At 49.2% G+C, this 57671-nt stretch carries 55 protein-coding genes, 1 tRNA gene and 1 pseudogene (2 of these 57 cut by a window edge); 15 read left to right on the top strand and 42 right to left on the bottom strand.

The window, feature by feature from the left end; translation table 11 throughout:
- The 4 genes from arsH to arsA (NMD08_RS20735) all read left to right on the top strand — a co-directional run.
- Positions 1 to 188 carry the final stretch of an arsenical resistance protein ArsH gene (gene arsH / locus NMD08_RS20750; protein WP_370618947.1) on the top strand. 526 nt of this gene lie to the left of the window's left edge, so only the last 188 of its 714 coding nucleotides appear in the window; its start codon lies off the left edge, out of view; its stop codon occupies positions 186 to 188.
- An 8-nt stretch (positions 189 to 196) separates the two neighbouring features.
- Positions 197 to 742: a sigma-70 family RNA polymerase sigma factor gene (locus NMD08_RS20745; protein WP_198905274.1), complete on the top strand. Its 546-nt coding sequence runs from the start codon at positions 197 to 199 to the stop codon at positions 740 to 742.
- A gap of 75 nt (positions 743 to 817) precedes the next feature.
- The gene (locus tag NMD08_RS20740) at positions 818 to 1180 is read left to right on the top strand and encodes an arsenic metallochaperone ArsD family protein (protein WP_025760244.1); all 363 of its coding nucleotides are present in this window, start codon (positions 818 to 820) and stop codon (positions 1178 to 1180) included.
- A 20-nt stretch (positions 1181 to 1200) separates the two neighbouring features.
- Complete coding sequence (arsA, locus tag NMD08_RS20735; protein WP_370618944.1) at positions 1201 to 2958, top strand: arsenical pump-driving ATPase; 1758 nt, start codon at positions 1201 to 1203, stop codon at positions 2956 to 2958.
- Between the two features lie 73 nt (positions 2959 to 3031).
- Here the strand turns inward: arsA (NMD08_RS20735) and NMD08_RS20730 are convergent, their stop codons facing one another.
- The 13 genes and pseudogenes from NMD08_RS20730 to NMD08_RS20670 form a co-directional block, all read right to left on the bottom strand.
- On the bottom strand, positions 3032 to 3400 hold the full coding sequence (locus NMD08_RS20730; RefSeq protein ID WP_020839048.1) for a winged helix-turn-helix domain-containing protein: 369 nt from the start codon (positions 3398 to 3400) through the stop codon (positions 3032 to 3034).
- Positions 3401 to 3463: 63 nt separating this feature from the next.
- Positions 3464 to 4276: a sulfite exporter TauE/SafE family protein gene (locus tag NMD08_RS20725; RefSeq protein ID WP_020839047.1), complete on the bottom strand. Its 813-nt coding sequence runs from the start codon at positions 4274 to 4276 to the stop codon at positions 3464 to 3466.
- Between the two features lie 149 nt (positions 4277 to 4425).
- Positions 4426 to 4857, bottom strand: coding sequence for a glutaredoxin-dependent arsenate reductase (gene arsC / locus NMD08_RS20720; RefSeq protein ID WP_020839046.1), 432 nt, complete (start codon positions 4855 to 4857; stop codon positions 4426 to 4428).
- A 12-nt stretch (positions 4858 to 4869) separates the two neighbouring features.
- A complete protein-coding gene (gene arsB, locus NMD08_RS20715) occupies positions 4870 to 6159 on the bottom strand; it encodes an arsenite efflux transporter membrane subunit ArsB (RefSeq protein WP_020839045.1) in 1290 nt (429 codons plus the stop codon).
- A 47-nt stretch (positions 6160 to 6206) separates the two neighbouring features.
- The gene (gene arsA / locus NMD08_RS20710; RefSeq protein ID WP_370618941.1) at positions 6207 to 7958 is read right to left on the bottom strand and encodes an arsenite efflux transporter ATPase subunit ArsA; all 1752 of its coding nucleotides are present in this window, start codon (positions 7956 to 7958) and stop codon (positions 6207 to 6209) included.
- A 17-nt stretch (positions 7959 to 7975) separates the two neighbouring features.
- A complete protein-coding gene (gene arsD, locus NMD08_RS20705) occupies positions 7976 to 8338 on the bottom strand; it encodes an arsenite efflux transporter metallochaperone ArsD (protein ID WP_370618939.1) in 363 nt (120 codons plus the stop codon).
- 48 nt (positions 8339 to 8386) lie between these two features.
- Positions 8387 to 8737 carry an As(III)-sensing metalloregulatory transcriptional repressor ArsR gene (gene arsR, locus NMD08_RS20700; RefSeq protein WP_061076526.1) on the bottom strand — a complete coding sequence of 117 codons (351 nt, stop codon included), beginning with the start codon at positions 8735 to 8737 and terminating at the stop codon, positions 8387 to 8389.
- 347 nt (positions 8738 to 9084) lie between these two features.
- Positions 9085 to 11094 (bottom strand): DUF3732 domain-containing protein, encoded by a 2010-nt coding sequence (locus tag NMD08_RS20695; RefSeq protein ID WP_370618936.1) that lies wholly within the window; start codon positions 11092 to 11094, stop codon positions 9085 to 9087.
- Entirely contained in the window at positions 11091 to 11561 is a 471-nt protein-coding gene (locus NMD08_RS20690) for a three component ABC system middle component (RefSeq protein ID WP_071887631.1), read from the bottom strand. Before NMD08_RS20690 ends, NMD08_RS20695 begins: the two co-directional genes overlap by 4 nt.
- A complete protein-coding gene (locus tag NMD08_RS20685) occupies positions 11558 to 12769 on the bottom strand; it encodes an ABC-three component system protein (RefSeq protein ID WP_370618934.1) in 1212 nt (403 codons plus the stop codon). Before NMD08_RS20685 ends, NMD08_RS20690 begins: the two co-directional genes overlap by 4 nt.
- A gap of 337 nt (positions 12770 to 13106) precedes the next feature.
- Positions 13107 to 14321 (bottom strand): tyrosine-type recombinase/integrase, encoded by a 1215-nt coding sequence (locus NMD08_RS20680; protein WP_370618932.1) that lies wholly within the window; start codon positions 14319 to 14321, stop codon positions 13107 to 13109.
- Between the two features lie 163 nt (positions 14322 to 14484).
- Positions 14485 to 14560 (bottom strand) — tRNA-Thr (locus NMD08_RS20675).
- Positions 14561 to 14804: 244 nt separating this feature from the next.
- Positions 14805 to 15944, bottom strand: a pseudogene (locus tag NMD08_RS20670) (glycosyltransferase family 2 protein); the annotation flags it as partial.
- Positions 15945 to 16364: 420 nt separating this feature from the next.
- Here NMD08_RS20670 and NMD08_RS20665 point away from each other — a divergent pair.
- On the top strand, positions 16365 to 17288 hold the full coding sequence (locus NMD08_RS20665) for a cation diffusion facilitator family transporter (RefSeq protein WP_187259305.1): 924 nt from the start codon (positions 16365 to 16367) through the stop codon (positions 17286 to 17288).
- Between the two features lie 506 nt (positions 17289 to 17794).
- Here the strand turns inward: NMD08_RS20665 and NMD08_RS20660 are convergent.
- The 9 genes from NMD08_RS20660 to NMD08_RS20620 all read right to left on the bottom strand — a co-directional run bounded on the left by NMD08_RS20660 (position 17795) and on the right by NMD08_RS20620 (position 26547).
- Positions 17795 to 18832, bottom strand: a complete 1038-nt coding sequence (locus NMD08_RS20660) for a hypothetical protein (RefSeq protein WP_370618930.1) — start codon at positions 18830 to 18832, stop codon at positions 17795 to 17797.
- A 14-nt stretch (positions 18833 to 18846) separates the two neighbouring features.
- Complete coding sequence (locus NMD08_RS20655) at positions 18847 to 19404, bottom strand: hypothetical protein (protein WP_279574309.1); 558 nt, start codon at positions 19402 to 19404, stop codon at positions 18847 to 18849.
- Between the two features lie 91 nt (positions 19405 to 19495).
- Entirely contained in the window at positions 19496 to 20128 is a 633-nt protein-coding gene (locus NMD08_RS20650) for a hypothetical protein (RefSeq protein ID WP_210904672.1), read from the bottom strand.
- A gap of 464 nt (positions 20129 to 20592) precedes the next feature.
- Positions 20593 to 21126, bottom strand: coding sequence for a fimbrial protein (locus tag NMD08_RS20645; RefSeq protein ID WP_370618928.1), 534 nt, complete (start codon positions 21124 to 21126; stop codon positions 20593 to 20595).
- Positions 21113 to 21814: a fimbrial chaperone gene (locus NMD08_RS20640; protein WP_370618926.1), complete on the bottom strand. Its 702-nt coding sequence runs from the start codon at positions 21812 to 21814 to the stop codon at positions 21113 to 21115. Before NMD08_RS20640 ends, NMD08_RS20645 begins: the two co-directional genes overlap by 14 nt.
- Positions 21807 to 24293, bottom strand: coding sequence for a PefC/AfrB family outer membrane usher protein (gene pefC / locus NMD08_RS20635; protein ID WP_370607727.1), 2487 nt, complete (start codon positions 24291 to 24293; stop codon positions 21807 to 21809). The genes NMD08_RS20640 and pefC overlap by 8 nt, the downstream gene beginning before the upstream one ends.
- Positions 24294 to 24417: 124 nt before the next feature.
- Positions 24418 to 24969 carry a fimbrial protein PefA gene (locus tag NMD08_RS20630; protein ID WP_151218501.1) on the bottom strand — a complete coding sequence of 184 codons (552 nt, stop codon included), beginning with the start codon at positions 24967 to 24969 and terminating at the stop codon, positions 24418 to 24420.
- Positions 24970 to 25453: 484 nt separating this feature from the next.
- Positions 25454 to 25774 carry a PapB/FocB family fimbrial expression transcriptional regulator gene (locus NMD08_RS20625; protein ID WP_151218502.1) on the bottom strand — a complete coding sequence of 107 codons (321 nt, stop codon included), beginning with the start codon at positions 25772 to 25774 and terminating at the stop codon, positions 25454 to 25456.
- 23 nt (positions 25775 to 25797) lie between these two features.
- Positions 25798 to 26547: a hypothetical protein gene (locus NMD08_RS20620; RefSeq protein WP_187259311.1), complete on the bottom strand. Its 750-nt coding sequence runs from the start codon at positions 26545 to 26547 to the stop codon at positions 25798 to 25800.
- Positions 26548 to 27104: 557 nt separating this feature from the next.
- On the opposite strand from NMD08_RS20620, the gene NMD08_RS20615 reads away from it, so the two are divergent.
- The 5 genes from NMD08_RS20615 to NMD08_RS20595 all read left to right on the top strand — a co-directional run bounded on the left by NMD08_RS20615 (position 27105) and on the right by NMD08_RS20595 (position 32514).
- A complete protein-coding gene (locus tag NMD08_RS20615) occupies positions 27105 to 27257 on the top strand; it encodes a DNA adenine methylase (RefSeq protein ID WP_151218768.1) in 153 nt (50 codons plus the stop codon).
- A 1092-nt stretch (positions 27258 to 28349) separates the two neighbouring features.
- Complete coding sequence (mtnK, locus tag NMD08_RS20610; protein WP_370607725.1) at positions 28350 to 29609, top strand: S-methyl-5-thioribose kinase; 1260 nt, start codon at positions 28350 to 28352, stop codon at positions 29607 to 29609.
- Between the two features lie 9 nt (positions 29610 to 29618).
- Positions 29619 to 30728 (top strand): S-methyl-5-thioribose-1-phosphate isomerase, encoded by a 1110-nt coding sequence (mtnA, locus tag NMD08_RS20605; protein WP_187259313.1) that lies wholly within the window; start codon positions 29619 to 29621, stop codon positions 30726 to 30728.
- Between the two features lie 36 nt (positions 30729 to 30764).
- Entirely contained in the window at positions 30765 to 31406 is a 642-nt protein-coding gene (locus tag NMD08_RS20600; protein ID WP_187259314.1) for an L-fuculose-phosphate aldolase, read from the top strand.
- Positions 31407 to 31509: 103 nt separating this feature from the next.
- Positions 31510 to 32514, top strand: a complete 1005-nt coding sequence (locus NMD08_RS20595) for a GRP family sugar transporter (protein WP_151218506.1) — start codon at positions 31510 to 31512, stop codon at positions 32512 to 32514.
- Positions 32515 to 32550: 36 nt separating this feature from the next.
- Here the strand turns inward: NMD08_RS20595 and NMD08_RS20590 are convergent, their stop codons facing one another.
- From NMD08_RS20590 to lsrA, 19 genes are all read right to left on the bottom strand, one after another.
- Positions 32551 to 33537, bottom strand: coding sequence for a sugar-binding transcriptional regulator (locus tag NMD08_RS20590; RefSeq protein WP_151218507.1), 987 nt, complete (start codon positions 33535 to 33537; stop codon positions 32551 to 32553).
- A gap of 347 nt (positions 33538 to 33884) precedes the next feature.
- Complete coding sequence (locus tag NMD08_RS20585) at positions 33885 to 35234, bottom strand: GntP family permease (protein WP_137485250.1); 1350 nt, start codon at positions 35232 to 35234, stop codon at positions 33885 to 33887.
- Between the two features lie 106 nt (positions 35235 to 35340).
- Positions 35341 to 37308: a xylonate dehydratase YjhG gene (gene yjhG, locus NMD08_RS20580; protein WP_151218508.1), complete on the bottom strand. Its 1968-nt coding sequence runs from the start codon at positions 37306 to 37308 to the stop codon at positions 35341 to 35343.
- Between the two features lie 10 nt (positions 37309 to 37318).
- Entirely contained in the window at positions 37319 to 38224 is a 906-nt protein-coding gene (locus NMD08_RS20575) for a dihydrodipicolinate synthase family protein (protein WP_370618923.1), read from the bottom strand.
- A gap of 4 nt (positions 38225 to 38228) precedes the next feature.
- The gene (locus tag NMD08_RS20570) at positions 38229 to 39017 is read right to left on the bottom strand and encodes an IclR family transcriptional regulator (RefSeq protein WP_151218510.1); all 789 of its coding nucleotides are present in this window, start codon (positions 39015 to 39017) and stop codon (positions 38229 to 38231) included.
- Positions 39018 to 39319: 302 nt separating this feature from the next.
- Positions 39320 to 40102 carry a DeoR/GlpR family DNA-binding transcription regulator gene (locus tag NMD08_RS20565; protein WP_151218511.1) on the bottom strand — a complete coding sequence of 261 codons (783 nt, stop codon included), beginning with the start codon at positions 40100 to 40102 and terminating at the stop codon, positions 39320 to 39322.
- A gap of 16 nt (positions 40103 to 40118) precedes the next feature.
- Positions 40119 to 40751, bottom strand: coding sequence for a ribulose-phosphate 3 epimerase family protein (locus NMD08_RS20560; protein WP_370618921.1), 633 nt, complete (start codon positions 40749 to 40751; stop codon positions 40119 to 40121).
- 11 nt (positions 40752 to 40762) lie between these two features.
- Entirely contained in the window at positions 40763 to 41194 is a 432-nt protein-coding gene (gene sgcA, locus NMD08_RS20555; RefSeq protein ID WP_151224194.1) for an SgcA family PTS sugar transporter subunit IIA, read from the bottom strand.
- Between the two features lie 130 nt (positions 41195 to 41324).
- Positions 41325 to 42131: a BtpA family protein SgcQ gene (sgcQ, locus tag NMD08_RS20550; RefSeq protein ID WP_370618919.1), complete on the bottom strand. Its 807-nt coding sequence runs from the start codon at positions 42129 to 42131 to the stop codon at positions 41325 to 41327.
- A 12-nt stretch (positions 42132 to 42143) separates the two neighbouring features.
- The gene (gene sgcC, locus NMD08_RS20545) at positions 42144 to 43457 is read right to left on the bottom strand and encodes a PTS sugar transporter subunit IIC SgcC (protein WP_151218515.1); all 1314 of its coding nucleotides are present in this window, start codon (positions 43455 to 43457) and stop codon (positions 42144 to 42146) included.
- Between the two features lie 11 nt (positions 43458 to 43468).
- Positions 43469 to 43747, bottom strand: a complete 279-nt coding sequence (gene sgcB, locus NMD08_RS20540) for a PTS sugar transporter subunit IIB SgcB (protein ID WP_103768556.1) — start codon at positions 43745 to 43747, stop codon at positions 43469 to 43471.
- On the bottom strand, positions 43744 to 44865 hold the full coding sequence (locus NMD08_RS20535; RefSeq protein WP_187259320.1) for a M42 family metallopeptidase: 1122 nt from the start codon (positions 44863 to 44865) through the stop codon (positions 43744 to 43746). Before NMD08_RS20535 ends, sgcB begins: the two co-directional genes overlap by 4 nt.
- A gap of 358 nt (positions 44866 to 45223) precedes the next feature.
- Positions 45224 to 45967: an epimerase gene (locus NMD08_RS20530; RefSeq protein WP_370618917.1), complete on the bottom strand. Its 744-nt coding sequence runs from the start codon at positions 45965 to 45967 to the stop codon at positions 45224 to 45226.
- Between the two features lie 10 nt (positions 45968 to 45977).
- Positions 45978 to 46268, bottom strand: a complete 291-nt coding sequence (gene lsrG / locus NMD08_RS20525) for a (4S)-4-hydroxy-5-phosphonooxypentane-2,3-dione isomerase (protein ID WP_103768553.1) — start codon at positions 46266 to 46268, stop codon at positions 45978 to 45980.
- 50 nt (positions 46269 to 46318) lie between these two features.
- On the bottom strand, positions 46319 to 47194 hold the full coding sequence (lsrF, locus tag NMD08_RS20520) for a 3-hydroxy-5-phosphonooxypentane-2,4-dione thiolase (protein ID WP_151218519.1): 876 nt from the start codon (positions 47192 to 47194) through the stop codon (positions 46319 to 46321).
- A gap of 28 nt (positions 47195 to 47222) precedes the next feature.
- The gene (gene lsrB, locus NMD08_RS20515; RefSeq protein ID WP_187252977.1) at positions 47223 to 48245 is read right to left on the bottom strand and encodes an autoinducer 2 ABC transporter substrate-binding protein LsrB; all 1023 of its coding nucleotides are present in this window, start codon (positions 48243 to 48245) and stop codon (positions 47223 to 47225) included.
- 26 nt (positions 48246 to 48271) lie between these two features.
- Entirely contained in the window at positions 48272 to 49270 is a 999-nt protein-coding gene (gene lsrD, locus NMD08_RS20510; protein WP_151224198.1) for an autoinducer 2 ABC transporter permease LsrD, read from the bottom strand.
- Positions 49270 to 50319: an autoinducer 2 ABC transporter permease LsrC gene (lsrC, locus tag NMD08_RS20505; protein ID WP_151224199.1), complete on the bottom strand. Its 1050-nt coding sequence runs from the start codon at positions 50317 to 50319 to the stop codon at positions 49270 to 49272. Before lsrC ends, lsrD begins: the two co-directional genes overlap by 1 nt.
- Entirely contained in the window at positions 50313 to 51860 is a 1548-nt protein-coding gene (lsrA, locus tag NMD08_RS20500) for an autoinducer 2 ABC transporter ATP-binding protein LsrA (RefSeq protein WP_151224200.1), read from the bottom strand. The genes lsrC and lsrA overlap by 7 nt, the downstream gene beginning before the upstream one ends.
- A gap of 255 nt (positions 51861 to 52115) precedes the next feature.
- On the opposite strand from lsrA, the gene lsrR reads away from it, so the two are divergent.
- The 3 genes from lsrR to NMD08_RS20485 all read left to right on the top strand — a co-directional run bounded on the left by lsrR (position 52116) and on the right by NMD08_RS20485 (position 55136).
- The gene (lsrR, locus tag NMD08_RS20495; RefSeq protein WP_151218769.1) at positions 52116 to 53072 is read left to right on the top strand and encodes a transcriptional regulator LsrR; all 957 of its coding nucleotides are present in this window, start codon (positions 52116 to 52118) and stop codon (positions 53070 to 53072) included.
- Between the two features lie 108 nt (positions 53073 to 53180).
- Positions 53181 to 54773, top strand: a complete 1593-nt coding sequence (gene lsrK / locus NMD08_RS20490; protein WP_151218524.1) for an autoinducer-2 kinase — start codon at positions 53181 to 53183, stop codon at positions 54771 to 54773.
- Positions 54774 to 54785: 12 nt separating this feature from the next.
- A complete protein-coding gene (locus NMD08_RS20485) occupies positions 54786 to 55136 on the top strand; it encodes a dimethylsulfonioproprionate lyase family protein (RefSeq protein ID WP_151218525.1) in 351 nt (116 codons plus the stop codon).
- A 342-nt stretch (positions 55137 to 55478) separates the two neighbouring features.
- Here NMD08_RS20485 and NMD08_RS20480 read toward each other — a convergent pair whose 3' ends face one another.
- Complete coding sequence (locus NMD08_RS20480) at positions 55479 to 55928, bottom strand: GNAT family N-acetyltransferase (RefSeq protein ID WP_151224201.1); 450 nt, start codon at positions 55926 to 55928, stop codon at positions 55479 to 55481.
- A gap of 124 nt (positions 55929 to 56052) precedes the next feature.
- Between NMD08_RS20480 and NMD08_RS20475 the strand changes: the two genes are divergently transcribed.
- Both NMD08_RS20475 and NMD08_RS20470 read left to right on the top strand, forming a co-directional pair.
- On the top strand, positions 56053 to 57522 hold the full coding sequence (locus NMD08_RS20475; RefSeq protein WP_187252974.1) for a PLP-dependent aminotransferase family protein: 1470 nt from the start codon (positions 56053 to 56055) through the stop codon (positions 57520 to 57522).
- Positions 57523 to 57651: 129 nt separating this feature from the next.
- Positions 57652 to 57671 carry the start of a GNAT family N-acetyltransferase gene (locus NMD08_RS20470; protein ID WP_151224203.1) on the top strand. Its footprint extends 694 nt past the window's final position, so 20 of the gene's 714 nt are visible here — the first part of the coding sequence; its start codon is at positions 57652 to 57654; its stop codon lies off the right edge, out of view.

The following is a 57671-nucleotide window of genomic DNA, read 5'->3' as shown; positions in this document are numbered from 1 at the left end:
AGGAGTTTGATGAAGATGGGCGAATGAAACCGTCGTCTTATTACGACCGCATCGTGGATGTGATGGAAGAGCTAGTGAAATTTACTCTGCTGACCCGAGGTAACTCAGCCTATCTCGTTGATCGCTACAGCGAACGAAAAGAGTCGGCAGAAGAACTTTCCCGGCGGGTTAATCAGAGCAAAATTTGAGGGCTGGTATGAGTGATGTAACGGCATTCAACAACTGCATGAGCGTGTTCTGGCAGCAACATGAAGCCGAACTCTCTCGCTTTCTGACATCGAAGACAGGTGATAGCGAAAAAGCAGCAGACCTTCTGCAAGAGCTATTCCTGCGTGCCCGCGCTCATTCAGACAGTTTCTGCGAGATGGAGAATCCGCGAGCCTGGCTATATCGGGCGGCGAGGAATCTGCTGATTGATGAGTACCGCACCACCAGGGAGTTTGTTGAGCTGGAAGAAGATGCCCCATTAACAGACGCATCCCCTGATGCAATCTCAACGCTGGATATTTGCCTGCCTGAAACATTACAGGCTTTACCTGAAGATGAGCGATGGTTGATTGAAGAGTCCGACCTTAACCGGCGTCCCCAGCAGTCTTTGGCCGATGAACTGGGAATTACGCTTACGGCGTTTAAATCCCGTTTGCTTCGGGCCAGAAAGCACCTGAAAGAAACGATGACAGAACTTTGTCAGATTGAGGCGGATGACACATCTCCCGTCTGCTGCCACAAAAAAATGAATTAATCGCGCATCTTTTTCCCGTCACCTTCGTTTACCTCAGTGTAAAGCCAAATGACTAAACACTGAGGTAAACAGTCCATGTCAAAAATTGAGATCTTTGAAGCAGCAGGCTGCTGCGCAACCAGTAGCGTTGTGGTCAGCGACGAAGCAGTCAAATGGAACGCCAGCGCCGAATGGGCGAAAAAGAATGGCGTTGATATTCAGCGCTACAGCCTTGCGAAGAACCCGCAGCAGTTCCTGAATACCCCTGTCATCAAAGAGTTCCTGAACACATCAGGGATGGAGTCCCTTCCTGTCACCTTGCTCAACGGCAAGCTCGTAATGGCAGGCAAACTCCCGACACGAGAAGATATCGCCCGTTGGGCAGGTATTGCGCTTACTCAGGACTGGAGTGAAGACAGTACGCAACCACGTTGCTGCAGCATTCCACGTATGCCTTAATTCCAGAGGAGCAATCACTGATGAATATGCCATTTTTAAAAGACATTCCCCCGTTCATCTTCTTCACCGGTAAAGGTGGCGTGGGTAAAACATCTCTGGCCTGTGCTACTGCGGTATGGCTGGCCGATCAGGGTAAGAGAACGCTTCTGGTGAGTACCGATCCGGCTTCCAATGTCGGCCAGGTCTTTAGCCAGACTATCGGCCACCGAATTACAGATATCAGTACCGTAGAAAATCTTGCCGCGATGGAAGTTGACCCTATGGCTGCAGCACAGGCTTATCGTGACCGCGTGCTCGACCCGGTTCGCGGGCTGATGCCAGCCGATGTGGTCAGCAGTATTGAAGAGCAGCTCTCCGGCTCATGCACCACGGAAATCGCTGCGTTTGATGAGTTTACTGGTCTGCTGACCAATCATGAGCTGCGGGAAAAATATGACCATATCGTATTTGATACCGCGCCAACCGGTCACACCATCCGCATGCTTGAATTGCCGGGAGCCTGGAGCGGTTATCTCGAAGCGAACCCTGATGCCGCTGCAAACCTTGGACCTCTGGTAGGGCTTGAGAAACAACAGCACCAGTACTCCGATGCGGTTAAAGCGCTGTCCGACGCAGCTCTCACACGCTTAGTGCTGGTTGCCCGAGCTCAGGCTTCAACGCTGAAAGAGGTTTCTCATACGCACGATGAGCTTTCTGCTATTGGTTTGCAGCATCAACACCTTGCCATTAATGGTGTGCTGCCACCGTTTGCCGGTGAAAATGATCCACTGGCGCAAAGTATTCTGGCTCGGGAAGAAAAAGCATTACAGGCAATGCCTGATAATCTGGCTAATCTTCCCCGCTCACAGCTGTATCTGAAGCCATTTAACCTGGTCGGTCTGGAAGCCCTGCGGGAGCTATTTACCCAGAGCAACGCCGCACCGGCTCTTCCTGCTACCACGCTGAATGCTCTGGATTTACCGAAACTTGCTTCACTGGTTGATGAACTGAGCCAGACAGGCAAAGGGCTGGTCATGACGATGGGTAAAGGCGGTGTAGGTAAAACGACCATTGCAGCATCGGTCGCGGTATCGCTGGCGAAGCGTGGTCATAAGGTCCACCTGACTACATCCGACCCGGCGGCACATCTGTCTTACACGCTGGATGGTTCGCTGCCAAATCTTCAGGTTAGCCGTATCGACCCGAAGGTAGAGACAGAGCGTTATCGCCGTTTTGTACTGGAAAACCAGGGCAAAGGGTTAGATGCAGAAGGACTGGCGGTGCTGGAGGAAGATCTCCGCTCGCCATGTACTGAAGAGATCGCCGTCTTCCAGGCATTCTCGCGGATCATCAAAGAGGCCGACGACCATTTTGTCATTATGGACACCGCGCCAACGGGTCACACGCTTCTGCTACTGGATGCAACTGGAGCCTATCACCGGGAAATGGTGCGCCAGATGGGGCAAACACATGACCATGTGATGACGCCAATGATGCAATTGCAGGACCCGGAGAAGACAAAAGTGATTATCGTGACGCTTGCCGAAACGACACCTGTACTGGAAGCAGCAAACCTGCAGCAGGATTTGCGTCGCGCTGGCATTGAGCCGTGGGCATGGGTTGTTAATAACAGCCTGGCGGCAGCTGAACCGTCTTCACCTTTCCTGAAGACCAGGGCGAACCGCGAGCTCCCTCTCATATCTGATGTGGAAGAGCAGTATGCAGAACGCATTGCATTAACAGCGCTACAGAGCGAAGAGCCTGTCGGTATTGACCTGCTGGAAGATATGGCGAAGTAACAATAAAGGGGGCATTAGCCCCCTTCATGCTTTGCTGTCGCTCTATTTTCCCGATGGATAATAAAGACCTCTGTCATTTTCCAAAAAGTATCTTTTCAAGTTCAATTAACTGTTGCTGAGATTGCTCATTGAGGTGGGCCTCGGCCTGGTCATACCAGGTCAGCAGGCTACGCCCCAATGGCGTCAGAACTGTCCCACCACCTTTGTTACCACCAGTGGAAGTGATTACAACTGGCTGACCAATTCCCTTATTCAAAGTGTCAATTAAGAGCCATGCTCTTTTATAAGGTATCCCCAAATCTTTAGCTGCCGCCGAGAGAGAGTGAAAACCATCAATTGCTCTTAAAAGGTCAATCTTCCCCGGCCCCAGAGAAATGTTGTCATTAATATAGATCCGTGGTCTGACTAATATTAAGTTCGATTTAAGGGGCTTACTTTTCATTCTGATACCTTTTTCAAAATCATTTTCTCTGTGATGCGGGATAGTCCAAAGCGTAAACCACCATCATCTTTGCCGGGTATGCTTAAAGGTTTTGATTGCGGAAATAAGCAGTACCACGCCCAACAGAGTCATTAGTACTCTTACTGGGAACATACCGAGCATAAGGCCCCCAACAGCGGCCCCTATAACGGAACCGATGACCATCCACACAAAAAGTTTTTTCTCTTTTCTCAGGATCTGGAAAGCATCAGCATTAGTGTAGCGAGAAAAACCCACAATCATCGTCGGTAAACTGATCATTAATGACAAACTGCCAGCCAGTTTAATATCAGCCCCAAAAAGGATAACAATGGTTGGTATAAGGAGCTCTCCCCCTGCAACACCCAGCAGAGCAGCAACATTCCCGATGAAGAAACCCGCAATAACACCCGCAATAATGGTCGCGATTCCGGGCTGGAATAATCCAGCGGAGCTATCATGCAAAGGCATCCATGCTTCTGAAAGCATGACGAATGACAGGATAACAAGCAGGAGCAGAATGGTTCTGTCCAGCCAAATACGGGACATTTTTATGGCTCTTCCTGCTGCCCACCATGCACCGATAAGGCTCCCGGCCAGCAAATTGATGACAATATCAAGATGAGCAAACAGCTGGTCGATGGCGATGGATTTTGTGCGGAATATCAAAGCAACAGCGACAACAGTAAGGCTCATTGCTTTGTTAAAAATAACCGCTTCCAGCGTCGGCATTTTGAAACTACCCATCAGGACGGGAAGGCGGAACTCAGCACCACCAAGACCAATCAAGCCGCCTAAAGCACCTATTAACGTGCCTGATAAAAAACCTTTTCCATTCCGTTTCGAATCTGATGACATGTATTTACCTTTCCCGTTATGTCAAAAATGACACAACGGGAAAGGTAACATAAAAAATGTGGACTCTGGAAGCGTATATTTGACTTTCTGGAGGGAAGAAAAAAGATGATATGAAAGGGCCGGGGAATCAGCCCTTTCATTAAATGAAATTACTTGTTGTCGATTCGTTTTCCGCTAGCGTCAACCACCTTCTCACCGTCTTCCTTGGTGAAAGCCGCTTTCTGGGCATCTGGAAGGATATCCAGAACCACCTCCGAAGGACGGCAAAGTTTAGTTCCCAGTGGTGTTACCACAATCGGACGGTTAATAAGGATCGGATGTTGCAACATAAAGTCGATGAGCTGATCGTCAGTAAATTTATCTTCTGCAAGACCCAGTTCCTCATACGGCTCGACGTTCTTACGCAGCAAAGCACGGACGGAAATGCCCATATCCGCAATGAGTTTGACCAGCTCATCGCGTGAAGGTGGAGTCTCAAGGTAAAGAATAACGGTCGGCTCGATACCGCTGTTGCGGATCATCTCCAGCGTATTACGCGACGTGCCGCAGGCTGGGTTGTGATAAATGGTGATGTTGCTCATATCAGTATCTCATTACAAAGTGAAAGAGAGACGTAGCGCCAGCGCGGCCAGCGTTACAAACAGCACAGGCAGAGTCATGACGATCCCGGTGCGGAAATAGTATCCCCAGGTGATGGTCATGTTCTTCTGTGAAAGGACATGCAGCCAGAGCAGCGTTGCCAGGCTACCAATCGGTGTAATTTTCGGTCCCAGATCGCAGCCAATCACGTTGGCGTAGATCATCGCTTCTTTGATAACGCCTGTTGCGGTGCTTCCATCGATAGAAAGAGCGCCAACCAGCACGGTAGGCATGTTGTTCATGATGGAAGACAGGAAAGCCGTCAGGAAGCCAGTACCCAGCGTAGCAGCCCAGAGTCCTTTATCCGCCAGTACGTTCAGCACACCGGAAAGGTATTCGGTTAGCCCGGCGTTGCGCAGACCGTAGACCACCAGGTACATCCCCAATGAGAAGATGACGATCTGCCATGGCGCACCGCGCAGCACTTTGCCAGTGTTAATGGCATGGCCTCGTTTCGCCACCGCAAACAGAATGACAGCTCCTACGGCAGCAATCGCGCTGACCGGGATACCCAACGGCTCAAGGACGAAAAAGCCAACCAGAAGAAGGATCAACACTATCCATCCGGTTCTGAAGGTTGCCAGATCTTTAATCGCCTTTGCCGGTGTCTTAAGGAGAGCCAGGTCGTAAGTCGGCGGAATATCTTTGCGGAAGAAAAGATGCAGCATAACCAGAGTGGCAACAATGGCTGCAATATCCACCGGCACCATTACCGACGCATATTCGGTGAATCCCAGACCAAAGAAGTCCGCCGATACGATATTCACCAGGTTCGACACGATAAGCGGCAGGCTGGCCGTATCGGCAATAAAACCGGCAGCCATGACGAATGCCAGCGTGGTGCCTTTGCTGAACCCTAATGCCAGCAGCATGGCGATGACTATCGGCGTCAGAATAAGTGCCGCACCATCGTTGGCAAACAGTGCCGCCACCGCCGCACCGAGCAGAACGATATACGTAAAGAGCAAACGTCCACGACCGTTACCCCAGCGGGAAACGTGCAGCGCTGCCCATTCGAAAAAGCCGGACTCATCAAGCAGCAGGCTGATAATAATTACGGCAATAAAGGTCGCCGTCGCATTCCAGACGATATTCCACACCACCGGAATATCGCCCACATGCACAACGCCAGATATCAGAGCCAGACCCGCGCCCAGCATTGCACTCCAGCCGATCCCTAATCCTTTTGGTTGCCAGATAACCAAAACAATGGTCAGGACAAAAATAGCGCCTGCCAGTAACATAAAACCTCCTGACAGGGCGACTTTGCCGCCCTGTATATGCAAAAAAATTAACTCATCAACTCTCTGAGCTTTTCAATACCAGCGGGCTCTGACGCCAGCACCGGAACAAGCGCTATACGGTTAGCGTACTGATTCTTAACAGCCTCAATCTGAGGCTGTTCCTGATGAGCGCGCTGGCAAAGCAACGGAGAACGCGTATCCGCAATGGAAAGGCTGTTATTGATAATCCAGCCCCACGGATGAATTCCCGCTCTTTCAAGATCAGCCTGCAGGTTTGCCGCTTCCAGCACCGGTGTGGTTTCAGGAAGCGTAACCAGCAGAACTTTGGTTCGTTCCGGGTCCTGAAGCTGCATCATGGGGGTAGTAAAATGACCTTTACTCCCCATTTTTTTGGCAATCTCTCGGTGGTAAGCCCCGGTCGCATCCAGCAGCAACAGCGTGTGTCCGGTAGGGGCGGTATCCATAACAACAAAGCGCTTACCCGCTTCACGAATCACGCGGGAGAAGGCCTGAAACACGGCAATTTCTTCAGTACAGGGAGAGCGTAAATCCTCTTCCAGTAGCCGTTTCCCTGCTTCGTCCAGATCTCTTCCATTCGTCTCAAGAACATGCTGGCGATAGCGTTCGGTTTCATCGTGAGGGTTGATGCGGCTGACCTGCAGATTTTTGAGGCTGCCGTTCAGCGTTGTACTCAGGTGCGCAGCAGGATCAGAGGTCGTGAGATGCACGTCAAATCCCATGTCTGCCAGCCTGACGGCGATGGCAGCAGCCATCGTGGTTTTCCCTACGCCACCTTTGCCCATCAGCATAATCAGGCCGTGTTCACTGCGAGCGATATCATCGACCAGGCCAGAGAGCGATAAGTTTTCAGGCGTGTACAGGACGTTCGTTACCGGGAGCGGTAATGCCTCAGAACGGGTATCCAGCAGTCCCTTCAATGCTGAAACACCAACCATATTGACTGGCTGTAGTAATAGGGTATCTGTCGGTAGCTCAGATAAACCGGCAGGAAGATTTGCCAGTGCCTCCTGCTCACGTTGCCATATCGCAGCGGCCAGGGCGTCATATTCAGTTTCGGCTTTAGGCAGCACACCATTAATCACCAGATACTGGTTTTTCAGGCCAATTGCAGCCAGTTCTTCATGGGTGCGGGCGACTTCCTGCAACGTAGATTTTTGCAGTCGTGAAACCAGAACCAGGCGGGTACGTTCAGGATCGGATAACGCCTCTACTGCATGAGCATACTGCTCACGCTGCTTTTCCAGCCCGGCCATTGGGCCAAGACAGGAAGCACCATCTGGATTACTTTCAATGAAGCTACTCCAGGCACCGGGAAGCTGGAGAAGGCGAATCGTGTGGCCCGTCGGCGCTGTATCAAAAATGATGTGATCGAAGCGGGTCAGCAGGGAAGCGTCTGTCAATAAGCCGGTGAACTCATCAAACGCCGCAATCTCAGTGGTACAGGCTCCTGAAAGCTGCTCGCTGATACTGTTAACAACGTCATCAGGCAAAAGACCTTTGATAGGATCAACGATTCTGGAGCGGTATTGCTGGGCGGCTTCCTGCGGGTCGATTTCCAGAGCGGAAAGTCCATCAACTGCTGCCACAGGGCGAATGGTGTTACCGATAGCCTGATCGAATACCTGGCCGACATTGGAGGCTGGATCGGTACTGACCAGCAAAACCCGCTTACCCTGTTCAGCAAGGCGGATAGCCGTCGCGCAGGAAATAGAAGTTTTTCCTACACCTCCCTTACCGGTAAAAAACAGGTAAGGCGGGATATTCTGTAAGAATTTCATATGTCCTCCTGACATACTCAGCAACAGGAAGTATTACCACCACAGCAACTGGTGGGAGCTAACCCTACCTTCTCCAGCGGAATACCGAACCAGCGAGCCAGCTCAGCACGTTTTGGGTATAGCCCTGCCATCACAGTTTCACCGTCCAACAGCAGTAGCGGAAGCCCTTCTGCTCCAGATGCTTCGAGGAATGCTTTCGCTTTCTCATTCTGAACAAAGCTCATGGGCTGCTGCGCCAGGTTGTAACGTTCAACCTGTACACCACGTCCTTTCAGCCATTGCACATCAGCAGAAAAATCGACCAGAACCTGATCAACATCTGAACCACAAACACCGGTACTGCAGCACATCGCAGGATCAAACACGGTTAACGTTTTCATCTTTAACACCTCACATCCGAAAAAACATATATGTATAGGTAAATTTTTTTAGATACAAACAGCCTTACCACTGCCAGAGCAGTTTGCTGATGCCAGCTTACGGGCGATGGCCTGAACGTCGTCCTGTTGGCTTAACCAGGCCTGCTCAATCACCTGAGCAGCCCAGGAAGGAATATGCGGAGATAAGCGGTAATGAACCCATTTCCCCTGCTTGCGATCCAGCAATAGGCCACTTTCCCGAAGCATTGCCAGATGACGGGAGATCTTGGGCTGTGACTGTTCTAGCGCAGTGCAAAGGTCGCACACGCACAGCTCTCCCATCTCCCTGAGCAACAGCACGATGCCCAGGCGAGTCTCATCGGAAAGGTTTTTGAAGAGCTGTAGGGAAGTTAGTGTCATTGAGCCTCCTGAATGTCTAAAAAATAGAATACACTGTAAGTAAATAAGATCAACCATATATTCGATAAAACACATATGAGAATCGATATAGCTCTGAACAGAGTCATATCATGCCGGAATTCAGTTGTTTAATGGAGTAGGATATCAGGCCAAAGTTGGGCGAAAGATCATTTAAAAATGAAGGGTTAAGCTAAGAAAGCGTGGGGTAAAACTGCTAGGGCGGATACTCCAAGTGATAACTTCAGCATAATAAAAAATTAATATTAGAGAGAAAAAGAGCATGTAACCAACTTAAACTACACACTCTTATTTAAGGCTGTAAAGCATAAAATCACTTTTCTGCATTATTATTTATAGTCTGCCCTACGTTTCCAGCTTTTAGGAATCAAGGCCTCCCCAGATTCTCTAGTCCAACGTTGTTTTGTTGCTTCAACATATCGAACATCATCTACAAAATAAGCGTGTTCTAATAATATAACCTGTAATCCTTCCTCTCCATTGACCTCATCAAAGAGAAAATTAATATGTTTTCTCATTGCCCTAAAGTCTTCATCATTAGAGTCTATTTGAGTTTCATCTACGCCATTTGATTCATCTTCTTCCTGAGCATTAGAATTAATATTTATTTTACTAGGCGAATTAGAAAAATATGGACGGCTCAATTGATCTAACACTAACAATCCAGGAATAGGACGTTCTTCTTTTGCAAAATACCGCTGCAAACCAAATGATAATGCTATGTGAACAGCTAAGTAGTTTTGATCAGAACCAATATCAGCCATTGATAAAATAGAACCATAAGGACCTTTCTCTACGAGACTAACTTTAGGCTCTCTGGAAGAGAATAATATTTCAGCATTAGTACAAGGTTCTTCTCTCGGTAGCATTTGAAATGCTTGATTAGAAAAGTTAGAAATCAAGTTCTCCGCTCTCTGTAACCTTACCCTTCTGTTATCTAGGTCTACAATAGACTCTAACTTATTGATTTCACTTTGCAAGCCACTTAAGTCTTTTGCAGAATGTAATAACCTATCATCGAGTGTCTCGAGGAAAAAACTAGCTTTACCACGAAAATAAGCATGCATTTGAGCTAAACTAGTTAGTCTTTTTCCATTCTGTATTTGAGATAATTTTGATTCAATTGCTGCATCAACTTCTCTAAGTTTTAAACTAAGGCTAATTTCACCTTCAGATAGTTCATCCATTTGTAAGCTAAGATGAGGTTTGATTCGCCCAACCTCACTATTTTCAGAACTTAAAACCTCAAGTGAATGTTTTATCTTTTGAGCAACTTCTGCACCTTTCTTAGTTTCAGAGTTGCAGATGGGACATGTTGTAGGGATTTCTGACAAGTTCAAATGCTCAGCTATCCGTAACTTCTCATGTTGTTTTTTAATAGCACATTGATAATCATTTGACTCTTTCAATGCCATGAACATTGCACGTTTCTTACGTTTAGTTCGATTGAGATCATGTAGAATATTTTTTCGATAATCATGTAACTCTGAAAGCTCATTCTCGTCAGGATAATTTAAAGTATCCATGGGGTTAATCATGGCACTTTTTAATAAAGAAATAAGCTCATGCTCATCAATACCATATAAATCCCTCTCTGATAACAATCCTATTTCTTGGGCTTCTGCTAAAAGAACTCTTAAACGTTGTTTTACTAACCCATCTTTTGAACGGCGAGCTTCTACTCTGCTACTTTCAATTTCTAGTACTCTACGAAGCTGGCGCAAACGTTTTTCAGCAACGACTGAAGCTTCTGAACTTACACCTAAAAAATAAGGAAGAGTTGAGATAATTGCTGGGGATTTTTTATTATCATCCAAGCCATGAAGGAGTACTGTTTCGCTATCTATAACTTCCTTCGTAACAAATATGTATGGTGTTATATGTCGAACTGTAGCTTTCTCTGTATATTGACGATTAGATTCTAAATCATTATTTAAGTCGCCAATCTGAAAAGCTCGCTCTAAAATAGCTTTTGCTGCAGATACTGTAGTACGCCCCTCAAGTTCTTTAATATTCTTTGGAATAGAGAGTTCTCGCCCCGAAGTAATATACATACAATCACTTGATTTTTTACCAACGGGAGGAATTTGGCGACACACAATCAACTGGTCCTTCCCTTTTGACCATCTAACTCCCACAACGGTACAATGGCGCTTAATATAAGCGGGTAATTCACACGAAGAAGAACCCAAGCAATAATCAATTGCTTTTATTATTGCGGATTTACCTGTTCCCGAGGCTCCAGTAATAATATTAACTTTACCAACATCAAATTGGATCTCACGAAATAAATCTTCAACCCCAAAAAAAAAGATTCTTTCGATATTCCATCTTTTCATAACGTAAGTCCCATAGCTTCAAAAGTGGCCCTCGTTGATCCCATTTCAGAAAACCAATAAGCTAATAAACGTGTTTTCTTTAGGGATAGACTATTGTCTTTCATTAGACGCTCTAGCTTAATATTATTTCCAACTACTGTTCCATCAACATTTAATTTCAATATTTTTGAAATACATCCAAATCTAATGGCTTCAGTTGTAATAGCTAATGTAGAGTTTACTCGCTTAGTTAATTCATTAAGCACACTTGGATTCCTTTCCAACCAAACTAGCAAACCAGTCTTTATATTGCATCCTAAAAATGTTGAACTTAAATCCTCTGATAAAACAATAGGAAGAACTAAGTAGATGAGAGGGATTTCTGGATTTATCTCAATGGAAGTATTATAGAAATCACAAAACCCCGATAATAAAAACGAGCAAAATACAGGGTTCGTTTCAGCATATATATCGTGAGCTAAAATCATTTCTTATCCCTTAACAAACCCTTGTAATCAGGATGCCATCCCACTTTTAACTCTATTGATAATAATTGATAGGTCCCACGAACATAATAGCTAGCATTCCAATTCGGAGCAAAAGAACGTATCTGGGTATGAGCCAAGTCAAAAGACCATCTGAACAATTGATATCCTTGTTCTTCTTTATGATGACCTTCACAATCCTCACACTCCTCGGCCATTCTTTCATACTTATCAGACCATGTTTCTAATAGTAATTTATCGTATTGATCTATTCTGCTCGCCATATCAAATCGTTCATTGCACCACTTGTGCCGTTGAGATCTTGCCCTCCATTCTTCACGAGTTGCTTGCGATATATCAACTCGACGCCCCTTAATAAGCTCTATTTGATTGACAATCATTGAATGTGGATTGTAGTTACTAGGCAAAATTGCATTTTCAAAATCGGCGTTTAGTTCGTCCCTTTCTAGTTCACCAGATATTTCTGATAATCTTTGTTGAACCTCAAGCTTATATATAACCCTTTCTCTTTTCCCACACAAAGAGAATATCACTTGAAGATCCCACCACTCCAGTAATCGTTGACAGATTAATTCACGTTTACTTGGAGGGAAGTTAGTTAACTTGCTTTCTATATCTTTATTTATATTTGATATGTTTTTTTCATTTGCAAAAAGCACTACTTTTCCCAATAATTCTTTTCGAGTATCTTTTTGCAATTCTAAAAATGATTTACATGCATTATATCGCTGGACATGTGGTGCTGGAACTTTCTTTTGAGCTAATGAATGTTCATGTTCTTCTACGACCCGAGTGGCCTCATCGATAAGTTTTAGTAGTAGTAATTCACGGTCTGAATTTTCTTGAGTTAAAACAAACAATTCGTCTTTATTACCGACAGGTGCAACAGTAATTAATTGTAGTCTTGTTTCATCTAAATTAATTTTAGGTAAAAGATCTATCCAAACCTTGAATGTTTTCCATAACAATGTAGATGTGATCGTGACTGAGGCTGGATTAGGCTTAATAGAATGCTTTAATTGTGATAAAAGGCTTTCGCCATTAGCTACAATCTCGACGTCATCTAGGCGTTCAAGACAAAGAGCTGCATCATCATGCTCGTTTTCGAGGATTGCTTTAAGTGCATAGAGTGACTGGTAGTAAAAACCAAGTGCAGCTCCTTCTGCGGTATGGTTCACAGCTCGACTCATGCTCTTCCCTCTCTTAGAATCTAATACATTTCATATTCCTAATGAAAGGCCTTGTTTGAAGAGATTAAAAAGCCTTAGATTTTAAAGTATATGAAACGAGCAAAAACCTAATGACACCGATAGTAACGTAGTTAGCTCACTAAATGCACTTTATTTTGGTAATAAATTGATATCACTCATATTTTTACTTTTCATTGCTTTATTGCAAAGATATAATATTCTCACAGATATCCCACCTGATAATTTAACTCATTGATTAAACTGATCATATAGTGAGATTTCTGTTATGTCATGGCATTAGATTGAATGCTAAACTAAAAAACCAAGCTGCGGTAGATTACGTTTGCATACTTCTCTTGATGTTTCGGTAAACTTCATAATGTAGCAATCTATCTATATGATTTGCATACCACTGCATCATCTCCCTTCGCCCTTCCAGATACAACGCATGGTTATACGTCCCACGAATCGCATTCTTATCAACATGCGCAAGCTGGGTTTCAATCCATGCGGTATTGAACCCTTCCTCGTGCAAAATCGTACTCATCGTGTGACGGAAACCATGCCCCGTTACCTTCCCCGTATATCCAATCCGCTTAAACACCTGATTAATACTCGCTTCACTCATCGTCTTGCGGGGATCATTACGTCCTGGGAACACCAGTGGATATTGCCCTGACATCACTTTGAGCTGCTGTACGATTTCCAGCGTTTGGGTAGAGAGGGGGACAAGGTGAGGCCGTTTCATCTTCATACGCTCTGCGGGGATTTCCCACACCGCTTTTTCAAGATCAAATTCACTCCAGAAAGCACCTCGAAGCTCACCGGTGCGAACTCCCGTAAGGATCAGCAGATGAGCGGCAAGAACAACTAACGGGCTTCCTGTATAGCCTGCGAGAGCTTTAAAGAAGTCTGGTAGCTCCTCAACGGTAAGGAAGGGATAATGCTTCGATTCATGTCCTGACATCGCGCTGGTTAGATCTGCCGCAGGATTGTATTCCGCGCGGCCGGTAACGATGGCATAACGAAAAACTTCGCTGCAGCGCTGGCGAACCTTCTTGGCCTTCTCTGTTGCGCCACGGCTTTCCATTCGACGTAGCACATTCAGCAGAACCAAAGGCTTGATGTCATTCACCGGCAGTTGGCCAATATAAGGGAAAATATCTTTATTGAAGGCTTCGATAATGTCGGAGGCATAGCCTTCTGACCACCGGCTCACCTTCGTTCCGTGCCATTCAAGTGCCACAGCCTGAAACGTATTATTGAGCTGCACATCGCGAACCAACTTTTCTTCTTTCTTGGCAAACGATGGATCGATACCTTCGGCCAGCTTTTTCTTGGCTTCATCACGTAGTGCCCTCGCTTGTGCAAGGGACACTGCCGGATAGACACCAAAAGCCATACGCTTCTCTTTTCCATTGAAGCGATATTTCATCCGCCAGTATCGAGAACCAGAAGGAACAACTTCGAGATACAAGCCTGCACCATCTGCTAGCTTATAGGCTTTCTCTCTGGGTTTAGCAGCATCTACCTGTCGTGCATTAAGCTTCATTGGGGGCATCTCCCTGGACCGAACACAGAATGCCCCCACTTATGCCCCCAACTGCGACTTGATTTCGGTTGAGTCCAGTTGATAACAGGAGATAAGATACGGGCCAGAAACCGCAGTATACGGGCTTTTAGTTGATTTCGGTAGACTTGGGAAGAGTTTGAAATGGTGCCGATAATAGGAGTCGAACCTACGACCTTCGCATTACGAATGCGCTGCTCTACCAACTGAGCTATATCGGCCCTGAAAAGGACATGTCCACGAATGTGAGCACGGGGTAGAAGGTTAAAACTAACCGGGCGACGCGTCAATGGCCTTGCGAATCAAACGCCTATTTTTGCATCATCCGGTATCAATTAGGCACGAATCGTGTCGTCACAGGAATGCTTGTACGCGGTCGGGTAATTCTATAACCGGCGACAAACACGCAGCTCATAGTGTTCCCATTCCAGCCCAAAATGTATCCGCAGTTGCTCCTCTTCAAAATCAATATGCAATCTGGCAACCGCCAGCATAAACAGCGGTACAACCCGTATCCCAACCAGACTGACGTTCTTTGGGCGTGACATGGAATTTTGTTTTTTCACCGCGAAGAACCGTAACCAATGCACGAAGATTCATGGCGAACAGTGAAAGATAGGACGATTTGCCATCCCATGCGGATATCCCCCACATACCGAACATAAATGCTAGCTCGGAGAATAGAAAGAAGGGTAAAAAGTGGAGATAAAATGGCGTGGAGTAGGCCGAAACAGGAGGGATCCCGGTAAAAAGATACACCAGCGGCGAGATTAAAAAGACGGTATTCCACAAGCAAGCAAGGTACGACCAGAAGGTAGTACCGTACATTAACGTCTGCGCAATGCTCAGTTTAATCTTACTATTCCTGAATATCGTGTCGTGAAGGAGGATATCGAGGGAACCTGCCGCATATTTAAAACGCTGGATCATCCAGGTCAACAGATCCTGCGGCGATAATATTTTTGATTCAATTTCAGGATGCATGACCGAGCGCCAGCGATGTTCGCGATCCCCGTGCAGCAGAATAGAGGTATAGATATCTTCAGAGACATGGAATTTATAGGGGGTTAGCTCAGTGTCATAAGCCACATGCATTTTCATGGCCTGGCGTAACTCTTCCCGCAACGCACAGTCCGGTACCTCACCGGTGTAACGCGCGATTTCCGATTCCACTGTATGAGCATAATGACGTAACGCACTTTTCATGATGGCTTCCCGGCGATGAATGGACGCAGCTCCACAGCAAAATGCGGCATTAGCCCAGTTTCTGCGCCGCAGCATGACGGCGTAAAACATCTGCGGATCGTTAAAAAAGGGGTCACGACCAATGGTGTGCGGACCCACCAATTTTTCCACAAACCTGCCAAATGCGTGGCCCGGTCGGCCTAACTTTTCTCGCAGTACTTTGGGCAGACGCCTCCCGGCAGGGAGATCATAAAACCACTGGGGAGTCTGAATCCAGGCGACGGCCGGGGCGCGAAAATAACCCAAGGTATTGGTTAGGATGGTGGAGAAAACGCGAGTGTCTGCATCGCATATGACGATAAAATCGCCGTAGGTGTGCTCCATACCGTTGCGTAGGTTATCGGCCTTAAAACCAACATTATATATTGTTGATATTGTCATTATTCTCACTATTCTTATTTTACGGCATTTTAGCTTTATTGATACATTCGAGTTGACACATTTTACTGATCGCTATTCTGGCGTGGCTTACGCTATGTACCCGGTCAGTGAACAGGTAAAAGAAGCTTGGTATAATGAAATTAATTTTTTACAAATAGGCCCACATCAGTCACAGATCCTGGGGTTATATTTTTATCTACTCATTCTTAGGGTGAAAGCAGCATTCCGTGCCTGAGAATAGGGTTTCGCTAATAATTTCTGTGGGCTTTTTCTAAATGTGTTTCATTTTCACCTTTTAGAATGAATTAACCAAGTCTGGTTGATTCCCTGTTTAACATTTTTTAGTCTGGATTATATTATCCTCACTATCTTGAACTATTGGGGTACTAATGAGGATTTATGGGGCTCAATGAAAATAAATGCAATGATAACGAATATCATAATCGTTCTTTGATGGCGAAAAAAAGTACGATGGTGAGTGTGGTTGTTAATATATTCTTATCCTGCGCTCAGATTTTGCTGGGAATATTTTCTGGATCACAGGGGCTAATCGCTGACGGTATACATTCGTTTTCTGATTTGGTTTCGGATTTTGTCGTTTTGATTGCCAATAAAAAAAGTCGCAAACCTTCTGACGAAGATCACCATTATGGTCATGGACGCTATGAAAATGGGGCTTCGTTGATTATTGGCGCAATCCTGTTCCTTGTCGGATCCATTATGATTTGGTCCGCAAGCGGCAAGCTGTGGCACCCTGAAGCCATTTCAGAGGTGCATATTATTGCGTTGTGGGTAGCACTGTTCGCGCTGGTAACTAAGGAACTGCTATTCCGCTATATGCTGGCTGTCGCGACACGCATTCAGTCGTCTCTGCTCATTGCTAACGCCTGGCATGCACGATCTGATGCCGCATCATCAGTAGTCGTGTCTGTCGGGATTGTCGGCAATTTACTTGGTTTTCCATGGGTTGATCCGGTAGCAGCAATGGTGGTTGGTGTTCTGATTGCCCGTATGGGCTACACTTTTGCCGCCAGTGCACTTCATGACCTGATGGATCGTTCAGCAAGCACGGAGATGGAAACCGCAATTAAAGCAACTATTCTCGCTGTCTCTGACGTCCTCGGAGTACACGATCTGAAAACACGAAAAACGGGCGATCTCATACTGGTAGATGCACATATTGAAGTTGATGGAGGGCTTTCTGTCAGTGAAGGGCACAATATTGCCAGAGCAGTACGCCAGGCAGTGCTGGAAAATAAAAATGTGCTGGATGTCATGATCCACACAGACCCTTATCAGGGAAATGGATTGCCCGTTTGTTAATTATTCCAGGCTTATTGTTTCCTCCATAAACACGTAGTCAAGATGACATCTTAAAATATAGAGTGATCTGACTACGCTATTTTTCATGACCGCGCCGGATGTCCGTCAGCAACAGGTTGGCGGACGCCATACTCAGAGAAAGTCTGTCCTGCACTACAGGTACATCTGAATTGCGCTCTTTCCTGAACCGGAAATTATTCATGCGACCTGTGCCATGACATAACGGCGAGTAGTTTTGCCATCCCGCACCAGCCTGTCATTTCGGCAAGCATCAGACCCGTTCCCACAAATCTGGGATAACATACAGCACAGGGGGGGGCAGGAATAGTCCTGCCCAGTTGAGATGTCCATCTCGAGGATGCGGATGTTTTCATGGACGATTTTATTGCGCGATGCTGAGTTGTCGTCGGTACATTTCCTGGCTGAGTGCTCCCAGCGATAACTTGATACGATGTTCGTTATACCATAGTATAATCATCTGAATTTAAAATTCCTATTAAATAGCATCATGGAATCATTGAGGTAACTCTTAAATATCCACTATACGGTCCTGCCGTAGTGTTTTTATTCGTAATTGATATATTTCGCATCAGTGTCACCGGTGAGTTTTTGACTCCTGGCGAAGTTATCGTGTCGGATAAGCCATCAATGCCAGTTGCATTTATTTTTAAATTCGCCTCCCCCACGTCATCAGTAAACTCATACTCAAGGTTTATTTTTGTATTGAGCACATTACTTTTTGTCGTTATGGTAACAGGAAGGGACTTAACCTCATCAAACAATACTTGACCAAAAGCAAGACTTGCAGGAGATATTTCAACAGAAACATCAGCTATTTCAGTGTAATTTACTGTACCAACGGCAATGCCAGCAGAATATGTACCCCACGGAGCGGTCCATAATATATTTCCGTCAGCATCCCGTATCTGAGGCGGCGGATGTCCGCCCTGGTTTCTGTCACTCAGATACACTTGAAAGGTATACGAAGTCCCGACAGGGACTGAGGGATGGCACATTCCATCCTCAATCCCGAAGTAACGCCCTGCGGTCATAGTTGTATCTACGATATAACCATATCCGATCTTTTTTCCTGAGAATCTTGAGTCTATCGGCACCTTAATTTCCGGTACGTTATTTCCCAGGCCCACACTCTCATATCCATACTCAGTCATCTTAACTATTGGTTCTAACCTGGCGGACTCATGACTATAGTTATTTATCTCATCCCAGGCAGTTTGCTTAACCGACATGGTAAATGGACCATCATGGCTGAGAATATTTTTCCAACCAGTTAAATAATAAGGGAGTTGATTATTATTGACGCTCGAAAACACCGGTCCGACAGTTCCCGCATTTAATACATAGACTAAACCCGGCACGGATAAATCAATATCTGGTGGGATAGTCCACCTGGAATCGGTAACTTCTTGTCTAGTGTTTGCCGGAAGTCCTGCTGTGACAACGACACCGCACACAGCCTCGATATAGAAGGGGATAATTCCAGTAGCTATGAAAATAATAAAAGATAATTTGTTTTTGCTCATTCTGACATATCCAATCAGGGATTATTTATTGTAAATATGATAGCGGCTGTGAGTTTAGTGCCGGCCACAATTCCCGCTCCTGACCTCACCGTTGTTACCGGTGTGATAATACAGGTTCTGGTTGAATCACCGGGGCAAAATGGTTTACCCGTATCAGCTCCGGATATTGTGTTAAACTCAATAGCAGATGACTGACTATCCTTAAGAGAAAGATACGCTGGGGTAACGTTACCTGTCGTTTCATCCTGCATCTGAATTAATCTTTTGTCATCCACTGACAAGCTACCAGTGACCACCCCAGCATTTATCGAGGATCCCCTGCTGTATTTGCATTCAATTTTTAAGGAAAATGGCGCGTGTATTTTCTCCCCCAAAGTAATATCACCAAGGTTAACTTCCTGCGTGTTACTGCCATCAGAGAAACTTACATTGCAGGGTGGAGCAACAAAAGTAGCGGTGATGGGTATTAATTTTGTGGCTGATGAAGTAGCTGCACTGGAGCATAAAGGCATCACAGTAAAAAAAAGGGAAAGGAGGTTATAGTAATTTATTTTCATGACCACTTTACTCATTTTAATTTCAGAAATAGACACCCAGAACACTAGCCATTTACACAGAACACTGTGTTTATTTATTTCTTTTCATTATAAAAATATTCTTCTGTCAGTTCAGGGTCAGCGTGACCAGCACATTTGCTGCAGCCTGTCCGGCACGCGCTGTGGATGCGTCAAGAAACACAGTGAAATCCATATTCTTTCCCGTCAGTGCAAGGGGTTCGTTGAGTCTGGCAGACATCCCGTCACTGACCCGCTGAAAACTGACTCTCCCCCCATTCAGAACCAGTTTTCCATCATCTGAGTCCGCATGGCTGAAAGTCAGCGTGGCGGAGGGTAGAATGGCCGGTGCAGTCACAATACTGAAGCTGAGTGGGCGGGTAAGTATCTGGCTACTGCCTGTCGGCACATCGCCAAAATCAATGGTATCCGGCGTCAGTATAAATTTCACTGGCGTAGCCTTTCGCGTGCAGGTGACAGAGGGCCATGGCTGAGCTGACTCGGTTGTCAGGTCCCCCTGCAGGGAAAAACTTCCGGTATAACCTTGGATATAAGTCACCGGTCCGAGCGTCCAGGTGATAGTGTGGTCCTGAAATTCATCCGGAGGTGCTACCGGAAAATCCAGAGGCGTCGCCTTATTACTGGTCACTCCATTCAGTGCCAGCGTGCTGTAAACCAGGGTATTGAGTATCTGTGAATTACCTGTAGTCTCGGTAACTATCACATCATTGGTATAATTCACAGGACACTTGCTGCCAAAGCTGAGGGTTCCGGGTGTGCTGTAAACGCAGGCTGTAAGCACAGTCTGCCCTGTTCCTGTTGACATCCTGTCCGCATCAAACCAAATGCCAATGTAAGCCACTCCTCCTTCCTGATTAACAAAAGCCCTCACAAAAGAATATCTGGTGTTATTTCTTATCACTTCATCATTAGCGTAAGCCGGAAGTCCGGGTGACTGTGAATCATTTGTCCGGATGATGCGGTTTTTATTGAGAGTGACTGTACCCATCCACAACGTCCCAGTGGCAGATGGCGGCAAAGTAAACGTTCTCCCCCTTATACTGATGTCTCCATTTTTGAGGGTACAGTCATATGTCCATGCCGCCCGGGCAAACGGAGAAGATAAAATCAGCAACGTCAGTACTGCGCAGCGTATCTGTTTATTCCTTTTCATTACCTTCCTGTCCAAAGCCTTTTGAAACACCATCATGGATACATCACGCTGAACCGTACGGTGGCCGTGGTCTGCCCCCGGGGCGTGTCTGGCATCACCCGCGTCGATGGCGTCACCGTGCAGCTGCGGTTGTCCGTCCCGGCACAAAATCCCAGTGTCCCATCGGTCGCCCCGCCACCGGTCAGGTCGATGTCCTTATTCCCCGCGCTCAACCAGAACGCCGCCGGCGTGCCACTGCTGCCTCCCGGACCGGTCATGGTCATCGCCATTTGTGTACTGCTCCCTGCGACCAGCGCGCTCCCCACCTGCTCACCGTAAATCACCGTGGAGACCGGGGTCGGGCAGCTGATATCTATCTTCACTGGATAATGGGTCTGTGTCCCGTTCAGCAGACTGCCAAGAAATACCTTGTCCGGCACCGTCAGCGTGCAGGGAGGTACCGTGAAGGTCGCCTTTATTGTCACTGTCGCCGTGGCCGTCGTCGCCGCCCGCACTGGATGCAGACCGGCTATCAGAAGCGCCAGTGAGGAGGACAGCGCCAGAAGTACGGCCTTATTTAACGTCATAACTCACCGCCCCGCCCCAGTCGTTGAGTGCATCCACGCTGACCCCGCTCAGGCCGCTGTGTCCCGTACTGGCTTCTGAATACGGTGCCAGCTGCGCCAACGCCCGCTGGGCAACGCCGCTCAGCACCACCTCTTTCCCCTGGCTTTTCACCTTCGTCACCGCAAAGTAATAGGGCGTCGGATTCTTTATCCATACGCTGCCGTCCCGGTTCACCAGCGTCAGCTGTTTCTCCGCATCCTTTCTGCCCTCCACCAGAGCCTTCGGCCGGTAAATCAGCTTCACCTGGGTGTTCATGGCTATCGCTATCACACTCCCGTCCGTCTCCTTCGGCTTCGGCGGGATTTCCTGCACGTTGAGGCGGAACAGGGATTCCCGGTCAGATGGCAGGGCGGGATTCACATTCATCAGGCGGACTATCTGCCTGCCTTTCGGGGCCACTCTGAAAAAAGGCGGGGACGGCACCATGAACACATCCGCTTTATTCTGAGAGACATTATCAATCCACACCTGGCCCCCATAGGTCTCCTGCGAACTGCTGCTCACCTCAAAGGAGATGCTCTTCTTCCCCTCGTCATAGATAAAGCGCGTCCCGTTCAGGGTGAACGCCGCCATTGCGGAGCTGATCAGGGTCGTACCCAGTACGACTGCCAGCGCTGCCTGCAGTACCATTTTTTTTCTGTTATTCACAACGAATCTCCTGAACGGTTCCGGTATTTTCTTTTAAGCCTGCCGCGCTGAAGCGGCACTGTTTCCCGCTGCTCTGGCTGACGGTAATGGTTTTCGGGATGGACAGCAGGTTCATCAGCAGCACACCGTTGCGGGTGATAAAACCGGCATCCAGACCCTGCTCCGTGGTGGCACTTCCTCCGGTGAGCGTGTTGCCCTGCGCATCCCGTACGCGCACGATGTAACGCAGTACGTTCTGGAAGCCAAACTCCCGGTAAATAATTGCTTTCTCTGTCGGCACCACGTCATACGAGGTGTTAAGCAGCTCGGCGCTGTCCGGAACGTTTTCCGGATTGATGCTGATGGTTGTCGGGTTATACCCGGTCAGGTACAGTACCGTGCTGCCGCTGCTGTTGGTCGGCAGGGAGCCGTTAAAGGTCACCCCCGGGGTGTCCTTAATCCGCACCACCGCCACGGTATCGGATGCCTCTTTGGTCAGCAGCAGCCCGGTCTGTGCCGTGGCAATCGCCGACCCGGAAAGGTTGCCGGACAACGTGGTGGTCTCGCGGCTTTTTGACACCGCCAGGTTGGTCTGTACCCGGTCAAAGGCATAGCTGACCGACGCCCCGGCTGTATTGTTGCTGCGTTCATCCGTCCCGGCATTGACGCTGTAGTTCAGACGCTCGTTCAGGGTCGCTGATGTGCTGGTATTGAATGACGTGCCGCTGTAGCGGTTGTAGCCCACCGAGTTACTGCTGTAATGGCGCACCCCGCCCAGGGTGAACGGAATACTGACCCCCAGCGAGCCGGAATATTCATCCGACGTGGACCAGGCGCTGCGGGAATAGTTGCCGCTGAGGTACAGCGAGACGCCGTCCAGAATCGTGGTGCTGGCGGACAAAGACGCCCCGATGGCATCCCTGTCCCGGTTCCAGTAGGACTGCTGCCAGAACGACCCGCTGAGATACACTCTGTCCAGCCGGTGGGACAGACGGGCTTCATAGCGGGCCTTCTCCCGTCCATCAAACCAGATGTAGTGGTCATTGAGCCCCAGGCCGTCCGGGTCATATATCTTGCGCCCGTACCCGTACTTCGGGTTCCAGTTCGCAAACTCGGTATACCCGGGACTCTGGTAACGGTAGGTCAGCAGCTGGATGTCGGTTTTACTGGTGAAACTTTTGGCATACTTCACCGTGGCGCTCACCCCCTGGCGACGCGGGCCGTCATCATATTCTGCCCGGGAGCCATTCACACTGAACGCCAGCGCGCCCCACATGCCCATGGACTGCGTCAGCCCGATGCCGGCAGCCTGATACCCGCTGTGCAGCAGGGTGGCCATATTCAGCGTGGTGGATGACAGCCCCCAGTCCAGACTGGCCAGCCCGAAAGTACCGTTCCCGGAACTGAACGCATCGCTCAGCCGGTTCGTGTCGTTACGCTGTCCCACGGCCAGGTTATAGTTATAGTCACCCGGTCGCAGCAGGGAAGGCAGGGTGGCTACCGGGTATTCGGTCACCGTTTTACGGCCACCATCGTCTTCCACCGTCACCACCAGATTCCCGTTACTGGTGGAGTTCAGGTCATCCAGACGATACGGCCCGGACGGCACCACCCGGGAATAGATGGTATAGCCTCCCTGGGTCACCGTGATGCGGGAGGTGGTGGAAGCCACCCCGGTAATCACCGGGGCGTAACCCCGGGTCTGCCAGGTGCGCATATTGTTGTTGGAGCGCAGGGCAGCACCGTAGAAGCCGAAATCGCTGAACAGTTCAGTCCGCGTCTGCGAACGGCCAATCAGCAGGTCGCCCTTCACCTGACTGATGGCCGTGGACAGGGTCAGGTTGTTGGTGGTGAATTCATTGCCCCACGCATTGCGGGTGGCATTCATGTCACTGGATAAAATCCAGCGCCCCACATTCAGGCTGGTATTGAAACTGCCATAAGCATTGAGGGTATCGTCCCCGTATCCATTATTATTCCGGGTCTGCACGTTCTGGTTAAAGTTGCCGTTATATTTCAGACGCAGACCGTTAATGCCGTAGTCCCAGCGGGCGGCATCGTTTTTTTCCGCCAGCCAGGCCTGGGGAATACCAAAATCCAGCGTCTGGCTGCCGGCGTCGTAACTGACTTTTGTGCTGTCCTTTTTCCCCGGCTGATAGCAGCCCCGGATGCTGTCAAAGGTGTCCTGGTAGGCCTGCGGCTTAAAGAAAATACCTGCATTCTGCAGCCACTCCGGGCTCAGGCAGAGCTGACCTGCCTGCTCATCCTCCGGGCTGATAACCAGCGTCGAACGCCCGGTCCGGGTGCCGTTGAGCGAGACATCGACATAGTACTGACCCGCAGGGTATTTCACACCGTCCTTCAGGACTGAGGGGACATCCGTGGTTCCCTGCAGGAATGCCGTGTTGAGTTCCGTGGCAGACGCAAAGGAAGAACAAATGCTCAGTGCCAGAAGTGACAGCGCAGGTTGTTTTATTATTGTGGAGGTTTTTGTATTCACACCGACCTGCCTTCAGAGCAAACAAGAAAGAACAAGACAAAAAAACAGCGAAAACCGGTAAAAGGCCCTGCCGGGCGCGCACGGCGTTGTGCGCGGGCAGGACCTGATTTATATCCGGTGGGGATTAGTTGTAAGCCACTACATAAGCCACAGCAGAGTTGTAATCACCCGCCTGAGCACCACCAATCAGCTGGGCGCTGAACTGGGCACCTTTGGCTGCGTCATTCAGGTCGGTCAGGGTTACCTGAGACACGCTCTGGGTCTTGTTAATGTCGTGAGCACCGCCCGTGGCGTTTACCGCGCTCAGTTTCACCATAGCGTCAGTGGCAGCACCACTCTGCGGCGCCAGGCCGGTTACTTCCAGCGGGCCGGCAAACGCAAAGGATGCGTTGGTCATACCCGCAGGGTTACAGGTGGTTCCCGCTTTCGGTTTCAGGGCAAAGTTCACGACAGCCCCCTGGTTGGATGTGTCACCTGCCGCTGCTGCAGCAGTGGAGGTGGCCACGTTGCCCAGCTGAACCACGTTGCTTACCGCCCCGTTGGCTTCAGGCACGATGTCACAGGTGGTGTCAGTAACAGTACCAATAAACTGAACATCCCCACCGTTTGCAGCCAGTGCAGAGCCAGACATCACAGCCAGAGCCAGGGCAGAAACAGTCAGTAAATGCTTTTTCATTTTATATTCCTTGTTTTGCGCCAAAATAAGCGCATTTGTTATCACTGATAATATTTTTCCGTTGATGGCAGAAACCATCATTAACACCGCCCGGACGGACAGCGTTAATGATGAATGCTGCGTTTTAATTAAGCCCGGCAGCAATTTTGATGACCTTATACAGCCTGTCATATTTATATGCTGCTCATGTTTATATACTGCACTTATATGGCTTATTCAGCGCAGATTGCTTTTATATTCAGCTCGTTATTTTACTGTTCATTTCACGGAACTGTTCAGAACAGAGATAACAGACATAAAATTAATATCAGTCTCATGCCGGACCATGGCTACCGCACGAAAATAACAAGTGGTTAATTCCGTCATTACGAAAGATAAATATATATAGAGGCGCCGCCCGAACAACAAAAAATAGATTTAATCAGTCATTAAAATATAAGAAAAGCAGAGGCCGTATTCTCTCCCGGAAGTAAAGAGAAACCTATTACTCTGTCATTCGGATATCGCTCACTATATACGGGTACATTCTCACCACGGTCTGATTCACCATCTGCAGTCGCCGGTATTTTACCGAGAAATGGCTCTGCGACACACCGTGACGCTCACAGGCCTCCCGCCGTGTCAACCCCCTCACCAGCACCTCCTCCAGGGCGTCCTGCATGTTCTTTTTTCCTGTTATGCCCATGGCAATCAGGAGCCGGAAATGGCAGATATTCACCCGGCCAGGCTCCAGCGTTCCGGGGATAAAGTGCCTCCCGGACCGGGAGGCAGAATATTTTGATTGCTGTGGTCGCTGTATACACATCTTTGTACCTCCCGTTTGATAATTCAGTTTCCCGCGCACGCCCGCATCAAACACTCGGATGAACACCCCTCAGGCACCGGCCCCGCATTAACAGTGATGGAAGGGATAAATTCCAGCGCGGTGTTTCTTATCCCCAGTTCCCGCATAATCTGCCACCGGTAGTGATAAATCAGTTTGTCCGTTCGGGCGATGCTGGCCCCCATTTCACGGGCACTCCCGCCCATCTCCAGCCACTCCAGGGCCACACTGACCGCTTTACGTGAAGACACCCGGCCTCGCAATCGGTGAGCCAGCCAGAGCCGCAGGGGGTGAAGAATCTGCGACCCGTCTGTCCGGCCTGTGCAACACTGTCCGCAGGCTCCTGTACTTTCAGGACCGGACAGGCTGATATTACTGACACAGTCTGTGGGTGCCATGTCCTGTCGCTCTTCCATCAGGGCATCATAGTCCCTGAGCCAGATATTCCCGAACCATGCCGCCGTGATGTAATCCGAAAATAAATGACGCTTACGGGTAATTATCAGCGGCAGTGCCGGAAACTGCCGGCGAATGGCACATAATAAATAGGCATGGTTATGTGCGCTAATATCAAGAATAACGCTCTGTGTTTTCTTTTCTGTCACAAAAGAAAACAACTCCCCGATATTTTCAGCCATACAGGTTTCTTTTTCTTTTGTCTTTCTCTGGAGCCCCTCAAGAGCCCCCCTCATAATAAAATCGGGAGAATAAACTATTACCACTCCAGCCTCACCCTGAAGATTCTGATACTGCATTAATAAACTCCATCAGAGACAACGCTAATAATACTAATTTAAGTGCGGCTTTATGGGGTTAATCCTAAGACGTTAATAGTTATTACAACAACCAATAAAATCGATCGATAAGATCTTGAAAACTAATCAATATATTTCATTGATTGACTTCCTTTACAGATAACATCTCAATTTTCAGGATAATAATAAATTTATATAAAAATTATAAAACCACACAAAAACAATATGATTAATCGTGTAATTAAATATATTCTGTAATTTCACTCATGGAGTAAAAATCAAATTTTACATGTAGTTACCGTGAAATTGGGTAAAACATGCGCAATCCAACCGTTACAGGTGACATCAACATATTGATGAATTTTATGAATCAGTCATGAAGACAATTGCTTAAAGGAGAACAAAAATATAGGACTTAGTAAATTTCGTTAATTGTCGGCATTATCACAAAGCAGTGACTTATTGTGATCCCGATCGGTTCCGGATAGCATTTTAAAGAGAAATCTGTATTCACTGACACCTACAGAAAGAATGCCGGACATCCGCAGCCCGTCAGCATCATCAGGCCGTTTCTGAAATGGGCCGACTCTAAAACCCGCAGCATGAAGATACTGTTATCCGCGCTTCCCTCACCTAAAGAGGTGGACTGTCTGATTGAACCGTTCGCCGGCAGTGCATCTGTGTTTCTCAACACGCGCTACCGGCAGTAAGTGCTGGCTGACAGTAATGCCGACCTGGTTGATGCATAGCGCCATGTCACTTTTTTCCATGCCGGATTTGAGGTAACGCTGCGGACTGCAACTGAAGGGATGTTTTTGGGGTCCACTTGGAAAACGGAAAATATCCTACGCTAAACCTGTTTTTTGAGCTGGCATGACGGGCAGCTGTGAGCGAGGAGATGAAGTTGCCGCTAAAAAGCTGACTACCGATACTGTGTCGATTCACCGCCATCAACATCGATAATCTCAATAGGCTCAAGGAGTTCACTGACGATTTTATTCTTCGGACTACGATTTCCCATCCTTGTCATCTTTGCGGTGTCTGATTGGGATAATCCTTCTTTCCCTGATTTCCTCATCGATATCGAATAAGCACTCGTCGCAAAATTCTTTATCGAGAGAGAGCCACCGCTCAAGAACGCTTCTTTTTTTGTTGCAACGTGCACATCTCTTCATCTTTCTGCGCCTTGGTGACTTCATTATGTGAGTTACATGGAAAATGGACGCAGCAAGCCTCGGCCAGATAACTAACCGTCATGAAAGGCTTTTCTGCGAGCAATATAAGACAAGGATAACCAGGCCTGGCGCATGAAAGATAATCGTTTTGATAGATCAGTTTCTCGATATTGATCGTCAGTGCCGATCGATAAGAAGTGCGGGAACGTTAGACTCACCTCTGTTGCTTCATCATGATGATGGGACTGATGGCCCTCGAATCTATCTGTCTATTAGCATCGGCATGACAAATACCAAGAATTAACAAAACAAAAGGCAATCAAAAAATACATGTGTATAAAAATAAGTGCAATTTATTCTGTTACTTCAATACTTCCTTTCGCCTAAGATTGCCTGCAATACTCCCATTTTAATACTATTTATTACTACATAACCAAATGAATTATATAGAATAAATTGGAGATCGTCTCTACTGTTCCTTGTAAAAGTCATGGCTCCATACAACATTATTTTTAATTTTCTCCAGTTCAAAAAATCTACATACGTCACAAATGCTTTTACATTTGATAATGTATAGTTGTCATATGACAAGTTGATTATCATTCTGTGTAGACAAGGAGAACTGTTATGACGGATTCGATTCCATCAGGTTACAAGCCGCTGACATGTGACACGCTGCCGGGTTATCTCTCATCCAGACTGACCCCTTCATGCGAACCGGGAGGTTTACCTGAAGAGTGGAAAGTTTCAGAAGTGGGGGACGGAAACCTGAACATGGTGTTTATCGTTGAAGGGACGCATAAAACCATCATTGTAAAACAAGCTTTGCCCTGGCTTCGTGCAGGAGGCGAAGGGTGGCCCTTATCTCTTAGCCGAGCAGGCTTTGAGTACAACGTCTTATGCCAGGAAGCAAAGTACGCAGGTCACAAACTGACACCGCAGGTCTATTTTTATGACCCGGAGATGGCACTGTTTGCCATGGAGTATCTGACACCTCACGTAATATTGCGTAAGGAGCTGATTAACGGCAAAAAATTCCCTAATCTTGCTGAGGATATCGGGACGTTTTTAGCCCAAACTCTCTTCAGTACCTCTGACATTGGCATGCCGGCCGATCAGAAAAAAGCACTTACCGCCGAGTTCGCGTTGAATCATGAGCTGTGCAAAATTACGGAAGATCTGATCTTCACAGAGCCCTATTACAACGCTGAACGGAATAACTGGACTTCTCCTGAGCTGGACGATGCCGTCCATAAGGCCTGGGCTGATGTAGAGATGATCCAGGTTGCCATGCGTTATAAGTACAAATTTATGACAGAGGCACAGGCATTGTTACATGGTGACCTTCATTCAGGGTCAATCATGGTGACCGATACGGATACAAAAGTGATTGATCCAGAATTTGGTTTCATGGGGCCAATGGCATTTGATATCGGCAACTATATCGGCAACCTTCTGATGGCTTTCTTCTCACGCCCTGGGTGGGATGTGAATGAACAACGTCGCATTGCCTATCAGGAATGGCTGCTTCAACAGATTGTTGAGACCTGGTCCGTTTTCACCCGGAAGTTCCGCCAGCTGTGGGACAACAAAACACAGGGGGACGCATGGCCGACAGAAATGTATCAACAGAACAGGGCCGCACTGAAGGACGCACAGGATCAGTTTTTTGCCACGCTGCTTGAAGATTCCCTGGTGAACGCCGGCATGGAGATAAATCGCCGAATTATTGGTTTTGCTGGCGTTGCTGAGCTGAAACTGATTGAAAATAAAGAGCTTCGCGCAGAATGTGAACGACGCGCTTTGACCATGGCACGCGATCTTATCGTCAATGCCCGCCACTTTAAAAATATGGATTCCGTCATCCAGTCTGCAAAGGTTAAATAAGAGGTCATTATGAATATTAAAGGTAAACACTACCGTACGGTCTGGGTTTCCGGGGATGGAAAGGCGGTTGAAATCATCGATCAGACTAAGTTGCCTTTTAAGTTTGAGGTGGTGGCGCTTACCTCTGCGGAGATGGCCGCAGCGGCTATTCAGGAAATGTGGGTTCGGGGCGCTCCACTTATTGGTGTTGTTGCGGCATATGGTATTGCACTGGGAATGAACCACGACGCCAGTGACGTGGGTCTGCAGCGTTACTATGACCTTCTTATCAAAACCCGACCAACTGCAATTAACCTCAAATGGGCTCTCGACAGGATGATAGCTACATTGAAGGTTCTCTGTGTATCTGAGCGCAAGAATGCGGCCTGGGCGCTGGCGGCAGAAATTGCCGAAGAAGATGTCGCGTTATGTGAACAAATTGGATTACATGGCGCAGAACTCATTCGCGATATAGCCCAGAAAAAACCGGCCGGGAGAGTGGTAAATATCCTGACGCACTGCAACGCAGGATGGTTGGCGACTGTAGACTGGGGAACAGCGCTTTCTCCCATCTATAAAGCGCATGAAAACGGAATCCCTGTTCACGTCTGGGTGGATGAAACGCGGCCACGTAATCAGGGCGGACTCACGGCATTTGAACTGGGCTCACACGGTATTCCTCACACCCTGATCTCCGACAACGCGGGTGGCCACCTGATGCAACACGGTGACGTTGATCTCTGCATTGTGGGGACCGATCGCACCACGGCCAGAGGGGATGTCTGTAATAAAATAGGCACCTATCTTAAAGCGCTGGCGGCCCATGATAACCATGTTCCCTTCTACGTCGCGTTACCTTCTCCCACTATTGACTGGACTATCGAGGACGGAAAAACCATTCCGATTGAACAACGTGACGGAAAGGAACAGTCCCATGTCTACGGGATAAATCCTCATGGAGAGTTGAGCTGGGTGAATACCGCTCCTGAAGGAACACGTTGTGGAAACTATGCTTTCGACGTCACGCCTGCCAGGTATATCACCGGCCTCATTACTGAACGGGGAGTCTGTGCCGCCAGTGAGTCTGCGCTGGCGGGGATGTTTGCTGACCTGAAGAGTAAAGCACTCCAGGACGAGTAGCATTAAAACGACGACCACTGCTGTTAAGGAGCAGGAATGGAAAGGATTAAGTTAGCAGAAAATATCATTTCCACTTGTCGGGAAATGAATGCGTCAGGTCTTAATCAAGGAACATCAGGTAATGTGAGTGCCAGATATACCGGTGGCATGTTGATTACACCGAGTGGGATCGCTTATTCAAAGATGACGCCGGACATGATTGTCTTTGTAGACGATAAGGGAATACCAGAAGCGGGTAAAATACCATCAAGTGAATGGTTATTCCATCTGGCGTGTTATAAAGCCAGACCAGAATTGAATGCTGTCATACATACGCATGCGGTGAATTCCACGGCGGTGGCAATACATAATCATTCGATTCCGGCCATTCATTATATGGTGGCGGTGACGGGGACGGATCATATTCCCTGTATTCCTTACAATACCTTTGGCAGCCCTGAACTGGCCGACGGTGTATCTAAAGGGATCAAAGAAAGTAAGTCCTTGCTGATGCAGCATCACGGTATGCTGGCCATGGACGTCACGCTGGAAAAGACGTTGTGGCTGGCGGGTGAAACCGAGACGCTGGCTGATTTATACATCAAATGTGGCGGATTACATCACGATGTTCCCGTGCTGTCTGAAGCCGAAATGACTATCGTTTTTGAAAAATTCAAAACGTATGGTTTGAAAGCGTAATTACAGCTGTATTTTAATTAATAACATATAACAGCCATTCGCGGAATGGCTGCTATCCCCTCTGCCCACAACGATTGATTATAACTACCACAAGGAGTTATTTATGTTTATCGTGGAATCGTATGCTGTTGCTATAATAATGTGTTTTATTACCATGATTTGCTGGGGGTCATGGGCGAATACAACCAAACTTGTAAGTAATAAAAAATGGGAATTTCCTCTATTTTATTGGGATTACTCAGTTGGATTATTGCTGTGCTCTTTGTTATTTGCCTTCACTTTGGGGTCTACGGGGGAAGCCGGTCGTAGCTTTATACCTGATATTCAGCAGGCGAGCAGTGGTAGTCTGATGTCGGCAATACTTGCAGGGATTATTTTTAATATTTCCAATATCCTTCTGGTCGCTTCTATTAATCTTGCCGGTATGGCGGTAGCTTTTCCTGTGGGTGTGGGGCTGGCACTGGCTCTGGGTGTGATCACCACTTATATCGGCAATCCGCAGGGCGATCCGCTCATTCTGTTCCTCGGTGTCGCCTGCGTTGTGATCGCCATTATTTTTACCGCGATAGCCTATGGTCGTGTCACTCAGGAGGCGGATAAATCCCGTCGTAACAAAGGTCTCATCACTGCTATTCTGGCGGGTATCATCATGGGATGGTTTTTCCGCTTCCTGGCTGACTCCATGTCAGACAATTTCAGTCAGCCTGCCAGCGGTCTGATGACGCCGTACTCAGCACTTGTCCTGTTTGCCATAGGGCTGTTTTTGTCGAACTTTATCCTTAACACGCTGGTTATGAAAAAGCCTATTTCAGGAGAACCTGTCAACGGGAAAATGTATTTTTCCGGAAGTTTACGGGATCATGTTTGTGGCTGGTTGGGCGGTATGATTTGGTGTGTCGGTCTGGCATTTAGTCTGATTGCGTCTGGTCAGGCGGGTTATGCTATTTCCTACGGTCTGGGACAGGGGGCAACAATGATTGCCGTGATCTGGGGGGTATTCATCTGGAGAGAATTTGCCAGTGCGCCAGCCGGAACCAATAAACTGCTGCTGACCATGTTTATTTCATACATTGTGGGTATTATTTTAATTATCGCCGCTAATCAATAAAATACTGCCCCAACTATGGGGCAGTTATTCATTCTTTTACTGCGGTAATTCACACGCCAGCAAAAACTCAGCCGTTCCTTCATCAACAATCAGGTCTGTGACATATCCCCCCAGCAGGGCACCCAGCGTCGCGTCATAGCCTCTTTCCCCACCAGCAAGAAAGATCTTCCGTTCAATCTGCCTTAACTGAGCCAGACTTATGCCAAGAATACGCTGGTCAACATCAGCCACGACGGGTACTCCTTCCTTGTCATAGAAGCGACCACAAATGACACCTACCGCACCTAAATCCCGATAGGTCTGCATTTCCTTCTTATTCAGCACACCCACTCGAATAAGGGGATTTTCATCAAGAGCATTACCTACGACGAAAAAGGCTTTCGTACAACGAGTCAGAACGTCAAAATTCGAGCGAATAATAGGTTCGGCCTGTAACTCCATTGCCAGTCTGGCACTTGATACCACGGCAGGAACATGAAGCGAAGCGACACGTCCTGAAAGCTTGTAAGCGATTTGTGATGAGGATTCAATAATCGTCAGGTCTGGTTGAGAGGGCATGGAACCGAGCATCTGAATAACGGTGACATTTTTACATGACTTCGGCGTCATGGTTTTGCTCATCTGATGGATTGTTCTTCCCCAGGCAACTCCCAGCACATCACCATTCTCAATTACCTGATTCAGATACATGCCACCGGCACGTGAAAGACGAGTACGCATCAGCTTTGTATCATCACGCTTTCCGGCATGTTCGCCATCAGGCACGATGATCACTCTCTGGAGATTGAATTTATCGCGAATTTGCAAAGCAGCGTCGATAGATCCAAAGACATTCACGTCCAGGTTGATATGAACCAGTCCATTTTCCCGGGCTGTTTGCAGGTATTTGACGACCGTGACGCGGGACACCCCCATGATAGCTGCAACTTCAGTCTGGCTTTTGCCTTCCTGATAGTACAGCCATGTTGCATGAAGTACGGGATCATCATTGAACAGGCTGCTGTTTGTTTGATCTCTATCCACTTTGTATACCTGTATTAAACCGGGGAAATGCTTATCTTAACCCTGTTTACCCGGAGAGTTGATGCAGATTGCCAGTGGCATGATTTTATACAGATATTTTATTCTTTTACATGAAATAAACCAGCATACCATTTGAGCGGTCGCCTTCTGTTCCTCTATGCTAAAAAGCCGGAGGCATGCTCCGGCTTTATCAGTATTACTGGGAGTACACTCCTTCAGCACAATAAACGGTTCAATATCGCCCCTTTTTGATCGTCAGCGATTCGTCACCGCGCAGACAGTTGCCGCCACTCACTAAATGATGAGGGCCAGTGAACCGACAGGTTGGCTCACTGGCGAGAACCCGATTATAAAACTAAGCTGGCGAGCAGAATAAAAATCAGCCCACTGATGGATAAGAGTGTGGACATCAGCGTCCAGGATAACAGCGTTTCTTTGGTGGTAAGGCCAAAAAAGTCTTTAATCATCCAGAAACTGGCATCGTTAACGTGAGAACAAATACAGGATCCGGCACCGGTAGCCAGCGTAATCAAGGCCAGGTTGGTATTGGGATGTACTGCCAACAGTGGGATGACCAGACCGGCGGTAGAGATCGCCGCGACGGTGGCTGAACCCAGACAAATACGCAGGAATGCGGCCACGCCCCAGGCCATCAGGATCGGGTTAATATCCATACCCGAAACCAGGGTGGAAATATACTGACCGACGCCAGAATCGATGAGAACTTGCTTGAATGCACCACCACCACCGATAATCAGCAGCAGACCAGCAATACCCGCGATAGCTTTTCCGCAAGAATCCATCAGGTCAGGGATTGTTTTCCCGCGCCCCAGGCCCATGGTATAGATCGCGAACAGCAGTGAAATCAGCATGGCGATCGTCGAGTTACCTAAGAACAGTATCACGTTGTAGAATAAGCCTGAATCCGCAGCACTTTTGGCATGAGTCATCTGGATGATGGTAACAACCGCCATCAGGATCACCGGCAGCATTGCCGTGAGAAAACTTATCCCAAAGCCAGGCATTTCGCTTTCGCTGAATCGGCGGGTCGCGCCGAGAGAGGCGATATTCCCCTCTTTTTTAAAGGCGTCTGGAATAATGCGCTGGCAGAATTTATTCAATATCGGGCCGCAAAGAATAAAGGTTGGAATGCCGACAATGATACCGTATATCAGTACCAATCCTACATCAGCGCCATATTCTCTGGCGATAACTGTCGGGCCGGGGTGCGGCGGCAAAAAACCGTGCGCGACCAGCAAACCGGAAAGCATCGGCACACACATAAACATCGGTGATATTTTTGCTTCACGGGCAATAGCGAATAAAATAGGTACCAGAAGAATTAAACCGACTTCGAAAAAAAGTGCAATACCGACAATAAACGCCGAACAGACCACTGCCCAGTCAAGTTTATTTTTCCCGAAATAATTCAGCATGGTCAGCGCTATTCGCTGTGCACCACCCGCATCGGCCAGCAAGCGACCGAGCATAACACCGAAACCAAATATCAAGCCAATATGTCCCAACGTACCGCCAAGTCCGGATTCGACTGAGGTGACGACTTTACTCAAATCCATACCACTGGCGATGGCGACAGCAATCGATACAATAATTAACGAAACAAACGTATTAAGCTTAATTTTTATGGTTAAAAGCAGGAGTAAAGCAATCCCTGCCACAACGATAATTAGTGGCATAACGTCCTCTCATAACAGGGTAGCGACCCGTCATTATCCGACTGAGTAAATAACGAATGATATGTAGCCGGATAATTCAGGTGTCTGGATGTTTTTATTTATGCTTTCAGTTTTTATTCATAAAATCGCGCAAAGCCGCGCCAATTTTGTTTACATCATAAATACAACCCGTCCATGTCCCGCCACTCACGGCCTGAAGCATTGCCCATAGCCGGGTATCATCTGGCAATTCAGGATCGGGAAGTAAATCCTGATGGCTGGGTCTGGCATTTAATATTGCAGTTGCCTCCTCCTGTGAAGGTAATTGTTCATCGCGACGGGTGCCGAGGAAATTGACTTCGCCGTGAAGCTCGCGACAATCAATTTTAATTTCAATGATATCCCCGGTGCGTAATTTACCGATGGGCCCTCCGGCCAGTGCTTCTGGCCCCACATGGCCGATGCATGCGCCAGTAGAAACGCCCGAGAAACGTGCATCGGTGATTAACGAAACATGCTTACCGTATGACAGATGCTTCAGGGCACTGGTAACCTGGTAGGTTTCTTCCATCCCGGTACCGGAAGGTCCAACGCCGATAATGACCAGAATATCGCCCGCCTTGATCTTGTCATGCTTGATATCGTAAATCGCACTTTTCTCGGACAGATAAACCTTCGCCACACCTTTATGGTAATAGATACCTCGCTCATCAATCACCGAGGGATCAATGGCGGTGGATTTGATCACCGATCCTTCTGGCGCAATATTGCCCACCGGGAACGTGATAGTTGAGGTCAACCCGCGCGCTTGTGCTTGCTGTGGCGACATGATCACGTCGTCAGCGTTGATTTGTTCCTGCTCGAGAAGGAGTTGCTTGAAGTGCTGACGCCGTTCGGAGTGCTCCCACCAGTCGAGGTTTTCCTTCAGCGTGCTGCCGGTAACCGTCATAACATCTTCATGCAGCAATCCGAGGCTTCGCAGATGCAACATGACTTCCGGCACACCGCCTGCCATGAAGGCATTGACCGTTGGATGATAAACCGGGCCATTAGGCAGTACGCTCACCAGTCGGGGCACGCGCTTGTTGATGCGGATCCAGTCGTCAACGGTCGGGATATGGCAACCTGCCTGGTGAGCGATTGCCGGGATGTGTAACAACAGGTTTGTTGAACCACCGAACGCGGCATGGACCGTCATCGCATTCTCTATCGCTTTATCGGTGAGAATTTCCCGGGTGGTGATGCCTTTTTGACACAGGTTCAGTGCCGCTCGTGCAGAAGCTCTGGCGATCTCCTGCCACACAGGCTCGCCGGAAGGAGCCAGTGCTGAGTGTGGGATTGCCAGCCCTAATCCTTCGGCCACCACCTGAGATGTTCCGGCGGTGCCTAAAAATTGACAACCGCCACCTGAAGAGGCACAGGCTTTACAGCCCGCACGGCGTGCGTCCTGTAGAGATAATTCGCCATTGGCGAAGCGTGCGCCAATAGTCTGCACCTTGCCGTTGTCTTCTCCGTCCTTTGCGGGTAGCGTCGCGCCACCGGGCACCAGCACCGTCGCTATGTTGTGCTGTGCGGCGAGCGCCATCATAGTGGCTGGCAGCCCCTTGTCACAACTCGCCACGCCAATGACAGCTTTCGCGCCGGGCAGAGAGCGAATAAGACGGCGCATCACCATTGAGGCGTCATTACGGTATGGTAGCGAATCAAACATCCCCGTTGTGCCCTGAGTGCGTCCGTCACAAGGGTCGGAGACGTACACGGCATAGGGCAGGGCATGGTTGGCTTTAATGACTTCGGCCGCCGCTTTCATCTGGATATCCAGCTCGTAGTGCCCCTGGTGTAGCGCCAGCGCCACGGGCTTACCCTCTGCGTCGCGTAATCCACCGAGTGTACTGAGCAGTAAAATACCGTCCCGATCCAGCTCGTCCGGAGACCAGCCCATTCCGGCATTCATGGTCATACCGAACAGATCCCCGCTCGGGCGATTGATAAGCATCTCTGCGGTTAATGGCAGTTCGCCGTCCGGGCCATCGGCGTGCGTTCTGACGGTGTAGATATCGTGACTCTCGTCAGCAAAAATATTGCGAACAGACATGAGTTTCTCCTCAGACTGGTAAAATGCCCTGCGCGGTAAGTAGCGCGCGGACTTTATCTTTTGCTTCTTCTGATGCTTCAAGAATCGGTGGCAAGCAATACGTCTCTACAGGCAACCCGACACACTGCATGCTGTATTTGATCAGTGAGACAAACGGTGTTTCCAGGGCGTAAATAGCGGGCAGTTGTAGTAGTTTTTTATTCAGCGTCGCGGCGGTAGCCAGATCGCCTTCACGCCAGGCGCGGTAGATGCCGACGGAGAGTTCTGGAGCAAAGTTAGCGCTGGCGGTTATCGCACCGTCGCCGCCCAGCAGCATCGTATTCAGCAAATGGTCGTCATAACCGCAGAATACAGAAAACGACGGGCGTATCGACTTAACTGTGTTGATCATCGTACGCAAGTGACCAACGCTGTCGATGGTGTCTTTGATGCCAACGATATTCTCGTTTTGCAGAGCCAGCCGTGTCACGGTCTCCGGGGTTAAGTCCTGACCCGTCAGATCCGGAAAGTTGTACAGGATCACCGGCAGAGTGACACTACGGGCGATCTGCTGGTAATAGTCGTCAAGATTGCGTGGTGCGACTTTCCAGTAGTAGGGGTTGATAGCGACGATACCATCAGCGCCGCAGGCTTGTGAATGTTGCGCAAGTTTCACCGCTTCGTCAGTGGAGGGCGAACCGACGCCAATCAATACCGGCACTCGCCCACCCACAACGGCCACGGCTTCTTCGGCGAGCGCCATGCGCTGGGTTGTATTCATCTGGCTAAATTCACCACCGGTACCCAGGTAAAACAGTCCGTCGACCCCTTTATTAATCAGGAAGTCGGCAACTTCGCGCATTGCCGTTTTATCAAGGGTTCCGTCACGATGAAACGTGCTGGATACCGGGGGAATAATGCCGCGGAATTTTTTCATTACCTCAGTTTCCTTTTCGTAAATGCTCATTTTCGTTTCTGTATCCCAGCCCATATGATATTTGCCCGGCGCATTTCCGGAGCAATTCCAGATAGCTGTCTATCTTATTTCCTGAATAAACCACTGGATCGCCAGAAAGAGAGATTGCATAGTTAACCCTGTTATACATATTGAATACCGGCATACTTAAACATACCGCTCCATAGGTTGATTCTTCGTTGTCTATGGCCCATCCCCGAAGTCGTGTTTTTTGTAATTCTTCCAGAAACAACTTTTTATCGGTAAATGTGTTGTGCGTATGCGGGGTTAACGTGAGTGCCTCTAAAAAATAATCCAGTTCTTCTCGTGTCTTCCAGGCTAATAACGCCTTACCTAACGCAGTAATATGCAATTCAAGTTTTTTACCAATCCAGCTTTTGCTCGTCGGTACCGAGTCCGGACTTTCGACCTTGTCGAGATAGATAGCTGAAATGCTCTCCATCGCCCCAAGATGACAAACCAGTCCACTTTTCAGCGACAACTCCTGCATTGGCCGCTTAGTCACCTCAAATATATTTTGACGGTGTAACGCCTGACAACCCAACTCGTAGTTTTTTATTCCCAGTGAATAGTAGCCGTTTTTGTTTTTAATTAAGAAACCGCATTCCACCATTACATTTAATAAATTAAGCAGGCTGCTTTTTGGATACTGGAATTTATTTAATAACTCCATATAACTGGCCATGCCAACCCATGCAATGTGGGTTAATATTTTTTCGGCACGGACTAATGAATTACATCCTTTACGAACCATAATGGCTCCTCCTTGCTCATGGAATAAATGGTATCGACATTACATAATGGAAAATATGCTTTGTTCAGCATGCTGAACCGTAATGGAGTGATTAAATGTGATCTTGTACGCAGTTTGAATAATGAATCCAGAACAGTCACATTTAGTAAATGAGAATAAAAAGTAGATGGAGTGTTGTTGCAACATAGTTGAGTGTGGATCGCGTATAGGACTTCTTTATTCTTTCGAGTGCATCGTCAATATTTTTCAACGGGTGCCATTGAGCATTTTTGCTTGAAATCCCTCTCGAACGAACCTGCTTATCATTTTATTGAATGAGGCAAAAACAACTGACATCCGGCTCGCTGATAACGCCGTGCAATAGTCTCAGGTAACCCGCTGTCACTGATGATCGTTTTAATACATGAGAGTGTTGCTACAGCATGCGGCTCAACGGCATCAAATTTAGAGTGATCGGCCAGGAGAATAACTTCACGCGAGCGTTGAATAATCCGTGTTTTCACCCCGACTTCAAACATGGTGGCATTGGTGATACCCGTCTCCAGCGACAGCGCATCGCAGGAGATATACGCACGTTCTACGGAAAAGGCATTGATCATCTCCAGCGCCAGACTCTCTCCTACCGAAAAATAACCCGGGCGAATCAGTCCACCGATAATGTAGCTTTCCACATGGGGAAAACAGCCCAGCTCATTGGCGATTTTAATGTCGTTGCAGATGACCTTTACCCGCGCATCGGCCAGGCATTTCGCCAGTTCGAGGCAGGTTGAGCCGGAGTCGAGAAAAAAGCAGTCGCCATCTTTGATCATTGTTCGGGCAAGGGCGGCTATTTCTCTCTTCGCCACAGATTGCAATGTGCGTTTCACATCGAAGACGTACTCTTTGTCGTCGGTACTGTCGTCGAAGTCGAGACAACCGTGACCGCGGATCATGCCCGGGTACTGGTTGGCAATATACTGAAAATCACGGCGAACAGTCGCTTCCGCATAGCCAAAAAGTTCCATGGCCTGCTGTGTGGAGAGGTGACGATGTTGCCACAGGTAATGCAGCATCTGTTTGATACGGTCAGGTCTCTGTTGGCTCATCAGAAACAATCTCCTCTTACAGGGGGGCGAATTGGGCTAAGGTCGCGCGATAGTCAGATGAAGAGAACAGGGCGCGCCCAATCACCATATGTTGCGCCCCAACTGCTGCCAGTTGCTGTGCCGCCGCCAGCGTAATTCCACCGTCGGCCCAGCACTCGGTTTCAGGAAAAGCCGTGCGTACTTTTTGGATTTTCTCGCACATGGAGGGAATAAACCGCTGTCCCTGCCCATCGGGCTCACTGGTCATCACCATCACCCCGTCCAGTTCAGACGCCAGATATCGCAAGGCGTCGATCGGGGTTGCCGGATTAAATGCCAGCCCGGCTCGTGCGCCGGTATGGCGGATCTCTGCTAATGTTTCCGAGGGATAGTCCAGCGTTTCCGCATGAACGAAGATCCACGCGGGTCTGATTTCAGCCAGCGCGTTAAACCAGAACTGTGGCCGGGCAACCATAAAATGAAAGGAAAGTGGATGAGGCGTCTGTCTGGCAACGGCCTGCACCGTTTTCATCCCAAACGTAATGTTGTTAATGAAGCTGCTGTCCTCAATATCCAGATGCAGGGACCCAAAATCCAGGTTGTCTAATGCCGTTAACTCGCGACCATAGTGCAGAGGATTTGCGCTGGCGAGAGAAGGGTGCAGGATCATAAGCGCCTCCGTTAACCTGATACCAGCGCAAAAAGTGCATCGTCGGTGCTGGCATTTCGCACTGCCGCTAACCATTGTGGCGAATCAATAAACTGGCTGATGCGCTGAATGGTCAAAATATGTGCGTTGGCATCCGTGGCACTGACGCAGAGAAGCAACCAGACGGGGTCGCACTCTTCGTTACCAAAGGCGACCGGAGTTCGTAGCGTGGTGATGCTGACCTGATTATAGTTTGCGCCTTGCTCTGGTCGGGCGTGAGGCAACGCAACGCCCGGGGCTATCAAATAATAAGGCCCCCAGTTAAGGGTATTTTCGATGATCCCATCAACGTAGCATGGCTGCGCGGCACCATAGGCTACCAGCGGGCGGGCGGCGATTTCTACGGCCTGACGCCAGTCTGTGGCTTCAAGTTGTGACTGTACCCATTTAATATCGTTAATCATCCGTCGTTGACTCCATGCCGATTCGGGTTACTCTGGTAGCGATCCCCGTCGATACTTTTGACGAAGGCGGCAGGGATCGCAGAAGGGTTATTGCTCTCTGCCGGGGATAAGCGCTCTGCTTATCCCCATCTTATCGGCGTATATGATGCACTTTCTCCATAAACTGACTGACTCGCGCCTGGTCAACGAAATTGGCAAAAACGCCGTCCTTTTTAAAGGTGGTTGCGGTCACACAGCCATCGGCGATACTGAGTTGTTCCTCCACGTTTTCCAGGCAGACGCCCGTGTTGGCCAACACGACGGTGTCAGGCACCGTTTCTTTGACCCGTTTTAACAGCGCGCTGTCGGTACGTGCCCCGGCGGTCAGGCCTGAAACGCAGAGCGCATCGGGATGGTTGTTAAATACCGTCGATTTAGCAATGGAACAGATATCGCGATTGCCCAGATAGACGGCAGCTTCAGGGACGATATTGAATAACGTTTTCACTCCGCCTGCGCCAATGCGGTGCTGATGACGAATGGTTTCACCGACGTTAGTGTCCCAAACGCCAAAGTCGCTGGCATAGGCTCCGGTAAAGATCTCGCGGATAAACTTAGCGTCGGTAGCCATCGCCAGGTCGAATGAGGCGACCGGATCCCACAGTACATTCACGCCAAATGGGATGCGGATATCGTTCATCAATTGCCCGATGATTCGTGCCATTGCCGCAGTCGTTTCCGGACGCACCTTCGTGAGATAGGGAAGACTAAATTCGTTGGAGAACATGACTGCATCTACCCCACCATTTTGCAGCGCCATCAGATCGTCCCAGGCTCTGTCGATAACCCAATTCATCCCCAGTTGCGCATCAAAACTCGGGTCGCCGGGCAATGCACGTAGATGGCACATGGCGATGACCGCTTTTTCCGTCCCAATAACCTCTTTCAGCCAACTCATTGAAAGTACTCCTTATTCCGATAATTCACGTTTACGTAAGAACAGAACGACGCTGGCGACAATACCGACCGCCACGACAACGCCAATAATGCCAAGCGACATCAGTTCAGAAATCGACCAACCGAACATATTGCCCACGGACAACGCTGAGATTTGCGCACTTTCACCGGCAAAACTGAAACCGCCTTTGAGCGCCATTTCGGTGAAGTAAGGCGCGAACTGGGTGGCGATCAGCAGGACGGTAATCATCACGATGATCCCGCTTATCAACGTCCTGATCAGGTCTCCGCGGTGGATAACCGTAGCCATACAGATAAAGAACGGCGCTACCGGCAGGTCTGCGAGGGGTAATACTTTGTTGCCCGGTAAAATGCTGGCCAGAATTAACATAATAGGAATCAGTAGTAGGCCAACGGCAATGGTGGTTGGATGGCCCAGCGTCACCGCGGTATCCAGACCGATATACACTTCACGTCCTTTGAAATACTTCTGGAAGAATTTTCTTGCGCCGTCGGAGATGGGCATTAAGCCCTCAACAATCAGGCGGATCATGCGTGGGAACAGCACCATGATTGCCGCAACGGTAATCATCAGACTGGCGCAACCTTTAAAGCCTTCGCCAGCTGCCAGGCCAAAAATCAGACCGAGCACTACGCCGATGATCACCGGATCGCCGACCATGCCGTAGCGTTTCTGGATCTCCTGAGCATCGATATTGCGTCCCTTCATGAAAGGGATTTTTTCATAGATAGCATCAAGTAGAACGAAAAGCGGTACTGAACTGGAACCGTAGCCTTGCGGTATCGAAATACCTTCCAGCCCGACGATGTTCTGCACCCGTTTTGCCGTCCAGTCGGCCATTTTTAACGATAGCGCCGCATGGCAGATTGCCCCCAACACACCATAAATCAGGCTACCGGTCATAAGCTGGACCACCGTACCCGTAATGGCGTAGTGCCAGTAATTGTAAATATCGACGTTCATCGTTTTGGTCAGACGGGTGACCAGCATGGCGACATTGAGAAGAAAAATAACCGGGATAATCATGGCGCCAATGGCAGTCGCATAACCAACGCCGGAGGCGGGTCCTGCGCCAACGTCAAAGACATGCAGGGTCAGGCCGAAGCGTTCAATCATCACTTTAATAGGGGGACTGAGGCTGTCGATCGCCATGACGATCACCAGTCCCATACCGACAAAACCGATCCCGACCGTTACCCCTGCCTTAATCGCCTGCAGCCAGGGGATGCGGAAGATAAGGCCAATCACGATCATGATGATAGGGACGAAAACGGTACCGCCGAGAGACAGGATGTAATCAAACATAATGCCTCCTTTTATTGGGTTAACAGAGCCTTGATTTGTTGTTTTAACGCGTCGTCGTTGATCCCTGTGAGCAGGGCGGCGCCATTAAGCGTAGGGATGCCGTAATCACTGTTGGTTCGCATGGAGGTAACAATAAGGTCCATACCGTTACAGTTAAGAGGGATCTCATTCAGACAGCATTGGGCGGTAGTGGCTGCAATGCCCTGTTCAGTCAGGAACTCTTGCAGCTTGTGTGCAATCATGGTTGAAGTCGACATGCCGGTACCGCATGCCACAAGGATCTTTTTCATAATGGATGTGCCTCTTGTGTAGCGCCTGAATCAGGCTCAATGGGGAAATGTGCTGCTGGCATACCTGCCAGAGCAGTCAATAAGCGGATGCAGTCAGTCAAATCACGCAGGCTGGCAACCTCCGCCGGAGAATGGGTATAGCGACAAGGAATAGAGAGACTGGCGCAGGGAATACCATCCTGCTCAACCTGGATATAACCGGTTTCTGTTATCACGCCGGGAGCCACTTCTCGCTGCACCGGAATGTTGTGTTCAAGAGCCGTCTGTTCCAACATCCGTATCAGGCGAGGAGGCGTGATTAATCCTGCCAGCGTTCCCCGACCATGGTAGTTCAGGCAGGTGATCCCAACGCCCTGATTAATCCTGACTTCGGAATAATCGTGTAAATCAGGGGTATCACACGATGGCGTGATATCAATACCAATCGCCAGATCTGGTTTTACACGGCGTAATACGGGAACAATGCCACGGATATTAAATTCTTCCTGTACAGAAGCCACCAGATAAACAGCGATATCAAGCTCCGTAGTACTGATAGCATCCGCTACACCGAGCAGCGCAGTACAGCCCAGACGATCGTCAAGCGCTTTACTGCACACCAGATCGTTTGCCAGGAGTTGGGGCGGGTTATACAGAGTGACAGGCGTACCGACCTGAATGCCCATCCGTAAGGCGTCGTCTTTGTCTTTGGCGCCAATATCAATCCACAATTTATCGACGGAAGGTGACTGCGTGCGCTCGTCGCCTTTGGCAAAGTGGTATGACTTAATCCCGATACATCCCATCACCGGCCCATTGTCCCCGGCGAGGGTGACGACGGAACCAGCCATAGTGACTTGCGCAGGACCGCCTACGCGTTCAAAACGTAAAAATCCAGACGACTCTATTTTGCGCACCATAAAACCGACTTCATCCATATGCGCAAAAATCATCAGTCTCAGTGCATCAGGTTTATCACTACCGTAGCGTGCGACGACATTCCCAAGCCTGTCTCGCCAGACCTCTTTTGCATGACGCCTGAATTCGCGCAGCATGACATCAGCGACTGCGTTTTCGTGTCCTGAGATCGCATTATGCTGCAAAAGCGAGAACAGGGTTTCCTGAACAGAAAATGACATAGCTATCTCCGTAGAACGTAAAACAATCACTCGTTGAGCGTTTTATAGGCGCTCACTGGTCGAATAATTGTGAGAACGCTCACGTGAAAACGCGCAAAGCTGCACAAATAAAAAATAATGTGAACCGGGTGGAATAAAAACGCTCAACGTTTGTGAAAGTTACGGGCTGGAGAGACCAGTATTTATGCTTGAAATAATGAGGATGAATAAAACGCGGTAACTGTTATCGCCCACTTTGTTGCAGGACGCTCCCTCTTTATGCCTGTGTATATCCAGGTTTTCTACCAAGGGAGCGTAGAACTTAATGGCATGTGGTAAATCGTTAGTATCCTGGTGATAAAAGAAAATATAGCAGTACTTATTGCGCTGAATGAATTGTAGCGAGCCAGTGAGAGATATTGTCCGTCAGAGCATCGTTCCTGAAGAGTGCGCTGCCGGATACTACACGATCCACTCCGCTGGCGATGATCTCTGGAAGTTCTTCCAGGTTTAGCGAACCATCAACTGCCAGCAGAATGGCGTCTCGCTTGCCGGCTGCATTGAGTAATGCGACAACCTGCGTGATGCGTCTCAGTAACGCTGACTTGCAGAGTTTGCTACCGTAGCCGGGATTTACCGCCAGAATTTGTATTATTTCAACGTCTTCAATGACCGGTAGAATATATTCCAGTGGTGTTGCAGGGCACAGGCTAATCCCTCGCAAAAGCGGCATAGTGCCACCGGAAACTTCAGCATTTTGCTCACCAAGCCAATGAAGCATATGGTGTAGATGCGGCGTGTTTTCCACCTGCAACGTGACGCAGTGTGCTCCTGCCTTTACGCTTGCCTGCACAACGGGCCAGGGATTATCCACCATAAGGTGGACATCCTTAATCATCTGCTGTGGCAACTGTGCGATAGCCCAGGGGCCAACGGTGAACTGAGGGCAAAAATGTCCGTCCATCAGATCCAGGTGAATAACGGGTTGTTCAAGCGCGCGAAGATTTTGCTGATACTCCCCGAGTTTGAGCCACTGACCGGCAAGAATGCCGATGCTTAACGGGTAGTGCTTCATTAACGATACGCACTCTGTGCGATTCAAACCGGAAAAGGAACGGTTCATTTTTAGATCCTTATGGCATCAATCCATTGAAGACGCGTTTTTTTCGTGGGCAGCTCATCAGTGATTCCAGTTTTTCCACACAGGCAAGGTAGTGGGGCGTAGTTTTATGGAACGCAACGGCGGCTTCATCCTTATAGGCTTCATAAATATAAAAGCGGCTCTCAACTTCCGGATCCTGCAACACATCGAAGCGGAGATTCCCCTCTTCACGCACCGACCCCAAATGATTGAGGCGAAATACCTCGATAAACTCGTCGACTTTATCTTCGTGGACGTTAATTTCCACCAGAGTGACATGCATACTTTTCTCCTTAAAACGCATGGGCCCACCAGGGCAGGCCCATACCCTTTTTAGTTTTTTTCGCTCAGATAGAGTTCGTACGCGCGTTCAGCGGTTTCATTACGATGCACCACCGCGTGGACGGCCTTCATCATGGCGACTGGGTGCTCGGACTGGAAGATGTTACGCCCCATATCGACGCCGGATGCGCCCTGATCGATGGCCTGCCAGCACATCTCAAGCGCTTCACGTTCAGGTAATTTTTTACCACCCGCGATAACAATCGGAACCGGACAACCCGCGGCGATGCGCTCAAAACCTTTATCGACATAGTAGGTCTTGATGATCTGCGCCCCCATCTCTGCGGCGATACGGGTGGCGAGTGAGAAGTAGCGCTGATCGCGAACCATGTCTTTCCCCACGCCGGTCACCGCCATTGTTGGCATGCCGACTTTAATGCCGGCATCGATCAACTGAATGATATTTTTGATCGACTGATGTTCATACTCACTGCCGATATACACCTGTGCCGCTACGGCGCAACTGTTGAGACGAACGGCATCATCCATGGAGAGCGCGACCGCCTCATTGCTTAACTCGGTGAGAATTGAGTTAGCGCCTGAGGCGCGCAGGACTACCGGTTTGTTGGTGGCGGGGGGGACCACACTGCGCAGGATGCCGCGTGTGCACATCAGTACATCAGCGAGAGAGAACAGGGGAGCGATATTGATATCAATACGCTCCAGTCCTGTTGTTGGTCCCTGAAAATAGCCATGGTCAAACGCGAGCATAACCGTTCTTCCGGTCTCAGGATTAAAAATGCGCGACAGTCGGGACTGCATCCCCCAGTCAAGTGCGCCGCATCCCTTAAGTGTGAACGGGGTATTGCGTTGCGGCGTATCGGTATGGAAATCCTTACCATCTTTGATGTCATCTAAATCAGCCATTTTTTACTCCACGGTTACGGAATGAAAATCAGAAATCGTATTTGTCGATGTTATCTTTAGTGAACACCACGCGTTCAGGCAGAAGCACAATGCCATTTCCCTTCGCCTCGTAGCTGTAGCCCTGCACGCTGTTCGGCGAGACTTCAACTTGCCCAACACCCGGAATCTCCAGCTTGTCCCCAATGTTCATGTCGCCTTTTTTCAGCAAGGCATCAGCCACGTATATGGAAATCTTGCCTTGCTGGACCACGTCCCAGAGGCCAAATTCTTTTACCGTGCCGCGTTCAACATAAGGACGCATTACGTTTGGTGTGCTGAAACCGACAATCGCCACGCTGGTATTCTTCAGGTTCTCAGCGGCCTGAGCTGCAGCAGGAAGGGCGTTGGCATCCGGCGCAATGATGGCGTCGAGATCGGCATAAGCTTTAATAATGCCTTCTGCGGTTTGCAGCGATTTGGTGGCGTCGTTATAGCCAAACTGAGTGGTGACAACTTCCCAGCCCGGATGATCTTTGGAGATCTTATCTTTGGCCTCTTTCACCCACTGATTCTGATCGGTTACGGTCGGGCTGGAGTAGAAGAAGGCCACTTTGGCTTTCTCTTTTTTGACCTGGTTTGCGGCCATATCAACCAGCATGCCGCCTAACTGCGCTGGTGTACCCTGGTTGATGTAGTACGAGCGACATTCCGGTTTGGTGTCAGAATCCCATGTCAGGACTTTCACACCGCGTTGCATGGCGCGCTTTAATGCCGGGCATAACCCATCAGGTGAAACAGCGGAAACCACAATGGCGTTATACCCCTGGTTAACAAAGTTATTGATGAGTTGAACCTGACCAGAGACGCTGGGCTCTGTCGGACCGTCATAGGTAACATCGACACCAAGCTCTTTACCGGCCTCCAGGGCACCGTTACCACCACTGGTAAAGAACCCCACCCCAACCAGTTTCGGGATAAATGCGATTCGCTCTGCGGCATAAGCGTTGAGGGTGAACGCCGCCAGGCTAAGGGTACTGATTACGGCAATTTTTTTAATGCTCTGAATAGTCATGTACTTTTCCTTTAGGGCAATGGGTTTCAGGCCTGCCGAACAGCGCGACGACGTGCCATCCAGTCTTTAATTTGCTGACGATGCAGGCTGACGGAACGACCTACGACAACGACAATAAGTAATGCACCAGAGAGGGCGCTGGATATCTGGTTAGGCACGCCAGCCATCTGCAACCCCTGCTGCAGATAGCCCACTAACAGCGCGGCGATGGCTGTGCCGAGAATTGACCCGGAACCGCCATAGATGTTGGCACCGCCCAGGACGACCGCCGTAATGGCCGGCATCAGGAAGGAGGCCCCCAGATCGGAGCGAGCAGAGCCAAAGTAAGAAACCAGCAGCACCGCTGCGACTGCCGATGCAAAGCCGGTCATCGCGTACAATGCGTATAGCGTCTGATTCACCGGGATAGCGCTATACAGCGCCACGCGGGGGCTTTGCCCAATCAGGAAGACATTTCGTCCGGCGTGGGTTCGGTGCATCAACAGCCAGAAAAAGAGCACGCTGACGAGAAAGAAGATCAGTGGCACGGGTAGGCCCAGTACATCAAGGTTGGCAAAATCGGTGAAGCCCTGTGGGAAGCCGCCAATACCTTCATAACCGGTCGCCCCTGCCATCCCCGACAGCAACAATGCGCTGCCGCCAAACAGGTACAACGTTCCCAGCGTGATAACCAGAGGATTCACGCCCGTGTAGATAATCAGCCCGGCGTTGATCAATCCGCACAGCGCGCCCAGCGCGAGCGTCAGGATAATGGCCAGCGGCAACGGTACGCCCCCCTGGAACATCACGCCCAGCGCGATAGCGCACAGCCCCATCGTGGAGCCAAAAGAGATATCGATCCCGCCGCTGACGATCACCATGGTTAAGGGGAGGGCAACAATACCAATGCAGATAAAGTCGCTGGTGCTGAACAGCAGTACGTTCAGATCCAGCAGTCGAGGGTTCAGAGCGCCAAATCCCAGAATTTCAATCACCAGTAGCGCGGCGAGCGCCAGTTCCCAGCCGTAACGATGTAAACGAGTCATCAGGCAACCTCACGTTTTTTAGCGGTGCGCACAGTATCCGCGGCGCTTTTTGTCGACGGACACGGCTGAGACTGCGGAGTGAAGCGGGCATATTTTTGTCGGCGGATATTACGTTCCAGCGCGCAGCGCAGTCGGCCGTCAAATACCAGCACCGCCAGCAGGACCAGACCGGCAATAAAGTCATTCCACCAGGCCGGAATGCGCAGCAGGACCAGTACGCTATCGATTTGAGTCAGGAAATAGGCACCAAGCACGGCGCCAATGATTGTCCCGGAACCGCCCAGCAGACTGATTCCACCCAGTACGCAGGCAGCAATGGCTTTCATTTCCAGCCCGGTTCCGGTCTGATTAGGGATGAAGCCAATCTGAGAAGCAAAGACGATCCCAGCCAGCGCCGCCATGCAACCGTTGAGCGAGAAGGCCAGAATACGGATGGCTTCGGTACGTACTCCCAGTTGCCGTGCGCCCTGCAAATTATCCCCGGTGGCATAAAAACAGCGACCAAAGGCGGTTTTTGCCAGTAGCCAGGCCATCAGCAGCATCAGGAGTAGGGTCAGCCAGCCGATGGCGGAGATCCCGAGGAAAACCGGGGCGGAGAGTTGCTTAAGCTGTGCAGGCAGTCCTTCAATCCATTTACCGCCCGTCCAGAGCAGCATGACGCCGCGATACAGACCCAGCGTTCCTAACGTGGCAACAATTGCCGGGATTTTCAGCCAGGCGACCAGCACGCCATTAATAACCCCCGCCAGCAATCCCAGTAGCAGCGTCGCTACGCAGGCCACGGGCAAGGGATATCCCGCGTTCAGCAGCAGCCCCAGCAGCACGGCGCACATCCCGGTTATCGAGCCGACCGATACGTCGATGTTGCGGGTCAGCATCACCAGCGTCGCCCCCATCGCCAGCAGCATGAGAATTTGGGCGCTGCTGAAGATCATCGTCAGCGTCTGAACACTGAGGTACTGGCTGTCAAGCATCCCCGGCAGAACGAACAGCAACAGCACTGCCAACAGTGCGGTTGCCTCGCGATTATTCTGAATAAATTTCAGCATGGCGCCTCCCCGGTATGTGGCGTAGTCCCTGACGGGCGGTCGCCGAACGCAACGTGCATGATGGTGTCGACATTAATCTCGTCGCCCTGCAGGGCATCGTTGCCTGTTTCCCCCTGGTGCATGACGTAAACGCGATCGGCCATCTGTTCGATCTCCTCCAGATCGGACGAGATGAACAGCACCGCGACATTCTGAGCCGCAATACTGCGGAGCAACTGGTAGATGTCGTTACGGGCAGAGACGTCCACTCCGCGCGTCGGCTCATCCACGATCAGTACTTGCGGCGAGGCTTCGAGGCATTTGGCGATCAAAATTTTTTGCTGATTACCACCGGAGAGCGTGCGGGCAGGTTGTTCGGGATCGTTCAGCTTGATATTGAGCGCGCGGCGATAACGTTCGAGCGTGGCGCTGTCTTTTGCCGGATTTGCCCAGAAACCGCTGTGGTTATGGGTTAATGCGCAAACATTCCACGCCAGCGAGGCATCCAGATTCAGTCCTGATGATTGCCGATCCTCCGGTAGATATACCAGACCATGCTGCAGACGCTCGCGTGTGGAAAGCGTGGAGATATCCTTGCCGCCGAGTACGACGCGTCCGGCCCGCAGAGGTCGTAGCCCGTAAAGCGTTTCTGCAAGTTCGGTGCGCCCGGCGCCGACCAGGCCAGCCAGACCTAAAATTTCCCCGGCACGAACCTCGAAACTGACGTTCATGAATCCTTCACCGGTGACATTTTCGAGGCTCAATACTGGTGTGCCTGCATCGTGCTGCGGACGGTTGCCAGGCAATTCCAGCCACAGTTTCTGGGTCGCGCTCAGCGTGTTAGTACGTGACGCTGGCGTAATGGCCTGGATAATTTCGTCTGTGCTCAGGTCCGCCGTTTTACCGGAGAGCGCAATGGTTCCGTCCCGCATCACGCTAATGTAATCCGCAATCTGGCGTATCTCAGGCAGCTTGTGGGAGATGAAAACGATCCCTACGCCGGCACTCAGCAACTCACGCAGACGACTGAACAACCGATCTGTTTCTGCTGGTGTGAGTGAGGCTGTGGGTTCATCAAGGATCAAAATTCGCGAATCGCGCATCAGCCCGCGCAGGATTTCGACCATTTGCCGGTCGGCGACATCCAGTGAACCGGCCTGGCTGTTGATATCAAACTGGCAGCCCAGCGCGGCGAGCATCGCGCTCATTTTTTGCGCCGAGCTTTGGTGTTTGGGCAGACCAAACAGGACATTCTCTTTTACCGTCAGGCTGGGGAAGAGCAGTGGCTCCTGTGGTACAAGGTAGATCCCCAACTGATGCGCCAGGATCGGCGTCAGTTTTGTACAGCGGGATCCTTCAATCTCAATGCTTCCGCTGTCCGCCGGAGTAATACCGGCGATAATTTTCATCAGCGTGGATTTCCCGGCACCATTCCCTCCCAGCAGCGCATGGACTTCGCCTTTACGCAAGGTAAAGTTAATACCTTTCAGTACCTTAACGCCGGAGTACTGCTTACAGACAGACTGTGCGCTGAGTAGCGGAGCGATTTTTTCGTGACTCATTTACGTGCCACCTCCGTTCGGCCTGGGTAGAATCAGGTTGAACAAATGTATTGAGCGATTCGAATTGTTCATAACCTTATGACCTAACTGCTCATAAAACCGACGAATAGATCACGTTTTATGCTAAAATGATCGGAGTAATTAAATTTGTTCAATAAAAAGCCACCGAAATGTGGGTTTAATCACAGTTATTAACTACCAATGAATGAACAATTGCGTTCAGAAATTCGATATGTTCAAAGTGAAGACAGAATGATGACTATTAACGACCCGATGATTTCCGGGCAAGGGATGTGTGAAGAAGAGCTGGTGGCACGCATTGCGTGGTTCTATTACCACGACGGTATGACGCAGAGCGACATCAGCAACAGGCTGGGGCTGACGCGGCTTAAAGTGTCGCGCCTGCTGGAGAAGGGGCATCAGTCCGGGATTATTCGTGTACAGATTAATTCTCGCTTTGAAGGCTGTCTGGAATATGAAACTGAATTACGTCGTCGCTTTGAGCTGAACAATGTACGGGTCATCCCGGGACTTCCCGGAGCAGATGCCTGCGTTCGCCTGGGGATTGGCGCCGCGCATATGCTGATGGAGTCACTCCAGCCACAGCAGATTCTGGCGGCCGGTTTCGGCGAAGCGACCATGAACACGTTAAAGCGACTGAGCGGATTTATCTCTGCTCAACAAATTCGCCTGGTGACGCTCTCGGGTGGCGTGGGGCCTTACATGACTGGGATTGGACAACTCAACGCGGCCTGTCCGGTCAGTATTATTCCGGCTCCGCTTCGCGCCTCCTCAGCAGAGATTGCCCGGACGTTAAAAAATGAAAACAGCGTCCAGGATGTCCTGCTGGCTGCCCAGGCTGCCGACGCGGCCATTGTCGGTATCGGCGCAATCAACCAGAAAGATGAGGCCACCATTATTCGCTCAGGCTATATCACTCAGGGTGAACAGCTGATGATTGGCCGCAAAGGCGCTGTGGGCGACATTCTGGGCTACTTCTTTGATGGCGAAGGGCAGGTGATTCCGGATATGAAGATCCACGATGAACTTATCGGGTTAACCCTCAATACCCTGAAGACGATCCCGACGGTGATCGGTGTTGCCGGGGGCGTGAATAAAGCGGAAGCGATCGCTGCGGCGATGAAAGGGGGTTATATCAACGCATTGGTCACTGACCAGGAAACTGCCGCCGCCATTGTCAGCGGGCAGTAATGCGTATCTGCCGTGCAGTCGCGCGGCAGGGAAGTAACAGAATTTCCGTTTGTACTGTGGAGAAAGCATTGACGACCTGACAAATATAATAAGCCGAGGACAAAAACGATGGCCCGACTCTGTACCCTCTCTGAATCAGCACATTACCTGATGGCACTGGACGCCGGAACCGGAAGCGTTCGCGCCGTGATTTTCGACCTGGAAGGTAAACAAATCGCGGTGGGGCAAGCGGAATGGCGGCATCTCGCCGTACCGGATGTGCCCGGCTCGATGGAGTTTGATCTGGGGAAAAACTGGCAACTGGCCTGTGAGTGTATTCGTCAGGCGCTGCATAACGCCGGGATTGCGCCAGAAGCGATTGCTGCCGTTTCAGCCTGTTCGATGCGTGAAGGCATTGTAGTCTATGATGCAGAGGGGACGCCTGTCTGGGCCTGCGCAAACGTGGATGCCAGAGCGGCACGGGAAGTCAGCGAACTTAAGGAGATCCACGATTACACCTTCGAAAGTGAGGTCTATCGCAGCACGGGACAGACGCTGGCGCTGAGCGCCATCCCACGCCTGCTCTGGTTGGCGCATCATCGTTCGGATATCTATCGTCGCGCCTCAACGGTCACGATGATCAGCGACTGGATGGCCTACATGCTCAGCGGTGAGCTGGCGGTGGATCCTTCCAATGCCGGAACAACGGGCCTGTTGGACCTCAAAACGCGAGACTGGAAACCGTCATTGTTGCAGATGGCAGGATTGCGGTCGGATATTCTCTCACCGGTTAAAGAGACAGGAACGCTCCTGGGAAGGGTGACGGCCCAGGCCGCTGCACAGTGCGGGTTGAAAGCAGGTACGCCAGTGGTAGTAGGCGGCGGAGATGTTCAGTTGGGCTGCCTTGGCCTTGGGGTCGTACGTCCGGCGCAAACCGCCGTGCTGGGCGGCACATTCTGGCAGCAGGTGGTGAATTTACCCGCTCCGATTGTTGATCCGGAGATGAATGTGCGCATTAATCCGCACGTCATTCCGGGAATGGTGCAAACCGAATCCATCAGCTTTTTTACTGGCCTGACGATGCGCTGGTTTCGTGACGCTTTCTGTGCAGAAGAAAAGCTGATCGCTGAGCGTCTGGGGGTAGATACCTACACCCTTCTGGAGGAGATGGCTTCCCGGGTACCGGCAGGTGCATGGGGAGTGATGCCAATTTTCTCTGACCGGATGCGTTTCAAGAGCTGGTATCACGCCGCTCCTTCGTTTATCAACCTGTCCATCGATCCGGAAAAATGCAATAAAGCTACGCTGTTTCGTGCGCTGGAAGAGAATGCGGCCATTGTATCGACCTGTAATTTGCAGCAAATCGCCGATTTTACCGGCATCCATCCTACTTCACTGGTATTTGCTGGGGGGGGCTCGAAGGGCAAACTCTGGAGCCAGATTCTGGCGGATGTATCAGGGCTGACGGTTAATGTGCCGGTCGTCAAAGAGGCAACGGCGCTCGGCTGCGCCATTGCTGCCGGTGTCGGGGCAGGGATCTGGTCATCTATGGCCGAGACCGGTGAACGACTGGTACGCTGGGAGCGGGAACATGTGCCGGATAAAGAGAAGCACGAGCTTTATCGGGAATCACGTGAGAAATGGCAGGCGGTATATCAGGAGCAGTTAGGTCTGGTCGATCACGGGTTGACGACCTCTTTGTGGAAAGCGCCGGGTTTATAACAGGAGATCGCAATGATTAAATCGAACGAAGCGCAGCATGAGTACCGTTTTGGCGATAGCGGCCCGAAATATCTCATTCGCGGTCCGGTATGTGACATGGGCGTCGTCATGCTCCAGCCCGGTCAGTCTTTTCCCAACCATCGTCACATCGAAGCCTGCGAGATTTTTTATACCCTGGCAGGTGAAGTGACGTTATATCTGAACGGTGAGCCCTACACGTTAGGCTCGGGGGATGTTTTGCACTGCGATCCCGGTGAAGCACATTTTCTGGTGAACAGAGGTGAGGTTCCGTGGAAAGGCGTCTTTGTTAAATCTCCGCATATTCCGGGAGACAGTCATCCGGTTGAGCCGACGACGTATTAGCCACTGGTATTTTAAGTAAATCGACTCCATTAGATGAAGGCTGGGGCGGGTGATGTTACTCGCCTTGCTCCATTTATCGAATGTAGACATGGTCGAATCCTACCAACTTGCCGGGCCTCTGGCATATTGCTACCGCGCTATTGTCTATACCTAATCGCGACCGCGGGGCTTTTCTTGCCGCCGTAATAATACAAAGTAAATTTAAAGAAAGTCTGAATTATGAAAATCAGCCTCTTCTCCAGCTTGATTATCACCAATACAGCCTCTGAGTATATTTACTCAGAGGCTAATCTTTGATTTTAAGTACTGAATAATTAAAGTTTGCTCAGAGTATCATTTCCCTCACATACGATATTCGATCATCCCGCTCTTTTTGGCAACCCAGTCATACAAGCGTTGTCCACGCAGATTGGTTTCATGTGTATGCCAATATAATCTTGACGCGTGGTGTTTTTGAGCCTCTTGTTGAACATACTCGATAAGCTGTTTACCGATGTGTTGTCCGCGTACATCTTCGCTAACAAATAAATCTTCAAGATAGCAATAATTTGAATCTGTCCAGGTTGAACGGTGAAAGAGATAATGCACCAGACCTACTATTTTTCCATCATATTTAGCGACAGCACAATAAACAGGCTCGCACGGCGTAAGGAAACGCTCCCATGTTAATTTTGTTACTTCCTCGGAAATTTTAGTGCGATAAAATGTTTGGTAGTTTAGCCATAAAGGAAGCCAGTTGGTGTAGTCTTGTTGTTCTGCGGTTACTATAGTAATAGTCTTTTTGTCGTTCATATATTTATCCTGATATTATAAGAATAATGTGCCCGGATGATTATCCTGGATTTTTTATAACTTCTTGTAAAGTGACACTTTTCATCAATTGATAGGATCCACTTTTAGCATAAAGGTTAATAAAATGAAGAAAAACAATGCACCTTTATTTCAAGGATTTGTTTTAGGCAACGGCATCGTGAAGGAACAGATCTATCACACACTCCGTGATCACATTCTTACAGGCCGATTACCCGCAGGAACAAAAATGCCTTCAACCCGGGCGTTGTCCGAGATGATGTCAATTTCACGCAACTCGGTGATTGCCGGTTATGACCGGTTATTAGATGAAGGGTATATCCTGACCCGAAAAGGGTCTGGTACGTATGTAGCGCACAATATTCCGGATCTAAGTATCAGCAATAGTTATCCGAAGATAGAGTTAGGGGAAGTCGTCGCGCCAGATGAACAAGTAAACAACCGAAATGACCCGGTTCTGGATTTATGGTCGAATGAGTATGAAGGGCGCGGCATGAACCGTCTGTTTGCGGTTGGCGTTGGGTGCACGGATCTCTTCCCACATGCGTTATGGGGAAAACTACTGCAGCGGGTCTGGAGACAATCCAGGTATCAACTGGGCGCTCACACTCATCCTTGCGGCTATCTTCCTCTGAGAAAAGCGGTTTGCCGTTATATCAAAACAACGCGTGGAGTGAACTGTAACGAAGATCAGATCATTATCGTAAATGGCATCCAACAGGCATTGAACATTACTGCGCGAGCGCTACTTTCAACGGGAAGTGATGTTTGGCTGGACAACCCTGGTTACAAAGGTGCGCGAGGGGTTTTTATGTCAGTTGGCGCTATGGTTAGGCCAGTCCAGGTAGATAGCGAAGGAATGAACGTCCGCTATGGCATTGAGAATTTTCCAAACGCTAATCTCGCCTATGTTGTTCCGTCGGATCAATATCCATTAAGCGGATCGTTGAGTTTAACCCGGCGTTTTGAATTGCTGGAATGGGCGAAGTCAAACCAGGCATGGATATTTGAAGATGATTATAATAGCGAATTCCGGTATGCCGATCGTTCTTTACAAGCATTACAGGGATTAGATCAGAATCAACGGGTAATCTATGCTGGAACATTTTCTAAAATGATGTATCCAGAATTCCGTTTAGGTTTTTTAGTTGTCCCTCCTGGTTTAAAAGAACAGATTATGGTGACGAAATATTTTACCGATCTCGGCACCAGCTATCTTGAGCAGGCAGTGATGACGAGTTTTATTGAGGATGGGCATTATGCCAGTCATGTGCGTCGAATCCGCAAGGCGTGCTATGAAAGAAGAACGACGCTGGTCAATGCCATTCAGGATTATCTCGCTGATAAAATGATCGTTCAGCCTTCTGACTCCGGCGTTCATATTGTGTGTTGGCTACAAAATGGCTTAACCGGAAATGAAGTTGAAGAGAAAGCCAGATTACTTGGCATGGGAATACTCTCCCTAAGCCGTTATTACCACGGGGATGTCTTACGACAGGGGATTTTAATTGGCTTTGCCAATCATCCGTCAGAGGAAATTGTTGATGGGATACGTCGCCTTGCTCAGGTTATTTAAATTGTAACTTATTCAATTTTTATCATTAATACAGTGGATCCGTAAAAAATACGCATTGTGGTTCTTTTGGCCTGGTCAGTTTGATCATACTCTGCGCGGGTTTAATCCTGTTTTGTAAGAGGTACGGATATGTCAGACATCTTTAATCA

The sequence above is a fragment of the Citrobacter meridianamericanus genome (assembly GCF_041320245.1).
Classification (GTDB): Bacteria; Pseudomonadota; Gammaproteobacteria; order Enterobacterales; family Enterobacteriaceae; genus Citrobacter; species Citrobacter meridianamericanus.
Note: the sequence above shows the minus strand (reverse complement) of the source record. Positions and strands in the feature narration are given on the sequence as shown.

Bases quoted from the DNA above. Each gene is read 5' to 3' on its own strand.
- NMD08_RS20565 (WP_151218511.1), bottom strand. From the start codon at position 40,102: ATGAGCCAACAGAGACCTGACCGTATCAAACAGATGCTGCATTACCTG.
- lsrB (WP_187252977.1), bottom strand. From the start codon at position 48,245: ATGACTATTCAGAGCATTAAAAAAATTGCCGTAATCAGTACCCTTAGC.
- yjhG (WP_151218508.1), bottom strand. From the start codon at position 37,308: ATGTCTGTTCGCAATATTTTTGCTGACGAGAGTCACGATATCTACACC.
- NMD08_RS20680 (WP_370618932.1), bottom strand. From the start codon at position 14,321: ATGAAGCTTAATGCACGACAGGTAGATGCTGCTAAACCCAGAGAGAAA.
- NMD08_RS20560 (WP_370618921.1), bottom strand. From the start codon at position 40,751: ATGATCCTGCACCCTTCTCTCGCCAGCGCAAATCCTCTGCACTATGGT.
- lsrK (WP_151218524.1), top strand. From the start codon at position 53,181: ATGGCCCGACTCTGTACCCTCTCTGAATCAGCACATTACCTGATGGCA.
- lsrC (WP_151224199.1), bottom strand. From the start codon at position 50,319: ATGCTGAAATTTATTCAGAATAATCGCGAGGCAACCGCACTGTTGGCA.
- NMD08_RS20740 (WP_025760244.1), top strand. From the start codon at position 818: ATGTCAAAAATTGAGATCTTTGAAGCAGCAGGCTGCTGCGCAACCAGT.
- mtnA (WP_187259313.1), top strand. From the start codon at position 29,619: ATGAATATTAAAGGTAAACACTACCGTACGGTCTGGGTTTCCGGGGAT.
- sgcA (WP_151224194.1), bottom strand. From the start codon at position 41,194: ATGATTAACGATATTAAATGGGTACAGTCACAACTTGAAGCCACAGAC.
- NMD08_RS20570 (WP_151218510.1), bottom strand. From the start codon at position 39,017: ATGGTTCGTAAAGGATGTAATTCATTAGTCCGTGCCGAAAAAATATTA.
- NMD08_RS20725 (WP_020839047.1), bottom strand. From the start codon at position 4,276: ATGTCATCAGATTCGAAACGGAATGGAAAAGGTTTTTTATCAGGCACG.
- sgcC (WP_151218515.1), bottom strand. From the start codon at position 43,457: ATGTTTGATTACATCCTGTCTCTCGGCGGTACCGTTTTCGTCCCTATC.
- arsB (WP_020839045.1), bottom strand. From the start codon at position 6,159: ATGTTACTGGCAGGCGCTATTTTTGTCCTGACCATTGTTTTGGTTATC.
- NMD08_RS20585 (WP_137485250.1), bottom strand. From the start codon at position 35,234: ATGCCACTAATTATCGTTGTGGCAGGGATTGCTTTACTCCTGCTTTTA.
- NMD08_RS20575 (WP_370618923.1), bottom strand. From the start codon at position 38,224: ATGAAAAAATTCCGCGGCATTATTCCCCCGGTATCCAGCACGTTTCAT.
- lsrR (WP_151218769.1), top strand. From the start codon at position 52,116: ATGACTATTAACGACCCGATGATTTCCGGGCAAGGGATGTGTGAAGAA.
- NMD08_RS20480 (WP_151224201.1), bottom strand. From the start codon at position 55,928: ATGAACGACAAAAAGACTATTACTATAGTAACCGCAGAACAACAAGAC.
- NMD08_RS20660 (WP_370618930.1), bottom strand. From the start codon at position 18,832: ATGAGCAAAAACAAATTATCTTTTATTATTTTCATAGCTACTGGAATT.
- NMD08_RS20600 (WP_187259314.1), top strand. From the start codon at position 30,765: ATGGAAAGGATTAAGTTAGCAGAAAATATCATTTCCACTTGTCGGGAA.
- lsrG (WP_103768553.1), bottom strand. From the start codon at position 46,268: ATGCATGTCACTCTGGTGGAAATTAACGTCCACGAAGATAAAGTCGAC.
- lsrA (WP_151224200.1), bottom strand. From the start codon at position 51,860: ATGAGTCACGAAAAAATCGCTCCGCTACTCAGCGCACAGTCTGTCTGT.
- lsrD (WP_151224198.1), bottom strand. From the start codon at position 49,270: ATGACTCGTTTACATCGTTACGGCTGGGAACTGGCGCTCGCCGCGCTA.
- NMD08_RS20730 (WP_020839048.1), bottom strand. From the start codon at position 3,400: ATGAAAAGTAAGCCCCTTAAATCGAACTTAATATTAGTCAGACCACGG.
- sgcB (WP_103768556.1), bottom strand. From the start codon at position 43,747: ATGAAAAAGATCCTTGTGGCATGCGGTACCGGCATGTCGACTTCAACC.
- NMD08_RS20535 (WP_187259320.1), bottom strand. From the start codon at position 44,865: ATGTCATTTTCTGTTCAGGAAACCCTGTTCTCGCTTTTGCAGCATAAT.
- arsD (WP_370618939.1), bottom strand. From the start codon at position 8,338: ATGAAAACGTTAACCGTGTTTGATCCTGCGATGTGCTGCAGTACCGGT.
- NMD08_RS20665 (WP_187259305.1), top strand. From the start codon at position 16,365: ATGGGGCTCAATGAAAATAAATGCAATGATAACGAATATCATAATCGT.
- arsA (WP_370618944.1), top strand. From the start codon at position 1,201: ATGAATATGCCATTTTTAAAAGACATTCCCCCGTTCATCTTCTTCACC.
- NMD08_RS20655 (WP_279574309.1), bottom strand. From the start codon at position 19,404: ATGAGTAAAGTGGTCATGAAAATAAATTACTATAACCTCCTTTCCCTT.
- mtnK (WP_370607725.1), top strand. From the start codon at position 28,350: ATGACGGATTCGATTCCATCAGGTTACAAGCCGCTGACATGTGACACG.
- arsC (WP_020839046.1), bottom strand. From the start codon at position 4,857: ATGAGCAACATCACCATTTATCACAACCCAGCCTGCGGCACGTCGCGT.
- NMD08_RS20620 (WP_187259311.1), bottom strand. From the start codon at position 26,547: ATGCAGTATCAGAATCTTCAGGGTGAGGCTGGAGTGGTAATAGTTTAT.
- NMD08_RS20485 (WP_151218525.1), top strand. From the start codon at position 54,786: ATGATTAAATCGAACGAAGCGCAGCATGAGTACCGTTTTGGCGATAGC.
- sgcQ (WP_370618919.1), bottom strand. From the start codon at position 42,131: ATGAGTTGGCTGAAAGAGGTTATTGGGACGGAAAAAGCGGTCATCGCC.
- NMD08_RS20745 (WP_198905274.1), top strand. From the start codon at position 197: ATGAGTGATGTAACGGCATTCAACAACTGCATGAGCGTGTTCTGGCAG.
- NMD08_RS20695 (WP_370618936.1), bottom strand. From the start codon at position 11,094: ATGAAAAGATGGAATATCGAAAGAATCTTTTTTTTTGGGGTTGAAGAT.
- NMD08_RS20645 (WP_370618928.1), bottom strand. From the start codon at position 21,126: ATGACGTTAAATAAGGCCGTACTTCTGGCGCTGTCCTCCTCACTGGCG.
- NMD08_RS20690 (WP_071887631.1), bottom strand. From the start codon at position 11,561: ATGATTTTAGCTCACGATATATATGCTGAAACGAACCCTGTATTTTGC.
- NMD08_RS20625 (WP_151218502.1), bottom strand. From the start codon at position 25,774: ATGTGTATACAGCGACCACAGCAATCAAAATATTCTGCCTCCCGGTCC.
- NMD08_RS20630 (WP_151218501.1), bottom strand. From the start codon at position 24,969: ATGAAAAAGCATTTACTGACTGTTTCTGCCCTGGCTCTGGCTGTGATG.
- NMD08_RS20475 (WP_187252974.1), top strand. From the start codon at position 56,053: ATGAAGAAAAACAATGCACCTTTATTTCAAGGATTTGTTTTAGGCAAC.
- NMD08_RS20685 (WP_370618934.1), bottom strand. From the start codon at position 12,769: ATGAGTCGAGCTGTGAACCATACCGCAGAAGGAGCTGCACTTGGTTTT.
- NMD08_RS20530 (WP_370618917.1), bottom strand. From the start codon at position 45,967: ATGAACCGTTCCTTTTCCGGTTTGAATCGCACAGAGTGCGTATCGTTA.
- arsA (WP_370618941.1), bottom strand. From the start codon at position 7,958: ATGAAATTCTTACAGAATATCCCGCCTTACCTGTTTTTTACCGGTAAG.
- NMD08_RS20595 (WP_151218506.1), top strand. From the start codon at position 31,510: ATGTTTATCGTGGAATCGTATGCTGTTGCTATAATAATGTGTTTTATT.
- arsR (WP_061076526.1), bottom strand. From the start codon at position 8,737: ATGACACTAACTTCCCTACAGCTCTTCAAAAACCTTTCCGATGAGACT.
- lsrF (WP_151218519.1), bottom strand. From the start codon at position 47,194: ATGGCTGATTTAGATGACATCAAAGATGGTAAGGATTTCCATACCGAT.